Origin of the sequence: uncultured Chitinophaga sp., from assembly GCF_902168175.1 — a bacterium.
In the GTDB taxonomy this organism is placed as follows: Bacteria; Bacteroidota; Bacteroidia; order Chitinophagales; family Chitinophagaceae; genus Chitinophaga.
The window spans coordinates 230,686-288,356 of record NZ_CABHOU010000054.1; the positions used below are offsets into that span (position 1 = coordinate 230,686).

The 57,671-nt window shown below is 46.3% G+C and carries 41 protein-coding genes and 1 pseudogene (2 of these 42 only partly in view); 25 read left to right on the top strand and 17 right to left on the bottom strand.

Annotated elements, in window-relative coordinates; genetic code table 11:
* The 5 genes from QZT80_RS11630 to QZT80_RS11650 form a co-directional block, all read left to right on the top strand.
* Window positions 1–43, top strand: the 3' portion of a protein-coding gene (locus QZT80_RS11630) for a hypothetical protein (protein WP_295121909.1). The gene continues 278 nt to the left of window position 1, outside the view; only the last 43 of its 321 coding nucleotides appear in the window; its start codon lies beyond the left edge, outside the window; its stop codon occupies window positions 41–43.
* A gap of 64 nt (window positions 44–107) precedes the next feature.
* Window positions 108–2,441: an ABC transporter permease gene (locus QZT80_RS11635; RefSeq protein WP_295121911.1), complete on the top strand. Its 2,334-nt coding sequence runs from the start codon at window positions 108–110 to the stop codon at window positions 2,439–2,441.
* 220 nt (window positions 2,442–2,661) lie between these two features.
* Window positions 2,662–3,582: a pyridoxamine 5'-phosphate oxidase family protein gene (locus QZT80_RS11640; protein ID WP_295121913.1), complete on the top strand. Its 921-nt coding sequence runs from the start codon at window positions 2,662–2,664 to the stop codon at window positions 3,580–3,582.
* A 45-nt stretch (window positions 3,583–3,627) separates the two neighbouring features.
* Window positions 3,628–4,095: a nucleoside deaminase gene (locus tag QZT80_RS11645; RefSeq protein WP_295121915.1), complete on the top strand. Its 468-nt coding sequence runs from the start codon at window positions 3,628–3,630 to the stop codon at window positions 4,093–4,095.
* Window positions 4,096–4,300: 205 nt separating this feature from the next.
* A complete protein-coding gene (locus QZT80_RS11650) occupies window positions 4,301–6,943 on the top strand; it encodes a histidine kinase dimerization/phosphoacceptor domain -containing protein (protein WP_295121917.1) in 2,643 nt (880 codons plus the stop codon).
* 7 nt (window positions 6,944–6,950) lie between these two features.
* Here QZT80_RS11650 and QZT80_RS11655 read toward each other — a convergent pair whose 3' ends face one another.
* Entirely contained in the window at window positions 6,951–7,316 is a 366-nt protein-coding gene (locus QZT80_RS11655; RefSeq protein ID WP_295121919.1) for a hypothetical protein, read from the bottom strand.
* Window positions 7,317–7,662: 346 nt separating this feature from the next.
* Between QZT80_RS11655 and QZT80_RS11660 the strand changes: the two genes are divergently transcribed.
* Window positions 7,663–10,215 (top strand): TonB-dependent receptor, encoded by a 2,553-nt coding sequence (locus QZT80_RS11660; RefSeq protein WP_295121921.1) that lies wholly within the window; start codon window positions 7,663–7,665, stop codon window positions 10,213–10,215.
* 177 nt (window positions 10,216–10,392) lie between these two features.
* On the opposite strand, the gene QZT80_RS11665 is transcribed toward QZT80_RS11660, so the two are convergent.
* The gene (locus QZT80_RS11665) at window positions 10,393–10,839 is read right to left on the bottom strand and encodes a response regulator (RefSeq protein WP_295121923.1); all 447 of its coding nucleotides are present in this window, start codon (window positions 10,837–10,839) and stop codon (window positions 10,393–10,395) included.
* A 12-nt stretch (window positions 10,840–10,851) separates the two neighbouring features.
* Entirely contained in the window at window positions 10,852–12,312 is a 1,461-nt protein-coding gene (locus QZT80_RS11670) for a PAS domain S-box protein (RefSeq protein WP_295121925.1), read from the bottom strand.
* Between the two features lie 364 nt (window positions 12,313–12,676).
* On the opposite strand from QZT80_RS11670, the gene QZT80_RS11675 reads away from it, so the two are divergent.
* From QZT80_RS11675 to QZT80_RS11690, 4 genes and pseudogenes are all read left to right on the top strand, one after another.
* On the top strand, window positions 12,677–13,693 hold the full coding sequence (locus QZT80_RS11675; RefSeq protein WP_295121926.1) for a LacI family DNA-binding transcriptional regulator: 1,017 nt from the start codon (window positions 12,677–12,679) through the stop codon (window positions 13,691–13,693).
* Between the two features lie 1,360 nt (window positions 13,694–15,053).
* The gene (locus tag QZT80_RS11680) at window positions 15,054–17,999 is read left to right on the top strand and encodes a SusC/RagA family TonB-linked outer membrane protein (RefSeq protein WP_295121928.1); all 2,946 of its coding nucleotides are present in this window, start codon (window positions 15,054–15,056) and stop codon (window positions 17,997–17,999) included.
* Between the two features lie 19 nt (window positions 18,000–18,018).
* On the top strand, window positions 18,019–19,641 hold the full coding sequence (locus tag QZT80_RS11685; protein WP_295121930.1) for a RagB/SusD family nutrient uptake outer membrane protein: 1,623 nt from the start codon (window positions 18,019–18,021) through the stop codon (window positions 19,639–19,641).
* A gap of 95 nt (window positions 19,642–19,736) precedes the next feature.
* A pseudogene (locus tag QZT80_RS11690) lies at window positions 19,737–22,037 on the top strand (GH92 family glycosyl hydrolase); the annotation flags it as partial.
* A gap of 545 nt (window positions 22,038–22,582) precedes the next feature.
* Here QZT80_RS11690 and QZT80_RS11695 read toward each other — a convergent pair.
* From QZT80_RS11695 to QZT80_RS11725, 7 genes are all read right to left on the bottom strand, one after another.
* Window positions 22,583–24,892 (bottom strand): GH92 family glycosyl hydrolase, encoded by a 2,310-nt coding sequence (locus QZT80_RS11695; RefSeq protein WP_295121932.1) that lies wholly within the window; start codon window positions 24,890–24,892, stop codon window positions 22,583–22,585.
* A gap of 236 nt (window positions 24,893–25,128) precedes the next feature.
* Complete coding sequence (locus tag QZT80_RS11700; protein ID WP_295121934.1) at window positions 25,129–25,302, bottom strand: hypothetical protein; 174 nt, start codon at window positions 25,300–25,302, stop codon at window positions 25,129–25,131.
* A gap of 432 nt (window positions 25,303–25,734) precedes the next feature.
* Window positions 25,735–26,154, bottom strand: coding sequence for a response regulator (locus QZT80_RS11705; protein ID WP_295121936.1), 420 nt, complete (start codon window positions 26,152–26,154; stop codon window positions 25,735–25,737).
* Window positions 26,138–27,235 carry a hybrid sensor histidine kinase/response regulator gene (locus QZT80_RS11710; RefSeq protein ID WP_295121938.1) on the bottom strand — a complete coding sequence of 366 codons (1,098 nt, stop codon included), beginning with the start codon at window positions 27,233–27,235 and terminating at the stop codon, window positions 26,138–26,140. Before QZT80_RS11710 ends, QZT80_RS11705 begins: the two co-directional genes overlap by 17 nt.
* An 8-nt stretch (window positions 27,236–27,243) precedes the next feature.
* The gene (locus tag QZT80_RS11715) at window positions 27,244–29,409 is read right to left on the bottom strand and encodes a 7TM diverse intracellular signaling domain-containing protein (RefSeq protein WP_295121940.1); all 2,166 of its coding nucleotides are present in this window, start codon (window positions 29,407–29,409) and stop codon (window positions 27,244–27,246) included.
* 107 nt (window positions 29,410–29,516) lie between these two features.
* A complete protein-coding gene (locus QZT80_RS11720) occupies window positions 29,517–30,266 on the bottom strand; it encodes a hypothetical protein (protein ID WP_295121942.1) in 750 nt (249 codons plus the stop codon).
* A gap of 34 nt (window positions 30,267–30,300) precedes the next feature.
* A complete protein-coding gene (locus QZT80_RS11725) occupies window positions 30,301–31,398 on the bottom strand; it encodes a ThiF family adenylyltransferase (RefSeq protein ID WP_295121944.1) in 1,098 nt (365 codons plus the stop codon).
* A gap of 770 nt (window positions 31,399–32,168) precedes the next feature.
* Between QZT80_RS11725 and QZT80_RS11730 the strand changes: the two genes are divergently transcribed.
* Window positions 32,169–32,894, top strand: coding sequence for a superoxide dismutase (locus QZT80_RS11730; RefSeq protein WP_295121945.1), 726 nt, complete (start codon window positions 32,169–32,171; stop codon window positions 32,892–32,894).
* Window positions 32,895–32,995: 101 nt separating this feature from the next.
* Here QZT80_RS11730 and QZT80_RS11735 read toward each other — a convergent pair whose 3' ends face one another.
* From QZT80_RS11735 to QZT80_RS11745, 3 genes are all read right to left on the bottom strand, one after another.
* Window positions 32,996–34,621, bottom strand: coding sequence for a glycosyltransferase family 39 protein (locus QZT80_RS11735; protein WP_295121947.1), 1,626 nt, complete (start codon window positions 34,619–34,621; stop codon window positions 32,996–32,998).
* Between the two features lie 22 nt (window positions 34,622–34,643).
* Entirely contained in the window at window positions 34,644–35,336 is a 693-nt protein-coding gene (locus QZT80_RS11740; RefSeq protein WP_295121949.1) for a phosphatase PAP2 family protein, read from the bottom strand.
* A gap of 91 nt (window positions 35,337–35,427) precedes the next feature.
* Window positions 35,428–36,882: an LptF/LptG family permease gene (locus tag QZT80_RS11745; protein ID WP_295121951.1), complete on the bottom strand. Its 1,455-nt coding sequence runs from the start codon at window positions 36,880–36,882 to the stop codon at window positions 35,428–35,430.
* Window positions 36,883–37,019: 137 nt separating this feature from the next.
* Between QZT80_RS11745 and QZT80_RS11750 the strand changes: the two genes are divergently transcribed.
* On the top strand, window positions 37,020–37,670 hold the full coding sequence (locus tag QZT80_RS11750; RefSeq protein ID WP_295121953.1) for a hypothetical protein: 651 nt from the start codon (window positions 37,020–37,022) through the stop codon (window positions 37,668–37,670).
* Here the strand turns inward: QZT80_RS11750 and QZT80_RS11755 are convergent.
* On the bottom strand, window positions 37,647–38,027 hold the full coding sequence (locus QZT80_RS11755) for an START-like domain-containing protein (RefSeq protein WP_295121955.1): 381 nt from the start codon (window positions 38,025–38,027) through the stop codon (window positions 37,647–37,649). The two genes, QZT80_RS11750 and QZT80_RS11755, sit on opposite strands and share 24 nt — an antisense overlap.
* Window positions 38,028–38,455: 428 nt before the next feature.
* Between QZT80_RS11755 and QZT80_RS11760 the strand changes: the two genes are divergently transcribed.
* The 9 genes from QZT80_RS11760 to QZT80_RS11800 all read left to right on the top strand — a co-directional run bounded on the left by QZT80_RS11760 (window position 38,456) and on the right by QZT80_RS11800 (window position 46,358).
* On the top strand, window positions 38,456–39,325 hold the full coding sequence (locus QZT80_RS11760) for an RNA polymerase sigma factor RpoD/SigA (RefSeq protein ID WP_295121957.1): 870 nt from the start codon (window positions 38,456–38,458) through the stop codon (window positions 39,323–39,325).
* 118 nt (window positions 39,326–39,443) lie between these two features.
* Window positions 39,444–40,775: a signal recognition particle protein gene (ffh, locus tag QZT80_RS11765; RefSeq protein ID WP_295121959.1), complete on the top strand. Its 1,332-nt coding sequence runs from the start codon at window positions 39,444–39,446 to the stop codon at window positions 40,773–40,775.
* A gap of 139 nt (window positions 40,776–40,914) precedes the next feature.
* A complete protein-coding gene (gene rpsP / locus QZT80_RS26710) occupies window positions 40,915–41,370 on the top strand; it encodes a 30S ribosomal protein S16 (RefSeq protein ID WP_367112864.1) in 456 nt (151 codons plus the stop codon).
* Window positions 41,371–41,462: 92 nt separating this feature from the next.
* A complete protein-coding gene (gene rimM / locus QZT80_RS11775; RefSeq protein WP_295121961.1) occupies window positions 41,463–41,981 on the top strand; it encodes a ribosome maturation factor RimM in 519 nt (172 codons plus the stop codon).
* Window positions 41,982–41,999: 18 nt separating this feature from the next.
* Window positions 42,000–42,680, top strand: coding sequence for a tRNA (guanosine(37)-N1)-methyltransferase TrmD (gene trmD, locus QZT80_RS11780; protein ID WP_295121963.1), 681 nt, complete (start codon window positions 42,000–42,002; stop codon window positions 42,678–42,680).
* 106 nt (window positions 42,681–42,786) lie between these two features.
* The gene (gene rplS / locus QZT80_RS11785; RefSeq protein ID WP_295121964.1) at window positions 42,787–43,134 is read left to right on the top strand and encodes a 50S ribosomal protein L19; all 348 of its coding nucleotides are present in this window, start codon (window positions 42,787–42,789) and stop codon (window positions 43,132–43,134) included.
* 176 nt (window positions 43,135–43,310) lie between these two features.
* Window positions 43,311–43,544 carry a twin-arginine translocase TatA/TatE family subunit gene (locus QZT80_RS11790; RefSeq protein ID WP_295121966.1) on the top strand — a complete coding sequence of 78 codons (234 nt, stop codon included), beginning with the start codon at window positions 43,311–43,313 and terminating at the stop codon, window positions 43,542–43,544.
* 72 nt (window positions 43,545–43,616) lie between these two features.
* A complete protein-coding gene (gene gatA, locus QZT80_RS11795) occupies window positions 43,617–45,044 on the top strand; it encodes an Asp-tRNA(Asn)/Glu-tRNA(Gln) amidotransferase subunit GatA (protein WP_295121968.1) in 1,428 nt (475 codons plus the stop codon).
* Window positions 45,045–45,083: 39 nt separating this feature from the next.
* Window positions 45,084–46,358: a lytic transglycosylase domain-containing protein gene (locus QZT80_RS11800; RefSeq protein WP_295121970.1), complete on the top strand. Its 1,275-nt coding sequence runs from the start codon at window positions 45,084–45,086 to the stop codon at window positions 46,356–46,358.
* A 627-nt stretch (window positions 46,359–46,985) separates the two neighbouring features.
* Here QZT80_RS11800 and QZT80_RS11805 read toward each other — a convergent pair.
* Window positions 46,986–48,410, bottom strand: coding sequence for a cation:proton antiporter (locus tag QZT80_RS11805; RefSeq protein WP_295121972.1), 1,425 nt, complete (start codon window positions 48,408–48,410; stop codon window positions 46,986–46,988).
* Between the two features lie 121 nt (window positions 48,411–48,531).
* Here QZT80_RS11805 and QZT80_RS11810 point away from each other — a divergent pair, with 121 nt between their 5' ends.
* The 4 genes from QZT80_RS11810 to QZT80_RS11825 all read left to right on the top strand — a co-directional run bounded on the left by QZT80_RS11810 (window position 48,532) and on the right by QZT80_RS11825 (window position 53,355).
* Window positions 48,532–48,927: an RNA-binding S4 domain-containing protein gene (locus QZT80_RS11810; RefSeq protein WP_295121974.1), complete on the top strand. Its 396-nt coding sequence runs from the start codon at window positions 48,532–48,534 to the stop codon at window positions 48,925–48,927.
* Between the two features lie 82 nt (window positions 48,928–49,009).
* Window positions 49,010–50,239, top strand: coding sequence for a diaminopimelate decarboxylase (lysA, locus tag QZT80_RS11815; protein WP_295121976.1), 1,230 nt, complete (start codon window positions 49,010–49,012; stop codon window positions 50,237–50,239).
* Window positions 50,240–50,253: 14 nt separating this feature from the next.
* Entirely contained in the window at window positions 50,254–50,895 is a 642-nt protein-coding gene (locus QZT80_RS11820) for a DUF3267 domain-containing protein (RefSeq protein WP_295121977.1), read from the top strand.
* Between the two features lie 126 nt (window positions 50,896–51,021).
* A complete protein-coding gene (locus tag QZT80_RS11825; RefSeq protein WP_295121979.1) occupies window positions 51,022–53,355 on the top strand; it encodes a hypothetical protein in 2,334 nt (777 codons plus the stop codon).
* Window positions 53,356–53,422: 67 nt separating this feature from the next.
* On the opposite strand, the gene QZT80_RS11830 is transcribed toward QZT80_RS11825, so the two are convergent.
* Window positions 53,423–57,085, bottom strand: coding sequence for a BamA/TamA family outer membrane protein (locus QZT80_RS11830; protein WP_295121981.1), 3,663 nt, complete (start codon window positions 57,083–57,085; stop codon window positions 53,423–53,425).
* Window position 57,086: 1 nt separating this feature from the next.
* A protein-coding gene (locus QZT80_RS11835) for an SdiA-regulated domain-containing protein (RefSeq protein ID WP_295121983.1) crosses the window boundary here: on the bottom strand, window positions 57,087–57,671 show its 3' portion. Its footprint extends 267 nt past the window's final position; 585 of the gene's 852 nt are visible here — the last part of the coding sequence; its start codon lies off the right edge, out of view; its stop codon occupies window positions 57,087–57,089.

Below are 57,671 nucleotides of genomic sequence, written 5' to 3' on the forward strand. Positions count from 1 at the left end.
TTATTATGTGCTCAGGAAATTGGATAAGAATAATAAAGCATAGCGCCATGATTTACAGTTACATCAAGACTTGTTTTAGGACCCTTCTGCGCCACAAGCTATTTACAATGATCAACATCATCGGGCTTTCGGTCAGCATGGCGGTAGGGCTCCTTGTGATCGCTTTTGTATTCGACCTGGCTTCCTACGATGATTTTCACGAGAACAATGACAAGATTTACCGTGTCTTTACCACCTTTCAACAAAAAGGTCAAAAGCCAGTGAATTATGCTTCCGCTTCCATAGCAGCAGGCAGGAGAATCCGTGAAACAGTAAGCGGCATTGACCATGTAACCATCCTTCGTCCAGGGTTTGGGGGGAATATTTCAGCAGGTGAAAAGATAGTAACCTTAAACGGCCTGTTTGCTGACGAATCCTTCTTTAATATATTTACTTTCCCGCTTCTGCAGGGCGATCCGGCCACTGCCTTGAAACAGCCGTACACTTTGGTGTTGACTGAAAAAGCATCAAATAAGCTATTTGGTAGCGCGAATGCATTGGGCAGGTATGTAAAAGTGGATTCCAATAATTACGTAGTTACCGGTATCATGAAAGATATACCCAAGCTTTCGCACTTAAGATTTGAAGCCCTGGCCTCATTTGCATCGGCTGAAAAGTCACGGGACCCGGACTTTTTAAGTTGGGGAAGTATCTATCAAAACTATGTTTATATGTCCGTTGCTGAAAAAAGTGATCTTCGGACGATCCAATCCAGCCTGAATGGCATTGGCCGTGCAGGTAACCTGACCATGAATGCGGGACAGATTTCGCTGGGGGTTCAGCAGCTGAAACAAATTGTTTTTAACAGCAGCGGCATCAGTGTCACCAATGAATTGGGGCCGGTAATGAATACGCTGGCGATCTGGGTATTGATCGGGCTGGCAGTGCTGGTCATGCTGTCGGCCTGCTTTAATTACACCAACCTGTCCATCGCCCGTTCCCTCAGGCGTACCCGGGAAGTCGGTGTCCGGAAGATGAGCGGCGCACTAACCCGGCATGTTATTGCGCAGTTTTTAGTTGAGTCGGTGATCATTTCGCTGCTCTCGCTCATATTTGCATTTCTGCTGTTTCTGCTGTTGCGCAGGGAGTTTCTCGCGCTGGATTTTTCCATCGAAAACATGGTTTCCTTAAAGCTTTCTCCCCTCGTGTCGTTGGGGTTCGTTTCACTGGGCATTTTTGTAGGCGTCCTTGCGGGAATCACACCGGCTATCTTTTTTTCAAGGATTGATCTGGCAACGGTGTTGAAAACTTCTTCTTCCCTGAGGTTGTTCAGCTATATTAATCCGCGAAAAGCCTTGATTGTGAGCCAATATACGCTCTCGATTATCTTTATCGCCACAACGATCATCGGTTACGGGCAATACAGGAATTTTGTCGACTTCGATCTTGGTTTCAATACCAAAGACAAACTCAATATCAAACTTCAGGGCAACAATGCGGACTTATTGATAAAGGAACTGTCGGAATTGCCACAGGTGAGCAGTCTTTCGCAATCCATGTTGGTCATGGGCCTGGGCAACATTTATACCGGGCAGGTGAAACATAAAAGTTCAAGCGATTCTACAATGGTGTGGATGAATTTTATTGACAGTAAGTACCTTAAAATGCATGGTCACACCTTACTGGCTGGACGGGATTTTACTCCCAGATCAGACCAGGCGGAGGAAAGTGAAATCATTGTGACCCGGCAGCTTCTGCAAAAATTTGATATGGACGAAAAAGACCCTGGCAAAGCCCTTGGCGAGGTGTTGAACATCGAAGGAAAGAAACTGGCCATCATTGGTGTCATTAAGGATTTCCACTACGAAACAATAGAAGATCAGGTTGAACCCGTGATCCTTCGTAATATCACCAGGGGCGCCGGCGGTTACCTCACTGCTAAAATCGTGACCGAAGACTGGCCACAGACACTCGATGCCATAGAAAACGCGTGGCAAAAAGTCGATAAGACCCATCCTTTGGAGGCGACACTTTACGAGGATCAGATAGAGAAAGTGTACAGTCCATTTTCCATGATGATCAAAATTATTGGGTTTCTGGCATTCCTGACTGTGTGCATTGCTTCTCTGGGACTGTTCGGAATGGTTGTATTTACGACCCAAACAAGATTAAAGGAAATCAGTATCCGGAAAGTGCTTGGGGCCAGCGAAGGTAGCCTGATCCTTTTGCTAAGCAGAAACTTTCTTGTTATGCTGCTGCTGGCAGCACTGATCGCACTTCCGGTTACGTATTTTTTCTTTGATAAAATCGTCCTGGTAAATTTCGCCTATCACCAAGCGGTCAGCGTTGGCGAGCTGCTGATCAGTCTATCCCTTGTTGTCGTCCTGGCATTTGCCATGATTGGTTCACAAACCTTTAAAACGGCCCGTACGAACCCTTCCAAAGTTTTGAAAGCAGATTAGAAGGAGGTTGGGAGATTGAGAACGATGTCTACCTTACCATGCCTAGGCCAACTTGCTGTTGATTTATCCTCCACGAAAGTTGAAAGAGTCTCTGTGAAACAGAGGCGCTTTTTTTATAATACCCATCCCCCCATAATTCATCCATCACAATACATAGATTCCCCCTTCTTTCCTAACACAGGATTCGCCACCTTTGCTGTACATCATAAAGCAATCAGGCATGACCGCAGCAGTTTTTCATTCAGGCGAGCAACAGGTTCAGCGCCAGACCGGTGAAGCGCATATTGCTGATTCCCTTAAAGACCTTATTTCCCCTGAAGTGCACAGGGGGGCTATCAACTTTATCGAAAATCAGCCAATGGTAATCGTGGGCAGCAGGAATGCGGCCGGTGAGCTTTGGGCGTCCCTGCTGACAGGGCATCCTGGTTTTACGGAAGTGACGGAGTCTGACACGATATTGTTTGATACCCGGCTAATTACCAGTAATGAGACGGATGTTTTCTTTTCAAATATCAGTCAGCACAGCCAGATCGGCTGCCTGTTTATAGAATTTAGTTCGAGGAAACGATTACGTGCTAATGGTATTTGTAAATTTAACGATCCACTGATCGAAATCAGCATACAGCAGTTTTATCCCAATTGCCCCAAATACATACAGCGGAGGGTTATGTCCCTACCTGAATATTTCACGAAGGTGAAATCTGTTGTTACAGAAGGAACGGGCATTACAGCGGCCGCCCTCGACTGGATAAAAGATGCTGATACGTTGTTTGTGGCAAGCACCGCCGCCGACGGGAGTATGGACGCTTCGCACCGCGGAGGTAACAAGGGTTTTGTCCAGATCATTGACAATAACGTGCTGAAGATACCTGATTACCCGGGCAACAGTATGTTCAATACATTCGGCAATATCGCCCAGGATCCCAATGTAGGCTTACTGTTCATCGATTTTGAACAGAGACGAACGTTACAATTAACGGGTACGGCCAGTTTAATGTTTGATCAAAAGACGGAGGACGACCTGTTCAGGACAAAAGGGACCGGGCGTTATTGGCTTTTCGAAACGTCGCGGTGGCTGCACACGATCGATCATCATGATGTGCAATGGCAGTTTTTAGGATATTCTCCCTATAATCCTTAAACAAACTTCTTATTGGGTAATTTGCTGTACCAAATCAAATGAGCCATGAACGATGTGCAGCAAACATACGAACACTATATGCAGCAATGCATTGCCCTCGCCGAAACAGCATTGCAACACGGCGATCCACCTGTAGGCGCACTGATCGTATTCGACGGTCAGGTTATTGGTACTGGCATTGAATCGGGAAAGTCAACCAACGATATCACCAATCATGCAGAAATCCTTGCTATAAAAGATGCCATTAAAAACGGTCACCAGGAAAAGCTGCATCTCGCGCAAATGTTTACCACTCATGAACCTTGCCTGATGTGTTCTTACGTTATCAGGCACCATCGGATACCGGATATCATTTATGGTGTGCCGGTAGCGCATGTGGGCGGGGCGACTTCCTCATTCGGGATACTCACCACAGAGGACGTGCCCAGGTGGGGCAAAAAGCCCACTATTACAGTCGGAATATTTGCGGAAGCCTGCGAAGTGCTTAATGAGCGGTTCCGGGCTAAGCTTTAAACAGCCCATCTGCCGAACCATAAAATTGTCAATATTTACCATGAATTTCCCTGATTGCCGGCGGTGAAAAGTAAGCGGCAATTGTGGGATATGAGTATCTTTAACCCATAATGCCTGCCCACCCCGAAGATTAATGATGATGCCTTTTCAAAGTACATAAGCCGTGAGCATGAGGGCAGGAGTTACTGTTGGAAATTAAGCCGCCATGAGAGTACTGTTATTTTGCTTCCTGCTCGGCTGTTTTTACCTGTCGGCCAATGCCCAATCACCAGACCTTGCCGGGTTGATGAAAGGGATGCCCGCCAATTATCAATATCAGCCGGGCGATACACTGCTGGCCGACCAACTGCTGGTGCAGGCAAGCCGCTGCGTATATAAACCGGGAGAACTGACAGCCGATCTGGATTCTGCAGCGGTGATGGTACGCCACGCACGCAGGGTTTGCCTGGCGCTTAATTATACGCGGGCACTACAGACCTTGCGCCAGCTCGACCTCGCTGTCACGAGCGAATCGGGAAACTTCCTTGGATTAAAGAAGTTCCTGGAGGATGCCAGCCTGCATGAAAAGATTGATTTGTTGAAACGCGTGTCGTTCGGCTACAGTACTCAAATGAAACTTCATGGAGACAGTGCTTTGCGATATGCATATATGGTGCAACAGCTGGGACATGACAATAACCTTCCCGCAGTGGCGGCCGATGCAGCGTTTTATATTGGTCTTGGCTTTTATGCAAAAGGTGATGTCCCTAATTTCAAAGCGCAATACCTGAAGTTGCTCGCTTTTCACCGCGAGAACAATGACCTTCAGTCAGAACGATTTACATGGCGTTTTCTAAACTACTATCAAACATCGGCCGATACATTGTATCCAACGAAGTTAGAGTCGGTTACGCAGGCGGTCGCGATAGGTCGTAAACTTGGTTTTTCGCCTGATTTTGTAAGAGACTTGTATGAACTTGGATTTGAGCTTTATCAAAAGGGGCGTTTAAATGAAGCAGAAGAATTGCTGCTGGAAGCCAAAGCGAAGTACCAATCAATCCCTGATTTACCAAGGCAATATATTTCGGACCTTCTTGGCAAAATTTATATCTCACGCGGACATGCAGGCCAGGCTTTACATTATGCGTATGTTGCTATGGACGAGGTCCTAAAAACGGAGAAAGATCCGTTTCAAAGGGATGTCCGCCGTGTAAATCTCGCAGAAGTTCTTTTTTATTTTGGGAAAGAAAAACAGGCTTTCGATGCTTTGAACGACCTTGAGTATGACAGCCCTCCCGAAAATTCCAACAACTGGTTTTACATAGCCACGCACGCATCGATCCTTAATTACAGAAAGGGGCCCAGGGCTGCAATAGCATATATGGAGGACCGTACCGCACATGCTACGAACATGACGGTATATCATAAAGTAGTATCAAAGCGGTGTCTGGGACAATACTATATGGCCATTGGGGAAACAGAAAAGGCCCTTGGATTTTTGCTGGAGGCGGCCGGTTTGATTCCCCAGTTGATAACAGCTTCGGCAGACATGCAATCTCAGGTGTACATTTTGCTGGCGCAGATATATATGAAGAAGAAGGCGTACGACGATGCAGAATCGTGTATCAGCAGGGCCTCACAGGCAGCTATTCCTGTAGTGCCGTTGTACCGGAAGATGCATTTGGAGAGCATGTGGTTTCAACTCGATAGTGCAAAGGGCCGGTACGTTTCTGCTCTCAGGCATCAGCTGGCCAACAAGATACTTAGCGACAGTGTATTTAACCTGGTGAAAACCGGTCAGATGGAAGAACTGAGTATTCGACATGAAACAGTTCAGCAAAAAGCGGCGCTGGATCAACGAGCGCGGGAAATAGTATGGTTAACGGACAAGGTCAGGCTGGAGGATGCCCTGCTGGCAGAGGCCAGGCAAACAGCAGCGCAACGCGACAGCATACAATTACAACATATTACGGCCGCAGTTATTCAATCAAAACAACGTGGCGATTCTTTAAGATATGCCAATGCGACCTATCGCTTACTGAATAAAAAATGGGTTTTGCAGAAGAAACTGATTGCCGAAACACAACAGGCCAGAAACCTCATTATAGCGGGTGCTGTACTGGTTGCCTTGCTGCTCCTGCTAATTTATAATCGCTATCGTCTCAAACAACGCACGAACCGGCAAATGCAGCTACAGCAGAACGAAATCCAAAGTAAAAACGACTCGCTCGAAAAGCTGGTAACTGAAAAAGAATGGCTGCTGAAAGAAGTACATCACCGCGTTAAAAATAACCTGCAGGTAGTTACAAGCCTGCTTAACATCCAATCGCACTATCTCCATGATAATGCCGCTGTATTGGCTATTCAGGACAGCCAGCGGCGCGTGAACGCCATTTCCCTTATCCATAAAAAGCTGCACCAGTCCGATAATGCGGCCAGGGTGGATATGCAACATTATATACAAGACCTTGTAACCGGTTTGCGGGATTACGCAGATGATCATCGTAACATTCGCTTCGTTACGAACATAGCGCCGTTGCAACTCGATATTAAAAAAGCGTTGCCCATAGGATTAATCCTGAATGAAGCAGTTACCAATGCGTATAAATATGCATTTGAAAACAAAGGAACGATTACCATCACCCTTTCAGAGGTGAATGAAGGTAGCCTTGAACTTAGTATCGGCGATGATGGGAAGGGGTTTGCTGTAGAAGATCTTACGGGCAGACCGCCCTCGCTGGGCATGAGTCTTATCAGGGGATTAGTTAATGATATGGATGGTGTGTTTCATATCGAAAGTAATAACGGAACACGAATAACAGTTCGCTTTCCGGCGGAGGGGGCATTGGCGAAGGAGTTTGTTAGATAATGGAACGTTAATCGCGTTTTCTTGCCAGTACAAATGCAGCAACGCTTAACAACAGTGTAAGCGGCGTAAATATTAGCTGTTCCCATTTGTTTTGGGAGAAAAGATTGCCAATGGTAATCAGTAGGAAAACAGCAGACATAAACCATAATGTAGCAGTAGTAAGCTTAGCGGGACCCTTAATCGAATAAGGCCCTGTCTTATCAGCACAATGAACAGGAAAATACTGTTTATGAGGATAGATATGGCTTCGAATCTGTACATCTCCTGCGGCGATTGCAGTCGCCCGCCCCAAACCATGGTATAAGGCACAATGCCAGATATCACCAACAGGTGAAATACCAGCGTCAGGGTAAATATGATGATCATCATCCATCCCGATATATTTTTCATGTTAGCCGTTACCATATATTAGATGTTGCCGATGCATGGCTACGGAATTTATTCGATGATGCAGCGTCCCTTTGCGTGATTCTTACATGTCGCATTTCCCCCGCACGCTCGATTTTAGTGTGATAAAACGCCTTTCTGGTGCAATACAGCAGCATATTCCAATAAAGTCTATAAAAATACTAGACTATTTGATATTTGTTGTTATATTTGTCCACCAGAATGGTAGACTAATAAGGTGCGGCCAGCTTGGATATTCCCTTATGCGCTTAGGTCCACCATCCTAAACGGGCCTTGGCATTAAACCTTAAACTTAAAAATTTCAGTTATTTATGCGAACATCATTACTCACTGCATTGCTTGTATTGCTGTCTGTAGCCGGGGCAGTGGCGCAAAGCACAATTAAAGGCGCCATTAAAGACAATAAGGGCAACGTTGTACCTGGTGCTACTGTTTTACTACAAAGTTCCACCAACCACGCTATAAGCGATGAAAAAGGTGAGTTTGCCATTGTTACCTACAAGCCATTCCCTGTAACCCTTCGCGTTAGTTATGTGGGATTTAAAACCCAGGAAGTGTTGATTGCTGCGGCACCGGAGGCTCCGGTGAACGTTATCTTACAACAGGAAGTATTGTCGGAAGTAGTAATTACCTCCCGTCGTCGTACAGAAACTGCGCAGGACGTACCCATCCCGATTACGGTGATCGGTGGCGCTGCTGTTGCAGATGCCGGGGCCTTTAACGTAAACAGGTTAAAGGAGCTAGTGCCCACGGTACAGCTATATTCTTCCAATCCACGTAACACTACGTTGAACGTACGTGGTCTTGGATCTACTTTCGGCCTTACCAATGATGGTATTGACCCTGGTGTAGGTTTTTATGTAGATGGCGTTTACTTCGCCCGGCCTGCTGCTACCACACTCGACTTTATTGATATTGAGCAAATAGAGGTGCTGCGTGGTCCTCAGGGTACCCTGTTCGGTAAAAACACCACCGCCGGTGCCTTTAACATTACCACCGCCGCGCCCAGCTTTAAACCAGGCGCCAGCTTCGAGGCCAGCTATGGTAACTTCGGTTACGTGCAGGCCAAAGTAGCCGTTACTGGTCCCCTGAGCAAAAAGATCGCGGGCAGGATATCGTTTTCCGGTACGCAGCGCGACGGTTTGATAGAAAACGTTGCCACTGGCAGGCAGGTAAATGATATTAATAACCTCGGCGGTCGCGCCCAGCTGCTATATACACCGACCGATCGTGTAAAGATCACGCTTGCCGGCGATGCATCCCGCCAACGCCCTGATGGTTACGCGCAGGTAGTAGCCGGAGTGGTAACTACACAAAGAGCAGCCTATCGCCAGTTTAATGCGATCATTGCTGATCTGAACTATCAGCTTCCCAGCCTTAATGCGTTCGACAGGAAGGTGGACCACAATACCACCTGGAAGTCGGGCAACGATCTTGGCGGTGTTTCTCTTAATGTAGATGCCAAGATTGGTGCAGGTACGCTTACGTCCACCACTGCATGGCGTTACTGGAACTGGGACCCTTCCAATGACCGTGACTTCACCGGTTTATCGGTATTGCAGCTGTCGCAGGCAACTTCTAAACACAAGCAATGGACGCAGGAATTACGTTACGCAGGTAAACTGTCTGATAAATTAAGCGGCGTACTGGGCGTTTTTGTAATCGGGCAAGACCTTAAAACAGACCCCGTGCATATCGAAGAATCGGGCGATGCACAATGGCGCTTCTCACAAAGTACAACCAGCGAATTATGGAAAACGGAAGGGCTGTTTGATGGCTACGGCATTAAAACCAAATCGCGCCTGAAATCATTTGGTGCAGCGGTATTTGGTCAATTAGACTGGGAAGTGGTAAAAGGCTTACATGTATTGCCCGGCCTCCGTTACAACTACGATAAAAAAGATGTGGACTACGACCGCCAGACCTACGGCGGACTCGAAACCACGGATCCTGCTTTGCTCGCACTTAAAAACCTGGTGTACAGTAACCAGGCATTTGCCACAGAAGTGAGCGAGAGCAACGTGTCCGGACAAATTACCATTGCTTACAAAGCTTCCAGAAAAATAAATGCTTTTGCCACTTACTCCAAAAGCTACAAACCTGTAGGTGTAAACCTCGGTGGTTTACCAACCGCCAGTGGTAAAGTGCTGATAGAACTGGCAGAAGTGAAGCCGGAAGATGTTAGCCATTGGGAAGTAGGTGTAAAAACCAGCCCGGGCAAAAATGCTACTGTGAACCTGGTATATCATCATACCGAAATTAAAGACTACCAAACGCAGGTGCAAACGGCAGAAGTGGGCGTAAACCGTGGTTACCTGGCTAATGCTGAAAAAGTAAGAGTGCAGGGCCTTGAACTGGATGCAAACATCAGGTTTAACAGGCATGTATCCCTGTACGGTGCTTTAGCATACACCGACGGGAAATATGTGTCGTTCAAAAACGCACCAGTACCTTTGGAAGAAACAGGCGCCGCATCAGCCTTTAAAGATATTTCCGGCGGTAAACTACCGGGCATTTCTGAGTGGGCAGGTTCTCTTGGCGGCGAATTAGTAACTGGAACCAAACGTTTCCTGGGTCAGGGTGGTAACTTTTTCCTGGCGCTGGATGGTTATTATCGTTCCGATTTTTCATCGAGCTCTTCGCCATCTAAATACCTGAACATCGACGGTTATGCTTTGTTGAATGGCAGGGCCGGTTTCCGTGCGGCCAACGGTTTGTCTGTATTCGTTTGGGGACGTAACTTACTCAATACAGATTACTACGAACAGTTGTTGCCTGCCGCAGGTAACGCAGGCCAGTATGCAGCCGTACTGGGCGACCAGCGTACTTATGGCGTTACGCTACGCTACGTACTTAACAATTGATAAACCTATATAAGTAAAAAGCGCCTTCGTATTATAAACGTAGGCGCTTTCTTTATTCATGCACTTTCGCGCGGAAAGTACGACCGGCTTAAAAGCACCGGCATATTCGCCCATTTTTGAACAGATACACCGCATGGGTAATAGTTCCGGGATAATAGAGAAGTAAATAGGTATGAACTAGTCTTCTAAAACTTCCTCCTTTACAAAGAAGCGCCCGATCACCTGTTCTAGTTTTTCTATTGTAAGCGGCTTGCTAAGAAAACCTTTAATGTCGTTTATGCTGTTTGCTTTTCGCTCATCATCAGGATTAAGACTGGTGGTAAGCATTGCAATTACGATCTGTGCCTTTTGTTCGTCCGACAGTTTATTATATTCTTCCAGGAACTCCCAGCCATTCATGGCCGGCATATTGATGTCCAGGAAAACAATACCGGGTTGTACTCTGTTGGTTTGGCCAGCAAATTTGCCCGTGGATGTTAAATATTCCAGGGCTTCCTGCCCGTTAGTAACCACCTGGACATGTACGTCCAGCTGGGCTTTTTTGATGATGATGGAATTAATGAAATTAGTTGCATGGTCATCATCAACGAGTAAGATGCACTCGAGTCCGTCAATCTTTCGCATTTCAAGTTCGGTTTAGTCTATTATAGTGAAGTAGAATGTGCTGCCCACGCCAGGTTGCGAGGTAAGCCAAATTCTTCCTTTATGTAATGCTATAATTTTTTTACAGTGTGCCAGTCCTATGCCCGATCCTTCGTATTGCTGGCGGTTATGCAGGCGTTGGAAAATCACAAATACCTTTTCCTGGTGCGATGGTTCAATACCAATACCGTTGTCTTTCACCGCGAACTGCCATCCTCCTGCAATTACTTCCGCACTTATGTAGATCTCGGGCGGCACGTCTTTTTTCGCAAACTTGATCGCATTAAGCACCAGGTTCTGGAAAAGCACTTTTAGTTCCGATTCATAAGCCGTTAATACCGGCATGGCTGTGTAATAGATCTGTGCCCCACGCTCCTGTATCACCAGGTCAAGATCGTCGCAAACGAGTTTCAAAAGCGCACCAGTATCTACCTGTTTCATGTTCACATTGCGGCCAAGACGGCTGTAATCCAGTATATCTTTTATCAGTTGCCGCATACGGGCCGCTGCATCGTGTATAAACTTAAAACTGCTGCGCACATTTTCATCATGGTGGTCCAGGAATGTGTCGGATAGTAATTCGATCAGGCTGGTGATGGTGCGCAACGGTTCCTGCAGGTCGTGGGAAGTGATGTAGGTAAGTTCTTCCAGTTCCCTGTTTTTGGAACGCAGTATTTCATTATAATTTTTCAGGGCGTCCTCACCTTTCTTTTTGTCGGTAAGGTCGCGGGTTACTTTGGTGTAACCAATGATCTGCCCTATTTCATTATGAAGCGCAGTAATCGTAACATTTGCCCAAAAACGTTCTCCCCCGTTTTTCATGCGCCAGCCTTCGTCGTGGGCCTTTCCTTTGTCGCGGGCGGTATTAAGTAAAGTGCCCGCTTTATCGATCTCCTGGTCTTCCGGCGTATAGAAGGTGTTAAAATGCCGTCCTATTACTTCGCTGGACGGATACCCTTTAATTCGTTCAGCACCGATGTTCCAGTTCGAAATAAAACCCTGTGGATCGAGGCGTATAATGGCGTAGTCCTCCACTTCCGCGGTCATGCTGAACTGTAGTTCCTCCGCCCTCCGAAGTCGCTCCTGTGCTTCCTTTTTTTCATTAAGGTTGCGCGAAATAAGTACGAAACCGGCGAGATCACCTTCCTTCAACACCGGGGTAAGCAGCAGGTGCGACCAGGCAGGTATCCCGTTTTTAATCAGTACCCATCCTTCGTAACTGGCTTTGCCCAGTTGCCAGGCTTGCGCCATCAGGCGTTCATGCAATCGCTCCTTACGGTTTTCAGGTGTATGTAAAATACTATAGTTCCAGCCCGTTATTTCGGCAGCTTTATATCCTGTAAATGTTTCACCGCCCTTGTTCCAGGTTTGAATTACACCCTCCGCACTCAGCATACAAATGAGGTAATCATCCACCTCGGACAGGAGCTCACTAAAATTGTAGTCACTCGGCATAGCAAAAAAGAGATATTGGAACGCATTACTAGTATAGGCTCTCCAACGATTTGGCAATAGTCAGGCTGTGTCTGTCCCGTTTGATTTTAAATAGGCAGGAAAACAAAAGATGGATAATTGTTGATACATACGTTCTTGTATTGTATCCAGATTCTCATTACGGCAAATTTATATAAAATAATCGGTTTGAATGTGAGGATGCCGAACAAAGAGCGGACAGAGGCGTTTGCTGCCGCATGGCCATAGTTTATCGCCAATGTTAACAAATTATGATAACCTCGTGGAAAACGTTAAATTGGGCCGTTCAACCTAACCGGGAGATCTATATGCACATTATTCAACATCCAAACCTGCGCCACGTAATATGAAGAGAGTTTCCCTTAAAGATGTGGCCAAAATGGCCGGCGTTTCTAAGTCTACCGCATCTTTCGTACTCAACGGAAAGGCTAAAACTATGCGTATCAGTGAGGCGCTGGCTGAAAAAGTGATGGCAGTAGCCGAAAAGGCTGGTTATCAGCCACATCAGTTGGCTGTAAGCTTGCGTACAGGCCAATCCAAGATACTGGGCCTCATCGTTGAAAGTATTTCCGGCAGCTTTTTCGCCGCACTGGCTAAAATTATTGAGGATGAAGCCGAGGTATATGGTTACAAGGTAGTGTATTGCAGTACCGAGAATAACGCATTGAAAGGCAGGGAGTTAATAAGGATGCTGTCGCAACGTCATGTAGATGGGTTCCTTATTACCCCCACTATTGGCATGGAAAAAGACATTAAGAAGCTGGTTTCCCTGGAAAAGCCGGTAGTGCTGATGGATAGCTATTTCCCCGAGGTCGAATCTTCTTATGTGCTTACCGACAATGGTAATGGCGTAAAGCAGGGGATGGACCATTTCTTTAAGAAAGGATATAAAAAGATAGGATTTGTAACGGTAGATATAGACCTGGCGCAGATGAACGACCGCCTGGAGGCCTATCATGAGTCGCTGGCCGACCATGGCGTGCGGTCCAACAAGAAGCTGGTACTCCGCCTGCCATACAATGGCGACAAAGCAGATTCCATCAACCAAATCAACGCGTTCCTGAAAAATACCCCCGGATTGGACGCGGTGTTTTTTGCAACAAACTACCTGGGCATCCTGGGGGTTGAGAGCATAACCTCCCTGGGAATGAGGATTCCACAGGATATTGCCATGATCTGTTTCGATGATCATGACCTGTTCCGTCTCTATCCTCCCGGCATTTCCGCCATCCAGCAGCCCATAGAGGGGATCGCTAAAACTGCGATTAAGCTGCTGATGCAGCAGATGGACAAAGATCGGAGCGGGGCGCTTTTTAACCAGGTAGAGCTGGAACCCACCCTTATAGAACGCGGATCAGTCTAGACCACCAAGAAATTTATTTTGCCCAGGGATTTTGATTAGTTAAAATAAATTCTAATTTTACCTGGCGGAAATCCGGTATTTTGTATAGTGAGTAAGATAAAGTGAACTCAGAAGATGTGAAGAAAAACATCTTTTTTTAGATAGATAAGCTAAACCGGTTTTGCGAAACCGGTTAACATGACCTAAGCCAGCGAAATACAGTCGCAAAAACTAACAGTGAAACAAGAGAGTATTTGTCCGGGTGCAATTTAGAAAATGAAACTTGGTGTAAACAAACGCACGGACGCAATGAACAACAATAAGCGGAAGGACTAATTCTTCCGCTTATTTTCCGGAAAATCGCTAAATCGTTTTATATGTTCTGGAGCAGTGATGTATGACAGGAAGAAACGACATCGGGTACAAGCATGGAATAAGATAGTTATCTACTTTTTCAGTAGCAACAAATTAACGTGACAGCACACCTTTTTCAATTAACACAACTACTACGCAGCGTCATTGAAAGTATTAACAGTGGCCTGTTTACATAAAGATCGTTTTTTTATTGTTCACTATTCATTTAAAACAATAAAGGGCCTTTCAAGGCCCTTTTTCATTTCCTGTAACGGCAGCAATACGTTGCAGATATTACACAGTTTTTCCTGCTAAAAATAAAACCTGCTACTAGATCAATTGGATGGCCTGAAATTTGTTGAGTAACAACAATTCTAAAACCGAAGCGTGCGTACAGTCAATGATAAATGTAGAGATCAAAAAAAACTGTAGTTAGTTGTATTCCTTTGTGCTGGCTGGTTTAGAAGCAATGAAAGTAATTATTTGAAAAAAAGTAAACACCGTAACGCAAATAAATTCTATTTTTATCAAGACAATTTATTTTAACGATACTATTGTTGGAACGGAAACCGAATACACGCTGATAACAAACCATGTTCGTGAGAGAAAGACTTTTGTTAAATGAGAAACTAAACATCAGGGGACCATACTATTTACTTCCCAAAATTTAAAACAAACACTTCAGAAGATTCTACAGGATCTTTTTTTTAGCCAGTATAGCAAAACCGATTTAGCTATATAGTCCTGTAATCCGCTGTCACAGAGTGTTTAATCCGATTTTAACTCATTTTACGCCGCGCCACAACGCAGGTGCGGACTTATATTTTCTTAACCTGTAAAACAACTAGAAAAACCAGTGATAATGTAGTAAGTAAGAAAGACCAGAAACGCACGCACATTTTAAGGAACATATCTTTTTGGACCGGTTATGCAAAACACTTGCACGACCCGGACGATCCATGCCTGTTAAGATTTGGAGCGGTCGCCGGTGCAAAAGAATTTTCAACATTCTAAATCATTTAAAAACATGGAGAAGAAATCCACGCTTCTTATGCGGGTGGCATTACAGAGCTTTCTGTTGATGCTGTTATCCTTTCACGTTTTCGCGCAAAACAGGCAGGTTACCGGTAAGGTAACAGACGCCAAAGATGGTTCGCCACTTCCGGGTGTAACCGTACAAATAAAAGGAACTACCGCTGGAGGTCAAACTGGCCCGGATGGGTCGTTTAAGCTGGAAGCGCCGCCCACGGCCACTACGCTTATCTTTTCAATAATCGGCTATGAAAATAAGGAAGTAGCCATTACCGGAGAGCCGCTGAATGTGAAACTCGGTGCCTCGGTAAAAGCATTGAAAGATGTGGTGGTAATCGGTTATGGAACCCAGAAGCAGGCAGAAGTTACTTCCTCTGTAGCCACGGTAAAACCGGAAGACTTTAACCAGGGCGGCTCACGTAATCCGCTTGATCTTGTACAGGGTAAAGTGGCAGGTTTGAGCATTACGCGTGCTGGTGGTAATAACCCAAACGGTAGTGTGTCGGTGCAGCTTCGTGGTGCAAGTACACTCGTAGCAGGTTTACAGCCACTTATTGTAATCGATGGTGTGCCCGGGGGCAACCTCGATCTCATTCAGCAGGACGATATCGCATCGTTTGATGTGCTGAAAGATGGTTCCGCTGCTGCTATTTACGGTACGCGGGCCAGTAATGGTGTGATCCTCATCACTACTAAAAGAGGTAAAGCGGGCGAGCCTACCTATTCTTATTCAACCTACCTGCAACGTGATGCCGTAGCGCAAAAGCCGAACATGCTGAGCGCAGAACAGTACCTGAAACTGCCCGGCACTACGGATCTTGGTGGCAGAATAAAAATGTATGACCTGTTGCTCGATGAAGATAACCTGAGCCAGTACCATAACTTCTCCGCCTCTGGCGGTACAGCCAACAGCAACTACCGCGCCTCGCTATATTACAACGACCAAAACGGCATCTCTATCCAAAATAGCCGCAGACAATATGGTGGCCGCGTAAATGTGAACCAAACGGGTTTACAGGGAAAACTGACGATGCAGATGAACGTTGCCGCGAACCTCAATAAAGCTAACCTGCTGGGTGGCAGCGCAGGCGACTTTGAACAGGCCGTACAGCGTAACCCTACAGCGCCTATTTTCAATGAGGATGGCAGCTACCTGGAAACAAACGCATTTAATAACTACAACCCGCTTGCCAGGCTCACGCAGGAAATTTCACAAAGAGATCAGCAAACATTTTCGGGCGATGTGAAGTTTACACTCGATCTGTATAAAGGTTTGAAATTATCCGCATCGGGCGCTATCATCCGCAACAGTTGGAACGATCGTGCTTACCGGTATAAGGACTCCCGCTCGTCGCAGGTGGATTATAACGGCGGTGGTTATGCATCTAAATCAAATCAACTGGACTTTAATAAAACTTTTGAGAGTGTGCTCGATTATAGCACGACCATCGCGGAAGATCACAGCTTTACGGCGCTCGCGGGTTACAGCTATCAGTACTTCACTACCGAAGGTTTTAACGTAAATAATAATGGTTTCCTTACCGATGCGTTCCTTGACTGGAACCTCGGTGCAGGTAATGCAATTACTAACAACGCGCTTAAACGTCCGGGCATTGGGTCTATTAAGGAGGATAACACACTGGTGGCCTTTTTCGGCAGGTTAAGTTATTCTTATAAACAAAAGTACCTGGCGCAGGTGGTGGTGCGCCGCGAAGGTTCGTCCCGCTTTGGTGCTAACCACAAATGGGGTACATTTCCCGCTGCTTCGGTAGGTTGGGTGCTTACAAAAGAAGACTTCCTGGCTAACAACAATACGATCAACAACCTGAAACTGCGTTTAGGTTACGGTGTTACCGGTCGCCAGGATGGTGTGGCCAACTATGGCTCCCTCATCACGCTTAGTACAGGTGGTCAATACCTGCAGGATGGCACCTGGACACAAACATATGGTCCTTCCGTTAACCCCAACCCCGATCTGAAATGGGAGCAGAAGAAAGAATGGAACTTAGGTATTGATTACGGCTTCCTTAATAACAGGATTACAGGGTCACTCGATTTGTACAATCGCAAAACCGTTGACCTGCTTGCACAATACAGAGCCCAACAGCCGCCTTACATCCACGACCAGTTGTTTACCAACGTAGGTGCTATTTCTAATAGAGGTATTGAACTGGTAGTAAGCGCTACACCGGTGGCTACCAAAGACTTTACCTGGAGCACTGATGTTACTTTTACTTACCAGACCGGTAAACTGGAATCACTGTCCAACTCACAGTTTAAAGCTACTTATTTCGAATACGGATCACTGCCTTCCCCGGGTGCCCTGGGTAATGCTATTCGTGTAGAAGAAGGTCAGCCACTCGGTAACTTCTACGGCAAACGTTTTGCAGGCTTCGATTCGGACAGCTCCTGGCTGTTCTATGATAAAGATGGTAACAAAGTTGGTGCAGATCAGATTACGGCCGAAGACTATTCTGTAATTGGTAATGGTATTCCTAAATTCCTGGCGTCGTGGAGTAATACGGTGAAGTATAAAAACTTCGACCTCACGCTGTTCTTCCGTGGTAAGTTTGACTACCAGATACTGAACCTGCAGGACCTGTACTTTGGTAACCTTAAATGGCTGCCGAACAACGTACTCGAAAGCGCCATCGGTAAAAACGGCGGTCTGAAAGATGATCCTCAGTATTCTGATTATTACCTCGAGAAAGGTGGTTTCGTAAAACTGGATAACATTACACTGGGCTACAACTTCAAACTCAAAACCAAGTACATCACTAACCTCCGCCTGTACGCTTCGGGCCGTAACGTAGCCACTATGACCAAATACAGCGGCCTCGATCCCGAGCTGGAAGATAATGGTTTGACCACCAGTATAGACAACCGCGGATTTTATCCACGCACAAGATCTTACACAGTGGGATTGAATATCGGATTCTAACAATTAAAGAGAACTACGTATGAAGAAGCTATTTATATTTGGTTGTATAGCTGCAGCAACAGGCCTCGCCGCCTGTACAAACCTCGATGAAAACCTGTACAGCCGCATCAACGCAGATAATTTTTACCATAACCGCAGCGAGGTGTTAGCGGCGGTAACAAGACCTTTTACGCATGCCAACGCATGGGCCGCACCTACCGGACAAAACGGTTACTGGCGTTTGAGCGAACTATCGGCCGATCAGTTGGCCTGGCCGCAGAAAGGTCGCCACGGTTACGATGGTGGCGACTGGATCCGCCTGCACCACCATGCCTGGGTGCCGCTGGAAGGTACGATAGAAAACGCCTGGAGGCTGATGTACTCTGGCATGGGTTTCTGTAACAATACCCTCAAAGACTTGTCGGCACAAGACTTTACAAAGATAGGTATGACCGAAGCAGAGAAAGGTACATTGCTGGCAGAAACAAAAGTGTTGCGCGCCTGGCATTACCTGAAACTGATGGACCTGTTCGGCAAACTGCCTGTTTCCACAGAACCCAACGTGAACTTTAATCCTGTTTCACAGGAAAGGCCCGAAGTATTTGCCTTCATCGAAAAAGAGATACTCGATAACTATGATTCACTGGAAGTACTGCGCCCCGAAATGGTAGGTCGTGTTACCAAAGCCACGGCCCTTTCCATGCTCGCTGAAATGTATATCAATGCTGAAGTATGGACAGGTACTAAACGTTACGACGACTGTATCGCTGTGTGCAACCGTATCATAGCCGGCGAAGGTGGCGCTCTAAGCGGAAGCGCACCTAAACTGGAGGCGGATATCTATAAACCATTCAACAATACAAACCATCTTTCTACTGAAAACCTTTTTCAGATTGCATATGATTTAAGGGCAGGCGACTTTAACTTCGGCTGGAATGGCGACTTCTGGCACTACCGCCAACGACAGATTTACAACGTAGATCGCGACGGTAACAATGGTATAGTTGTCATTCCAACGGCCTACGATGCCTTTGAGGACAAAGACCTGCGCAAAACCGGCTGGATGCTGATTGGCCCGCAGTTAAACAAAGCTACCGGCGCGCCGGTACAGGGCACTGAGGAATATAACGGCAAACCACTGGTGTTCGTAAAAGAGATCAGGCGCAATTCCGAAGGAGAAACAGGAGAAGGTGGTATGACGAGAGGAGAGGAGAACAGCGGTGCGCGTTTCGCGAAATATGTGCCGGGTGATGTAACAGATGAAGTGAACTACTGGGGTAACGACTTTGTACTGTACCGCCTCGCCGACATCTACCTCTGGAAAGCCGAAGCGATTATGCGCAACAATGGCAACACCGCTAATGCCGAAGCTGTAACACTGGTAAACGATGTACGAAAACGCGCGTTTGCTGTAGAAGACTGGGCTACGGAAGCTTACGATGCAGGTACACTTACTTTGGATGAGCTATTGGCAGAACGGGGAAGAGAGTTTATCTTTGAAGGGAAGCGCCGCCAGGACCTTATCCGTTTTGGCAAGTTTACCACCAACACCTGGTGGGATCACCCGGCCTCTACGGATGCCAAATGGAACCTCTTCCCGATCCCACAGAATCAAAGAGCGCTCAATCCAAACCTGGGGCAGAACACCGGGTACGGACAATAAGTAAATGAATGAACGAAAATAAAAAAACACCGCGCGCCGGGGCCTCGTGCCATGGCCGCGGTGTTATCTGTTTTTAACCAAACAAAGAGAAAACAACTAGTATGAAAAAATTCGGATGGCTGCTCTTATCAATGGGTGTTATGAGTGCGCAAGCCCAGGAAGTGACTAAAGTAACAGACCCGGTTGAATGGATCAATCCCTTAATGGGCACAGATTCTAAACCATCGCTCTCTAACGGGAATACCTACCCGGTAATTGCTTTGCCATGGGGTATGAACTTCTGGACACCCCAAACCAATACCATGGGTAACGGGTGGACGTACCAATACTCGGCCGATAAGATCCGTGGGTTTAAACAAACGCACCAACCGTCGCCCTGGATGAACGACTATGGCCAGTTTGCCATTATGCCGGTTACAGGTAAAATGAATTTTGATGAAGATGCCAGGGCCAGTTGGTTCTCTCACAAAGCAGAAGTAGCCAAACCCTACTACTATAGCGTGTACCTCGCCGATGCCGATGTAACAACGGAAATTACACCCACGGAAAGGGCGGCCCGTTTCCGCTTTACCTATCCCGCTACCGACAGTGCTTTCATTGTGGTAGATGCGTATAACAGAGGCTCGTACATTAAAGTAATTCCCTCCGAAAATAAGATCATTGGCTACACCACCCGTAATAGCGGCGGTGTTCCCGCGAACTTCAAGAACTTTTTCGTTATCTATTCCGATAAACCTTTTGCCCTGTCCAAAACCTGGAACGGTAAAAGAATTGCGGGTGATACACTGGAACTGAAGGCCGATCACGCGGGTGCTATCGTTGGTTTTAAAACGAAGAAAGGCGAACAGGTAAACCTGAAAGTGGCGTCTTCTTTCATCAGTTTTGAACAGGCGGAATTAAACCTGAAACAGGAACTTGCGGCGGCTAACTTCGAAGCTACCAAACAGGCTGCCAAAGCTGCCTGGAACAAAGAGCTGAGCCGCCTCGCGGTAGAAGGGGGCACTATCGACCAGGTGCGTACTTTCTACTCCTGCCTTTACCGCACACTCCAGTTCCCGCGTAAATTCTACGAAATAGACGCCGCTGGCAAAGTGATGCACTACAGTCCGTACAACGGCCAGGTATTGCCTGGTTATATGTTCACCGATACGGGCTTTTGGGATACCTTCCGTGCCCTGTTCCCGTTCCTGACACTCATGTACCCGGAGCTGAACAGTCACATGATGGAAGGGCTCGCAAACGGGTATAAAGAGGGTGGCTGGTTGCCCGAATGGGCCAGCCCCGGTTTACGCAACGTAATGATCGGCTCTAACAGTGCCGCCGTTATTGCCGATTCTTACCTCAAGGGCATCCGAGGTTACGATATCAACACGCTGTACGAAGCCATCTTAAAAAACACCGAAAATGAAGGCCCGCTTACTGCAGTTGGCCGTAAAGGTGTTAAATACTACAACGAACTGGGTTATGTGCCTTACGATGTTAAGATCAACGAAAACGCTGCCCGTACGCTTGAATATTCGTTCGACGATTTCACGATTTACCAGCTTGCAATTGCGCTGAAACGCCCTGCAGAAGAAATAGAGCGCTTTAAAAAACGTAGTCAGAACTGGAAAAACCTGTTCGACCCGGAAACTAAACTGATGCGAGGTAAAAATGCGGACGGTAAGTTCCAGACGCCTTTCAATCCCTTCAAATGGGGCGATGCATTTACCGAAGGTAACAGCTGGCACTATACGTGGAGCGTGTTCCAGGACATTGCCGGTTTGTCGGAAAAAATGGGCGGTAAAGCAGGTTTCGCGCAAATGCTGGACTCTGTGTTCAATATGCCGCCAGTGTTCGATGAAAGCTACTATGGTGGTGTAATTCACGAGATCCGCGAAATGCAGATCATGAACATGGGCCAGTACGCTCACGGTAACCAGCCTATCCAGCACATGCTGTACCTGTATAATTACGCCGGCCAGCCCTGGAAATCGCAATACTGGATCCGCGAGTCAATGAACAAATTGTACCGCGCTACCCCCGACGGTTACTGCGGCGACGAAGATAATGGTCAAACTTCGGCCTGGTACGTGTTTTCGGCTATGGGTTTTTATCCCGTAACGCCCGGCACCCAGCAATATGTACTCGGCACGCCATTGTTCAAAAAACTAACGGTAACTTTACAGGACGGTAAGAAATTTATCATCAACGCCCCCAATAATAGTGAAACCAACTTTTATGTGCAGGCTGCCACTTTAAACGGAAAGGCGTATGATAAAAACTGGATAAACCACACCGACATCCAAAAAGGCGGTAATCTCGACCTGAAAATGGCTAATACGCCGAATAAACAAAAAGGGACTTCAGAGGCGGCTTATCCATATTCTTTTTCTACCTTTACCATCCGAAAGTAAAAACTCATTATAGTCCCGGCAGATAAGGCCGGAACGCAAAGTTGTTCTTCTTGGAACATAGATCACAATAAACATTCTGAAGCCTCCTGTCTAGGAGGCTTCGTTTATTTTCAGCCAACTTTGCATCATTGTACTTTTCAGGGATATTAAGTGTAAGTACTTTTAATTTGGGGACCAGCGGAAGGAACTACATTCAGCCGCCGTTGTGTCACTCCCTTCAGTTTTCGTAATACTACCCGGCGATTTTTAGGCAATATTGTACCGTACCCGCTTTATTACCTTACCACCGTTCCTCTCTACAGATCTTATGCAACCCGCTACCATAGCGCATTCTTCTATCGAAGGTATATCGATCCTATATCCATCCTATAATAGCCGCCTGCACCAGCAAGGGTTTCAGCCGAAACGGATATAGGATCGATAAAGGATCGATATAGGATGGGTATACAACGGGAGGAGGTGTTATGATGTTATTTTAACGGCGGGAAATGAGAAAGCCCGCCCCTTAGCGGGACGGGCTGTGTGGGCTTTAAAAAGTATGGTTTTTACAGAAATAGTTGCTTGTTGGGCTTACCACTCATATAGAAGGTAAGTTTGCCGCCGTTCATAATATCGCTGTGGGTGATGCTGGCTTTGGTAAGCACTTTACCGTTCAGTTCCACCTTTTGTACGTATACGTTTTTGTCGCTCTGGTTCTTAGCTTCCACCGTAAAGGTTTTACCATTTTCCAGTTGTACGGTGGCGCCATCTATCGCCGGGCTGCCCAGCGAGTATTCGTCGGAGCCGGGCGCTATTGGATAAAAGCCGAGTGTGGTAAAAATGTACCAGGCACTCATCTGTCCGCAGTCGTCGTTGCCGCCCAGGCCATCCGGGGTGGGACGGTACATCTTTTTCAATATCATTCGTACGCGCTCCTGGGTTTTCCAGGGTTCGGTCGTATAGTTGTAGAGGTAAGCCGTGTGGTGCGAAGGTTCGTTACCGTGTACATAGTTGCCAATAATGCCATCGCGGGTAATATCTTCTGTTTCGGCAAAAAACTCGTCGGGCAGGTGCATGGTAAACAGCGAATCGAGGTGGATGGCGAATTGTTTTTTACCACCCATGAGCGCTATCATCTCGGCCGGGTATTGCGGAACGTACAGGCTGTAATTCCAGGCATTGCCTTCAATAAAACCCTGGCCGTGGGTTTTAAGTGCATCGAAGTCTTTCCGGAAAGTGCCGTCGCTCAGGCGGGGGCGCATAAAGCCGGTGGAAGCATCGTACACGTTACGCCAGTAACCACTGCGTTTAATGAATTCTTCGTAAATAGCCGTTTTGCCCAGCTTTTTGGCCATTTGTGCAATGGCCCAGTCGTCGTAGGCATACTCCAGGGTTTTAGACACCGAGGAGCCGTTTTTATCTTCAGGAACATAGCCCATTTGCATGTAGTATTCCAGTCCGTCGTATTTTTTGTAACGGGCGGTGGCCACGCAGGCGTCCAGCGCTTTATTGGCGTCGAAAGGCGCATTACCTTTTACCACGGCGTCGGCAATTACCGATACGCTGTGATAACCGATCATACACCAGTTTTCGTTGGCATAGTGCGACCATACCGGCAGCATTTTCTGCACGCTCTGGTCAAAATGCGCCATCATTGACTGTACCATATCGGCATTACGTTTGGGCTGCACTACGTTGAAGAACGGGTGCAGGGCACGATAAGTGTCCCAAAGGGAGAAGGTGGTGTAATTGGTAAACCCGTTCGCTTTATGCACGTTCATATCCAACCCGCGGTAGCTGCCATCGGCATCCATGTAAGTAGTGGGGCCGAGGAAGGTGTGATATACTGCGGTATAAAAGTTTTGTTTCTCAGCCTGGTTATTGGTGCGGATGGTGATTTTGCTGAGTTCTTTTTCCCAAAGCTCCTGCGCATCAGCCTTCGCCTTTTCAAAATCCCAGTGAGGTATTTCCGCCTGCATGTTAGCCATGGCACCTTCCTGGCTTACAGGTGAAATAGCAAATTTGATCTTCACCTTTTCCCCTTCCTGCGTATCGAAATTAAACCAGGCACGTAATTGCCTGCCCGCCATTTCAGGGAAGTTTTTGGTAACGTCGAACTTGCGCCAGAAGCCGCGGTACACATCGCTGGTATAACTGCGGTGGCCGTATTCCTTAATAGGTTTGGAAAAGGTCATGGCGAAATACACGGTGCGCGTACGGGCCCAGCCGTTCGTTTGGCGAAAGCCGGTAATCAGCGTATCGTTTACAACGCGAACGTACGTCCATACATTTTTGTTCTCATAGTTATAAATGCCCGCCATAAAGTCGAGGATGATGTGGGCATCATTCGATTTGTGAAAGGTGTATTGATGGAAACCTACGCGGTTGCTGGCAGTGAGTTCGGCCTGTATATCATGGTCGTCGAGCTTTACTTTGTAGTAACCGGGCTGCGCTACCTCATTGGCGTGCGAAAAGGCAGAACGGTAGCCGCTTTTAGGATCGCTGGCAGTGCCCGGGTTTAACTGCAGGGCACCGGTGGTGGGCATGATCAGGAAATCGCCGAGGTCGGAGTGGCCCGTACCGCTAAAGTGCGTATGACTAAAACCGGTAATAGTTTTATCGTCGTACTGGTAACCGGCGCAATAGCGGTATACATCCGGATTATACTTCCCGTCCATTTCGTAAGGGATCGTATCTGTGTCCGGGCTCAATTGTATGGCACCAAAAGGTACGGTGGCACCCGGGTAAACGTGGCCCATCTTCTGGGTACCAATAATCGGGTTTACGTAAGAAACCAGCTTTTCGCCCGTTTGCGCATTCGCCGAATAAGTAGCTGCCTGTGTCAGGAGCAGTAAGCAGAAAAGTTGTTTTCTCATGCTGGCAGTAGATTTTAACAAAAAAGGGTATTTTTTTAATAAGGTTGATTTAGCTGTTGCTGCCCTCTAAGTTAAACCGGTTTAGCATCAATAGCAATAAGGGTTTCATTTTTTTTATTTTGGAGCCCCCGGAAGCAAAATAGTACAGCGGGGAGGTTAACATATCATCAAAAAAAGAAATCCTGCCCCAGGCCTAAGCCCCGGGCAGGATCGTATATAATGACTGGTTAAATTGGCTAACTCTGTTTGGCCGGCTGCGGCAACAGTTCGGTTTGTTGTGTATCTCCCTTACTAAAGCCTTTTGCCTGCTTCCTGAAAGAAAGCGACAGCAGTAAAAGCCCTAACACCAGCAGTATAATGATTGCCGGACCGTTCTGTGTAAAGTTCTGCCTGATGTTGTGAATATTCATACTGCACCTTTTTAATTCGTTCTTACTGCAAATATAAGGAATTTCATTTAATCTATAACATTGGTAGGGTTTATGGGCTTTATAAGATGTTAGTGCCATTTTGATATAACATGGAAGGAGGATGGAAGGCAGGTGACAGGTACGTGGAAGGTGAAACGATATAGAAACGATATAGCGGCGATATAGAAACGATACGGCGGCGATATACAAAGTGTGTATGTAGGTCGTCTATATCGCTCATTATTAACCAGTTGCAAAACGAAAAAACGAAATGGGATATAGCGGCGATATACAACTATCGCTATTGTATTGGTTATCAATACTCTGCAGGTAGTGCGGGATAAAGCATTAACATCCTCATCAGCCTGAAAAAGGCTGTTTAAGGCAATTAAGGGGAAAAATGAGTGGTAGTGGTAACTGTAGTTGTTGAGATCAGTCTCTGTCTTTAAAAATACTTTCGATCACATCTTTAAGTTCTTTCGATTGCAGGGGTTTTTTCAGCAATCTTACCACCAGGGGATTTGCATTTGTACGGCTTATATCGCCAAAATCGAGCGAAGATGATACCATGATGATAGAGCATTGGGATTTAATTTTTTGGGGATACGTATCAAACGAGCGTAAGAACTCGAACCCGTCCATCTCCGGCATCTGGATATCCAGCAGGATAACCGTAGGCGGAATATGGGGCAGGGAGATGTTGGACGACAGGAATTCCAGCGCCTTGTTCGCATTGCTGAACGAGAGCACCGTGCGGCTAAGCTGCTGGAGAGATATTAACTTTTCGTGCAGCAACAAATCGATGTCGTTATCATCAATAAGGATAACGCGGAGGTCAGGAATCGAATTCATTTCTGTTAGGAATGGTTATTTCAAATTGGGTACCTTCTCCAAAACGTGAATCTACCGTAATGGTACCACCAATTTTGGTTAGCGCTTCTTTTACAATATAAAGCCCAATGCCACTGCCGGGTTTATTGTTGTTTTTAGACCTGAAGAACATTTTGAAGATATTGTTCAGGTGTTCGCTCAGAATGCCAATGCCATTGTCTTCGATCCGGATGGTAGCCTTGTGGGGCTCCACTTTTACGATGAGGTTCACGGTAGGGTGTTCTTCCTCGGGCTTCTGATACTTAACAGCGTTAGATATGAGGTTGTTCAGGATTACGCTGATCCTGAAGGTATCGCCCTTAAACTCCACCGGCTGGTCGACCTCTACATTAAAGTTGATAGAGGTGTTTTGGTGGTGGAAAGTATCGGTACAATCCCTTATCAGGTTATTAAAGTCTATCCTTTCAAACTCAAGTTCAAGGCGTGAGTTGCGGTAATATTCAATGATTTTCTGGATAAACCCGTCCAGCCGCGTTACGCACATCTCAATCATGTTCATGTACCCATTGGGGTCGGTAACACTGTTATCGAGGCGGGAAAGGTTGATGATGCCCAGAACAGACATCAGGGGGGAGCGGAGGTCGTGCGACGTGGAATAAATGAACCTGTTCAGTTCGTCGTTTGTTTTTTCCAGCTCTATAATCTTCTCTTTCAGTTGTTTACGTGCAGCGTGTATCTCGTAGGCGTTATTAATGGTACGATGCAGCTCCTGTTCATCCCAGGGCTTTTTAATGTACGAGTAAATATGACCTTTGTTGATGGCATCTATAATGTCTTCAACATCGGTATAGCCTGTGAGCAGTATGCGGATGGGGTCGGGCAGTACGTTCTTGATCTCATTAAAAAATTCCACACCCGTTGTATTGGGCATCTTCTGGTCTGCAATGATGATGTGAACGTCTATCCCTTTCAACACCTGTTTTCCTTCCTGGGCAGAATTAGCGATGTAAATCTCATAGTTCCTGCGGAAGCTTGCCATAAAGGCATTCAGGTTATGAACCTCATCGTCAATATAGAGTATTCTGATCCGGTTGTTTTTCATCTAAGGGTTTATTGAGACGAATGGTTCGAGATATTTAAAGGTAAATATATAATAAATTCTGCTCCTTTACCCGGTGCAGACTCAACCAAAATCTTTCCATGATGCTTCTCGATAATGCTAAAAACAATGGAAAGTCCAAGCCCAGTGCCTTCTCCCACATCTTTGGTGGTAAAAAACGGGTCGAAGATCTTTTCTTTCACCTTATCGGTCATACCTATACCGGAGTCTTTTATGCTCACACTCACCTGGTTAGCGTCTTTATGAAGCCTGGTGGAGATGGTGAGTGACTCATCGCCCTGCTCGGGTTTCATTTTTATAGCGTTGAGGGCGTTATTGATGATGTTGAGGAATACCTGGTTCAGTTTACCGGCATAACATTCCACCTTGGGCAGCTCCCCGTAGTCGCGTATAATATTAATGTGCTGGGGAATAGTATTACGAAGCAGTACCAGGGTCGAATTGAGTCCCTCGTGCAGGTCTACCGACTTGAGGTCACTTTCATCGAGACGGCTAAACGTACGCAGGCCTCTCACGATCTCGGCTGTACGGGATGCGCCGTCTTCAATACCGGTAATCAGTGATTCGATCTCGTTATGCACGTACTCGATGTCAATTTCCTGCTTGAACCGCTGTATTTCCTGCAATTGCTGGGGGAATTTGTCTGGCGATATGGTTTCTATCTCTTCGTACTTACGCAGTAGCATTTTTATATCCGCAAAGTCCAGTTTCAATGGCTTGATATTGGACGTAACGAAGTTGATAGGATTGTTGATCTCATGGGCGATACCTGCGGTTAACTGACCCAGGGAAGCCATTTTCTCGGCCTCTACCAGCTGTGTTTGGGCCGATTTGAGGTTGCTGAGTACTTTGTTCAGTTCTTTATTGCTGGACTGTAATTCCTCGGTGCGTTCCTGCACTTTGGCTTCCAGCACTACGTTTTGCTCTCTTACCAGCTGCTCGTTCTCCTGCGAAACCTGCAGGGCCAGCGCAGCGGAGGCATCTTTCTCCTTCCTGTAAATATTGATCTTGTTGGCCAGCGCAAAGGAAAGTAATGTTACCTCGGCAGCAGAACCTACCTGCAACGCATAATAGGTAAAGTCGTTATAGGGCAGGAAGTTGAAGTTGCGCATCACGAAAATCATTACACTGGTAAGGAAAATGCCCCAGGCAATGAGGAAGTACCTGGCAGGTGTAAAACCGGTGCGGTTCACCACGATACCTACGAAAATTGCTATCAGCGCGCCACTCATGGCTACCACCTGCACCCATACCTGTGCCACCATGTAGGCGTCCAGGAACATTGGGATGAAGCAAAGCAGGTAGAAGATCGTAACAACATGCAGCATTTTATGTCCCAGCGGATAACGTTCCTTCGAGTGGAGGAACGATTGTATGAACAAGGCTGCGGTAATACCATTGAGGATAGGAATGAACACCGTATCGTGCTTCACCAGCCACACATTATCCGGGTACAGGAACCGGAAGGTATAACCCTGTTGTGAAGCCTGGGTAAGACCTACGCAGATTATGTACGCTACGTATACCAGGTAACTGCTGTCGCGGGTGGTAAGGTAAATAAACAGGTTATAAAAGGCCATTACCAGGATAATGCCTATGTATATGCCGAATATAAAGTTACGCTGACTGTTTTTTTCGTTGATATAGGTTTCGGTAGAGAGGTAGATAGGCAATTGTGCCTGTTCATCGGCTCTAACGGAAAGGTAAAAGTGTTTTGTTTCACCAGGTTTTATCTGCAGGGGGAAGATATAGTTCTGATGATCGATGGGACGCAGGTCGTAACGCTTCATCGAACCTAACTGCAGGGAGGTAAACTGGTCGCCGGGTTGCTGTTCGTAAAGTGTAATTTCATCTATGGTAGGATATTCTATTTCCAGTTGCAGCTTTTCCGTTTTGGAATGATTGGTGATGGAGAACCTCGCCCAGTGAGTGTAGGGAGTAATCATGAGGTTAGGCACATCCTGTTCTGAAGGTTTGAACACCTGGTCCTGCACCTGTTCAACGGTAAGCTTGTTCGTTTTATCTACATACAGCTCCAGCGATTTACCGATGTGCATCAGTTTTGCTTCATCGCTATATACGATAGGGCCGCCTGCCCGGGATGCTCCGCCGGTAAATACCAGTATGATCAGTAAGAAGAAAAAGCGCATTTGCATCTTTAAAAGGATAGGAACGAAATTTTAGACAGCTGTAAATTATGGATTTCTGCCAGTATTGTAAACAATATTGGCAGTCGTTGGCATTAATAAGAGGGCCTTGGGGCTTAAGAATCCTTTTTTTCTTCCAGTTCGTCCTCTACGTTCAGTGCTGCATCATCTTCCGGAATGTAGTCTACATGCAGCAAATAGCTTACTTCGAATATACCTTTGGGGCCTGTTTCTGTTCTTGTTTGGTTAGGTTGCCTGCGCAATTCGCGTATCAGGTTTTTCTCAGATTCGTCGGCGCTTTCCAGAATTGTAATATCGTCTATCACCATGGCAGTGGCAATAAAGTCATCTTTAGGATAGTAAAAAGTGCCCTCATTACCCAGCGATGTGTCGATTTTAGCGCCCACCCTTCGCGCCATGCGGGTAGTAATGGGAGCGCAAAGTACGTGTACCCTGTCTACCGGCAGTTGCGTCATCAATGCTACGCATACCCTTGATAAAATCAGGCTGCCTATGCCCATACCGGCTACCTCTTTCGAGTTCCACATGCCGCAAATCTCTGCGCTGCCTTTATGCACATCTGTATAAATCTTGGGATCGTATTTGCCGATGGCGGTTTCGATGGGGAGGGGCATTACACCGTCTGCCAGTTGCACACGGGCGCCACCGTAGGTTTTTTCCCCGGTTTCATCCTCTACTATCACCACGATGGTGTTCCTGTGCTGGAGCCAGTCTACATTACCAGAAGTAATTTTGGCGATGCCAAAATGTATTTCCAGCAGCTTGCTATGCCCTTCATAGAAACGCATACACGCTTCCGGATCTTCTGGCGCAATAAAAGCTCTTACATTGATCGTGACACTCATTGGTTTGCTCGTTTAATTATTTATGCGCAAGACGTTATTTGATCAACTGTTCAAAATCCACATAATACCTGCCCGAAGTAGTTAGCTGGCCGAGTAGTATTCTTCTCACAGTGTCTGTTACCATTGCCCCACCTAAAACGACAGAAGAGGCCAGTTGGGGCCATGTGGTGATGGTTTTTCCTATTTCTCCGAGCGACATTTTCATCCTGGGCGACATGTTGTGCATGTCTACCATGGGTCCAAGTATGGGTACTTTTTCTTCATTTGTCAGGTTTTTCAATGTTTTTATATCGATATCGGGTATTAACCCGTGCATCATCGGGTAATCGGGAACCAGGTCGTACCGTTCAATATCCAGCATACCCCTGTCGTTCATCTCCATAACCACCGGCATTTTTAATGCCTTTGCGCGTATGCGGCTGATGATTTTTATGTCTATACCGTCACACTCTTCTATCAGCGTATCCAACTGTCCGCCACCTGTAAGGAAGTCGTCGAGATTTTCTTCCGTAGCACCGTCTGTATAACAACGTACTTTAATAAAAGGATCTAATTCTACGATTTCCCGGGCGGCAATAATCACTTTGGGAACATTCAGGTTGTAAATCCCTGTACGGATGCGGTTCATATTTGACAGTTCCAGGGCATCGAAGTCCGCCAGCCGCAGTTCCCCACAGATGCGTTCCATTACCAGTGTTAATGCTATGGATTGCCCAACAGAAAGGCCAATTACGCCAATCTTCTTTTTAGCCAGCAAATCGCGCTCCTCTTTGGTGATCTTTTGCATATTCCTGGCAGTACGCAGTTCAATGAATTCTGCTTCATCCACAATATGCACCACCCTTGCCGACCAGGGGAAGTATACCCAAACGCCATATTCTTCTGCCGGCGCGCTGCCAAGGTGGGCGGCGGCCAGGTCATTGATTTCTTCGGAACTTAATTTCTTGGTTGGGTGCTGGATCTTTACCAGTTCTTTTAACTGGATGTCCAGTTCATCATATACTTTGATATGCTCATGCTGCTCCAGCAAAGCAACAAGCGCCTGTTTTTCGGAAGCGTTCGCCAACCGGTAAAACTCCGGGTTGTAATTAAGTAATTGCTGTTTGTCTCTGTCGACTCGGTTCTGGATCATCTTGCTGCCTCTCGGCTCATTTATCTTATTAATAATTTATGCTCAGGTGTCTTCTTCTTAGTATGGGTATAGGTACTGCTCTCCAGATCCCAAAACTATTACTCTTTTCGCTTACCCGCTTCATTCCGGCCGCCATTTACGATAAAAAAATAAATCGACGCAAATATTAATATGTAATATCTGAACCGTTTCTATCGTGTTTCGGCGGAACACTGGTTTATAAAACCTGCCTGGAAGCTGATTTTACTAAGAAATTGACTGCTACCAGCCGCCTTGGCCGCTAATAGCTGTTGTTGTTGTTGTTTTAATTAATAAGAGCAAAATCAGTCTTAACAATCACTGGAGGAGTATACAAACGAAAGGTTACTTAATGCCCGGGGGAAAGCGATTACCAGGTTTCAACACATGTGAACGACAAAATCTCGCAGCCTGCTGCTCAGGCAAGAAATGGCTAAAACAGCTGAAACAACTAACAAGTGCACTACTACTAAGGGTTAAGTAGTATGCTTCACCAGGGACAAATAGCTTCATTGCTAAAATCGATTAAATACTAACTGCTACACAAGAATGAAAAGTAAAATAGCAATTAATTTCAAATTAAACTATATAATTCTATCATAGGTGCCATATTTATTAGAATAACATCAGAATGGTGCAAATCTTAGCGTATTTTATTATTAATAATTTATGATGAGATTAGGAGGATTGGTGTAAAATTTGCACATAGATTAGGCCGATCGATTAGATTTGTAATAATAATATGCTTTAACATGGATAAAAGAGAATTCCTGAAACTGGCGGGTATAGCCGGTGCGGCTGCTGTGGTAAACCCGAAGGGTTTATTTGCCAGTTCATCTGAAAGTGCAGTATTGGCCGACCCCAAGGCGCCATTTACATTGCCCGAGTTACCTTACAGTGTATCTGCACTGGAGCCCAGCATAGATAAAATGACGATGGAGATCCACCACGGAAAACACCACGCCGCCTATGTAAAGAACCTCAATGATGCCCTGCCTGGTACCGCTTTCGCCTCTCTCAGCCTCAGCGAAATACTGGCCAGGGTTACAGAAAAAGATAAGGCGATCCGTAATAATGCCGGCGGTCACTATAACCACAGCCTGTTCTGGACGGTGCTGGGTGGCGAAAAATCATCGCCTTCGGCCAAACTGGCAAAAGCCATAGAAGCCACTGTTGCTCCCTGGGAAGAGTTTCAGAAGAAATTCAACGACGCGGCCAAAAACCAGTTCGGCTCCGGTTGGGCCTGGCTTATCGTAAAAAAGGATAAAACACTGGCGGTAACTTCTACCCCTAACCAGGATAACCCTTTGATGACGCAGATCGTGAAGGAAACAGGTACGCCTATACTGGGTCTCGACGTGTGGGAACATGCGTACTACCTTAAATACCAGAACAAACGCCCTGACTATATTAGTGCTTTCTGGAACGTGGTAAACTGGAAAGAAGTGGAAAAACGTTATGAGGCGGCAATTAAATAAGCCCATCCTCTAAAAAAAGAATTGCCCCCTGCTGCGAAGCGCCCTTGCGTGAAATCTATTTTCAAAGGCGCCCGTAGCAGGGGGCAGTTTATTATATGTCGTTATTTTCTGCGGAAGAATACAAACCCGTTCTTTTCGCCTATCAGCTCCAGGTTTGGATTATCCTTATACTTGTCTTTATGATTGATGCGGCAGATGAAATAGGCCGGTTTGTCCAGTTGTCCGTTCAGCAGCCATTCTTTATCCCATTGTTTAGGATTTGTTGAAGATAGCTTTTTTGAATAGAAAAGGTGAGCGTAACTATGATAATTTAACGGATACACGTATACATCCTTCCCTTCAAACCCTTTAAAGTATTCAATAGCAGCGTTTTGTGAGTATTTTTCCACCTTCGGTACAAAATGCGTCATGGTAACCTGGATAAGTACCAGTGCGCTTAAGAACAAACACAGCAGGCCTACCCGGTTTTTACCGCGAAGCAACAGTACGCCGCTAACAATTACCAGTACGATGTAAAATAAGCCAAAGCCCGATTCTGCAATGTTCCATGGAACGTCCGCCTCCAGGTTGGCCCTGGCAAATTTGTCGCCTATATGCGGAATGAGTTCATTTTTGTACAAACCTACCAACGGCAATGCTGCGATGGCTATGCCGAGTATAATGCCTATTACCAGCAAAACGGACACCGTCCACTTTTTAAGTACCATTTTATTCTCCGCCAGCCGGTAAATAGCCAGTGCTGCGAGAAAGGTAAGCGGAAAGTAACAGAGAGAAGAGTAGTGTACAATTTTGGTTTCTACTATAGAGAAGAGGATGAGCACCACCCAGAAAAGGGTCCACATCCATTTTTTGAAGTCTTTTAGTTCGGTAGTTTCGGTAATGTAGATCGACTTGCCGTTCCGGCGACCGCGGATATAGGAGAGGAGGAAGATGCTGGCGGGGAAACATCCTGCCAGTAATACGATCCAATGGTAAAAGAAAGAGCCGCCATGCCCGGCATCGGGTGTAGTAAACAGGCGTACCTGGTAAACAAGGAATTCGTTCACAAACCACCAGCCGTGCGAGATAATTTCATACCCGAACCACAACGCCGGCACCAGCGCTGCAAATGCCACTATCAACAGCAAATGCGTCCATTTAATACCGATCCGGAACTTGTTCCATATCCAATACACCAGCAGGCAAAGCACGCATATAATAATAGCCGCCGGACCTTTCGTTAACACCGCCAGTCCCAGCAGAATACCACTGAAAATAGCCATGCGCAAAGGTTTTTCGCTCCAGTTGATGCGGTAGGCGAAATAAACCGATAGGAAAATGAAGAGATTAAATGTTGGGTCAATGATGCCCGACTTAAAATAGAAATGCGGTAGCCAGGAGCCCGCATACGCAAGCGTCCACCAGAGCGCGAACTTTTCGTCTACCATTCTTTTACCAATGGCGAAGCAGCTCAGCAGGGTGGCAATACCTACCACTGCATTAGGGAACCTGGCGGCAAATTCATTTACGCCGAACAGCTTCATGCTAATCACCTGCAGCCATATAAACAACGGTGGCTTTTCCCAGAAGGGCCGGAAATCTATCTGTACCTGTGTATAATTCCCGGTAACAATCATTTCGCGTGCGGCCTCCGCAAAATTTACTTCATCCCAGTCGAACAGGTGAACGGCGCCCAAAAAGGGGATGAACAGTAATGCGGCCACAACGGCAATCAACAGGTACTTCATGTATGGTTTTCGTTTTTACAGTTTAAACCGGGGCATTAAACCCGGGTAAAGGTTGCATAGCTGGTTCAGATTCCTCGACCCTGCCGGAACTGGGTGTTCTGCCTTTTACCAGGCTAAAGGTAAAGAATACTAACACACAGCTAAATGTGCCGATAATGCTGCCGATATACACATCTTCAAAAAAGTGCTGCGCCAGGTAAATTCTCGACCATGCAGCGGTAAGCGCTAATAGAAAAAACACCAGGGATGCCGTTTTATTGCGTATGGCCATAGCCAGGAAGCAAAACATTCCAAAAGCAGTAGCCGTGTGGCCCGAAGGAAAACTCAGCGACTTGTGTACCCTTACACCCGTTACCGTGTGTATCAGAGAGGTGTCGGGAAAGTAAGCCATAGGCCTGGGCGCTCCCATTTGATGTTTAATTACCTGCACAATAATGGCTACCACCAGCAGCGTTAACCCCGCCATCAGGAACAGGCGGTATTTACGAAGCAGTAACAATACCAATATCATCAATCCAAACGCACAGCCATCGCCCAGGTAGGTAAAGTAGCTAAAGAACGGGTCGAACAGCGGGGCATGAACGCTGTTTATCCCTAAAAACAATTCTTCCTTAGAAAAAAATACGATTTGCATGGTGGCCCCAATAGCGAGCCACGCAACGAATGGCAGGAAGAAATAATGATTTCCCCTCACCAGTGATACCAGTGTTTTCAAAGTCGAGCGTTTTGTAAGTTGTAGGTTTGTAGGTTTTCTTAATAGTCAGACGCCGCTAAATCAATCTCGTAACAGTATGTACAGTAAATCTCTAAATTGTTGTAGGTTCTTGTTTTTTGTTTTTTGAGTTAATGAATTTTTTGAATTTCTGGAAGGAACGATAGTAGAATTCTTTATTGAATAACTGGGAATCGTTCATGGCTTTATACACAAGGAAAGCGGCTATTGGCATAAGAATAATGTTAGATAACCACATACCGCTCCAGGTTTGCATTACTCCCCCGCGCGCCATTTTCTCCCCAATCATAAAGAAAATATTGAATATTACAAAGAATATTACAGCAAAAACAAGCGGGGTACCTAAACCGCCCTTGCGGATGATGGAGCCAAGCGGTGCGCCAATGAGGAATAGCACAACGCAGGCAAAGGCCAGCGTAAACTTGCGCTGCCACTCCACTTTATGTAAAAGCACACGACTGTGCAACTCTTTAAATTCGGAAGCCGAAGAGGCGATATTAGTTTGTGATTCGCGGATATTCTGTTCTGCCCTTTCTAATACATAACGGCGGTCTTTGGCCGGTATTATCTGCATAAAGCTGTCGGCTTTAAGCGCGGGAGCTTTAGCCAGCCAGCCGGTATCTTTCCATTTATAAAAAGGGTAACGCGTGGTTACGTAAGCGTTTACACTGCGTGAAAAACCCTGTTCAATTTTCACGAGTGAGTCAATTGCAACATCCAGCTGCTTTACGTTCAGCATTTGCTGGTTGTCTTTGAAACTCTCTTCACTGGTTTGGTTCAAAGCGAAACCACTGAGGTCAAAAGCCTTTTTGTATTTTTTAAAGCCCTGCCGTACCAGCTGGTTTTTCTCCATATTGCTGGTGGTGCCACGCTCTTCGTATCGCCAGCCATTTTCAAGAATAAAGTAGAGGAAACGTTTATCGTCCGACACCTGCATGGTGCCTTTATCTGCCAGCGTAAGATTATCGAAACCCGATGATCCGCCACCATTACGGTCGTAGATCATTACCTGGTGGATGGTTTTGTTATCCGCATCCTTTTTACCCACTTTTATCACATACCCGGTTATTTCGGTGTAAAACACGCCCTGCTTAATGTTGAACGCCGGTTTAGAGTTCGTGATCTTCCAGAGTAGGGACTTGGATTTCAGGTTGGCAACTGGTATAACGTAGTTGGAGAACAGGAAGGCGAAGAGGGCAACCAGCATACAAACGAACAGCAGTGGGCGGATAAAGCGCAGCAATGAGATGCCTGCCGATTTAATCGCCACCAGTTCAAAGCTTTCGCCGAGGTTGCCGAATGTCATGATGGAAGAAAGCAGTACGGCCAGTGGCAGCGCCAATGGAACCAGGCTGGTGGTGGTATAGGCCAGCAGTTGAAGGATGGTGCCAGTGTCCAGGCCCTTACCCACAAGGTCGTCTATATATTTCCAGAGAAATTGCATTACCAGCACAAACAGCGTTACAAAGAATGTAGCGATGAATGGGCCGAGGAAGGCTTTTATAATAAGTTTATCGAGTTTCTTCACCGGTTGTTTTCGTTTATGTTGCCTGCTTCCTGCAATGCCGGCAACAAATAGGCTATTTTTGTAATCAACAAAGTTAACTCCTTTCCTTAAAGGAGTACGTACTTAACGCTAAAATACCGTTAAATTATTTGAAACAAATGATGAAGGGCCTGCATGATTTTGCGCTAACACCGGAGGAATACAGTATTGCATCCGATGCTGGCTGGATTTACCATAAACTCCGGATCACAGAAAAAGTATACGGATTGTTTGGCCGCCTGCACGAAATACTGGCAGCGCACCCGCTTACAGCTATGTTTCCTTTCCCCGGCAATTGCCTGGCCCAGGGCGCCAAAATATCCAAGGGTGAGCGCTACCGCGATTTGCCTTATGTGATACTGGATTATCCCCGTTATTTCAGTAACGACAATATCTTCGCCATCCGCACCCTTTTCTGGTGGGGGCAGTTTTTCAGCATTACACTGCATATATCCGGGGATGAAAAGATAAAGTACGAAAAAAGACTGCTGCAGGCTCGTGAAGCACTGGCTGCGGAAGGTTTTCACGTTTGTGTAAACAACAATCCCTGGGAACACAACTTTGAGGAGGATAATTACCTGCCTGTAGCGGGTTTGGACGTACAGGTATGGGAAAATAACATTCTCGGGCGGCCTTTTGTGAAGTTCGCAAAACGTTATGAACTGGATGTCTGGGAAAACTTATTACCAGGCGCGGAGAAAGATTACGCTACGCTGCTAGGTTTACTGGATGAGGCGGACAGGTTATCAGTTGCCGATACGGTGGAATAAATCTTTGATCTGGTAATCCCATAACTGGCTTTGGTCCGCTACTTCCTTTTTTTCTGCGAAATCTCTTACGATCAGGATCGTTTCATTGGTTACTTCTGATATCCGTATTCTGAATTCGAAGAATTCCTCCTTCGGAGCGTGTAACCAGTGTAAACGTATATACTCTTCTTCCTCCTGGTCCAGTATTTCCGCCTCTTCGGCAGATCCGTTCCACGAAAAGGAAAAAACATTATCCCTGAAATCTACTTTATCAGCAAACCATTCTTGCAGGCCTGCGGGGGTGGATAGAAATTCATATAAGATACTTGGAGAGCACCGTACCGGATATTCTAACTCATATTGCACTTTCTTTGACATTGCTCGGTATTATTAAAGAATCAAAATCATCTGTGCTGCAATTATAGAAAAATATTTAGTCTATCAAAATTATTTCTCCAGTTTTTTTTAACAGGACAAGTCATTCATTTTCACGGGTGAATATAATTTTTTATATTATTCCTTTTGTGTATGGATAAATATAATTCTGTAGACGATAAACGGTGTTTTGACACTTTATCCGTAAATTGCAGGTAGTAATGCACGTTGACCTATTTTTCTCAATCGCCGCCTGTAACGAGTTCTACTACAGCGATTATAGAAATTAACACGTTTCAATCGATTTTGGTTGAAAATGGTCTAACAGACAATAATTTTTTTTGGTGGACTTCTAAAAAAAGTTATTTTTGTTCAGCATTCTTCTAAAGTTAACATTTTATTAACCTGTAACTGTTCCGATTGCTATGTCAATGCGCCAACTAAAAATCACCAAATCCATCACCAACAGGGAGTCCCAGTCGCTGGAGAAGTATTTGCAGGAGATTGGTAAAGTAGATTTGATCACTCCTGAAGAGGAAGTGAACCTGGCCATCCGCATCAAACAGGGCGACCAGCGCGCTTTGGAGAAATTGACCAAAGCAAACTTGCGTTTTGTGGTGTCTGTTGCCAAACAATACCAGAACCAAGGCCTTTCCCTGAGCGATCTGATTAATGAGGGCAACCTTGGCCTGATTAAAGCAGCCCAGCGTTTTGACGAAACCCGCGGTTTTAAATTCATCTCATACGCAGTATGGTGGATCCGCCAGTCAATTCTCCAGGCTTTGGCCGAACAATCGCGCATTGTACGTTTACCGCTGAATAAAGTGGGTCTTTCCAACAAAATCAGCAAAGCATATTCTCAACTCGAACAGGAATTTGAAAGAGAGCCGTCTCCCGACGAACTGGCTACCATCCTGGAAATTAATACGGAGGAAGTGGAAGCCACCCTTGGTGTTGCCGCCCGCCACGTATCCATGGACGCCCCTTTCATTGATGGTGAAGACAACTCCCTGCTGGATGTACTGGCTAACCCGAACGCTTCCAGCGCCGACGAAGAACTGGACCACCATGATTCATTGCGCCGCGAAATAGAACGTTCACTTTCTACGCTTACAGACAGGCAGAAAGACGTAATTATCCTTTATTTCGGTATTGCTGTAGAGCATCCGATGTCGCTGGAAGATATCGGCGAAAAATTTGGTCTCACCCGCGAGCGTGTACGCCAGATTAAGGATAAAGCGATCACAAAACTTCGTACTACTTCAAGAAGCAAGCTGCTGAGGAATTACCTCGGGAGCTGATAAGCAGGCCTTACTGTTTGCTTTTTCTCTGAAATAAAACATATTTTTGCAGACCTTAGAATGGTGAATATCGTGATATTCACCATTTTTATTTAATACAGTCACAAATCAACAAAACATGTTCGAATCACTATCGGAGCGGCTCGACTCGGCGTTTAAGCAGCTAAAAGGCGAAGGACGCATTTCCGAGATTAATATAGCCACTACTGTGAAAGAGATCCGCCGCGCACTCGTGGATGCGGACGTGAACTTCAAGATAGCAAAGGATTTTACCGATAGAGTAAAAGATAAAGCCCTCGGAGAAAAAGTACTTACTTCCATTTCACCTGGTCAGTTAATGGTGAAAATCGTGAAAGACGAGCTGGTGGAACTGATGGGGAACACGGAAGTGGAACTGGACCTGAAAACAAATCCTACAGTTATCCTGATCGCGGGTTTGCAGGGTTCTGGTAAAACCACGTTCTCGGGCAAACTGGCCAATTTCCTCAAAACAAAGAAAAATAAGAAACCGTTGCTGGTAGCGGCGGATATTTACCGCCCTGCGGCTATCGACCAGTTGAAAGTACTGGGTGGACAGATAGGAGTAGAGGTATACGCAGAGCCTGAGAACAAAAACGCGGTTCAGATAGCTGAAAACGCTATCAAAGAGGCGAAAGCGAAAGGTAACAACGTAATTATTATCGATACCGCCGGCCGTTTGGCGGTAGATGAGGTAATGATGACCGAAGTGGCTAATATCAAAAAAGCGGTTAATCCCCAGGAAATCCTGTTCGTAGTGGATTCGATGACTGGTCAGGATGCCGTTAATACTGCAAAGTCGTTCAACGAACGCCTGGACTTTTCGGGTGTGGTGCTTACCAAGCTGGATGGTGATACCCGTGGTGGCGCGGCCCTCACGATCAAGTACACCGTACAGAAGCCCATCAAGTTCGTGAGTATGGGCGAAAAGCTCGATACGCTTGACGTGTTTTACCCCGAGCGTATGGCACAGCGTATCCTCGGAATGGGTGATATTACCACCCTGGTAGAGAGGGCGCAGGCGCAGTTCGACGAAGAGCAGGCTAAAAAGCTGGAGAAAAAGATCCGTCAGAATAAATTCGATTTCGACGATTTTAAGGAGCAGCTGGGGCAGATCAAGAAAATGGGTAGCCTGAAGGACCTGTTGGGAATGATTCCCGGAGTTGGTAAGGCAGTAAAAGACCTGGACATCAGCGACGACGCTTTTAAGGGCATTGAAGCGATGATCAACTCTATGACCCCGGCAGAACGTGCCGATCCGGATGTGATCGACGGAAGCCGCCGCAAACGCATTGCAAAGGGCGCCGGTAAAGATATCCAGGACGTTAACCAGTTCATGAAACAGTTCGAGCAGATGCGTCAGATGATGAAGATGATGAACAAAATGCCCGGTGGTGGAAAAGGACTGAAAGGAATGGGAATGGGCAGATAAAATGCCCCTGACCAGCACCCGGCAAGATAATTTTTTATAAAAAAAGCATTGTGTTTTGGGAAATAACAATTTTCAATGTACATTTGCTGCCCGATAGAAACAATATTTTATAACTCGCAAAAAATAATTCGACTTATTTATGCCAGTAAAGATCAGATTACAGAGACATGGCGCAAAAAAGAGACCTTTTTACTTCATCGTTGTAGCCGATGCGCGCGCGCCCCGCGATGGTAAGTTTATCCAGAAAATTGGAACTTACAACCCGCTTACAGTACCAGCCTCTATCAACATCGACACCGAAAAGGCGCTCCGTTGGTTGCAGAAAGGTGCTCAGCCTACAGATACCGTTAGAAGGATACTGTCTTTCAAAGGTGTACTTTACCTGAAACACCTCCTGCGTGGTGTTAAACTGGGCCTGTTCGACGAGCCTACTGCTTACAAGAAATTTGAGCAGTGGCAGGCAGATCACGAGCAGAAAGTATCAGCTCGCCGCGAAAGCCAGAAGAAAGCAAGAGTTGCTGTTCCTATTATCAGGAAAGTAGAAGAAACTCCAGCTCCTTCTGAACCAGCTGCAGAAGGCGAAGCAGAAGCTTAATTCTTACCGATTACAATATTCAAAAAGGGAAGTTTGCTCGCAAGCTTTCCCTTTTTGCTTTTTGGCCCTGGCCAATGCAGCATAGCCCGTTTATGACCAATTACTTCAGTATAGGAAAAATATCCGCCGTTTTTGGATTGGAAGGAGAAGTGATACTCAAGCACAGTCTTGGGAAGAAAACTTCTTTCAAAGGAGTGGAAGTACTATTCCTGGAAGAAAAGAAGGATAGTTTTATTCCTTACTTCCTCGAAAAGGCCAAACCTCGCGACCATGAACAAGTGTACGTAAAGCTGGAAGGGGTAAACAGCCCCGAAGCTGCCCGTAAACTACTCCAGCGTGGCGTTTACCTGACTGAAACCGATTTTAAGCAACAAGCCGCTTCTGCCGCGCCATTATCATTACTTGGTTTTAATGTGCAGGACGAACATGAGGGCGACCTGGGCGTTATTGAAGAGATTATTGAGATGCCGATGCAAGTGCTGGCCCGGATTACCCTGAATGGTAAAGAGGCCTTACTGCCCATCAACGAGCAAACACTGCAAAAAGTCGACAAAAAGAAACAAACGGTTCACCTGTCCCTGCCGGGCGGTTTGCTGGACATTTACAAATAGCCTGATAATTTCCGGATTATGCGAATAGATATTATCACCGTATTGCCCGAACTGCTGGAGAGCCCATTTTCCCATTCGATCCTTAAAAGAGCGAAGGCAAAGGGGTTGCTGGAGATAAATGTTCACCATTTACGCCAGTATTCCACTTTCAGGCACCAGCAGGTAGACGACTACCAGTTTGGCGGAGGTGCCGGTATGGTGATGATGATGGAACCACTGGTGAATGCCATAGAGGATTTGCAGAAGCAGGTGCAGTACGACGAGGTAATATACCTCACCCCGGATGGAAAGACCCTGGACCAGCGTATGGCCAACGGTTTGTCGCTGAAGGGCAACCTGCTGATGATCTGCGGTCACTATAAAGGCATTGACGAGCGGTTTCGGGAGCATTTTGTAACCATGGAGGTATCCATAGGCGATTTTGTGCTGTCTGGGGGAGAGTTAGCAGCTGCAGTGCTGGTAGATTCCATCGGCCGGCTGTTGCCGGGGGTACTGAATGACGAAACTTCGGCCTTATTCGACTCATTCCAGGATAATTTGCTGGCACCGCCGGTGTACACCCGTCCTGAAGAGTTCAGGGGCTGGAAGGTGCCCGATGTGCTGCTTAGCGGCGATCACAGGAAAATAGATGAATGGCGACATGATATGGCGTTGAAACGCACTAAGGACAGGCGTCCTGACCTTTTAAACAACGATTAATTCAACATTGGCGCGGGTGAGAAGCGATAATTTTCAAAAAATAGCCAGGTTCTTCTTGGTATTTGTATTTTCTTTCTTACCTTTGCCGTCCTTAAATAATTGAAAGATGAACGCAATTTCTTTTGTTCACGAGCAGCTGACTGCCAAAAAAGAGTTTCCAAAATTCAAAGCCGGTGACAACGTTACCGTTAACTATAAGATTGTAGAAGGTAACAAGGAGCGTATCCAGTCCTTCAAAGGAGACGTAGTGAAGATCCAGGGAACAGGCTTTACAGCTTCTTTCACCGTAAGAAAAATTTCTGATGGTGTGGGTGTTGAAAGGACTTTGCCTTTGTATTCTCCCAACATTGACTCTATCGTACTGAACAAGGTAGGTAAAGTTAGAAGATCAAGATTGTTCTACCTCCGCGAGCGCGCAGGTAAAGCAGCCCGTATTAAAGAGAAAAGGGTTTAGTATAAATACAGGGAAAATTAGTGATAACGGGAGCCCGTTGGGTTCCCGTTCTTTTTGTGCCTGGTCGTTTCCCTGTAGCCGTTTTCAATTCTTAAAATAGACTTAAAGTGGGTGTTTTAAGTGGAAACCCCGATTTAATGTCTATCTTTACTGTCTGAACGTTTAAAACTGAGAAAATGACTTCATTAATCGCGAAAACGCCTCTCTTATTGTTCCAGGATTTGGGTATGACCGAGATCCTGTTGATTGCTCTGGTAGTGCTGCTGATGTTTGGCGGTAAAAAAATTCCTGAGTTAATGCGTGGCCTGGGTAAAGGTATCCGTGAATTTAACGATGCTAAAAACAACGTACGCCAGGAAATTCAGGACGGTATGAAAGAAACTCCTTCTTCAACCGAGCAGAAGCAATAATCTTCCGAAACATATTCCCTTTAGGGTATTCTATTAGTAAATCTCCCATTGTAGATTTTAACTGGTTTAGGTTTGTCTGAATTCAGCAGCATATCGTCTTTCCAAAAAGCGCTATATGCCGGAAATACTACCTGTGAAAATGCCGTGCGCCAATATTTGGAGCGGATCGAACAGTTCCGTCATTTGAATGCTTTTGTTGAAGTATTTGCCGAAGAGGCGTTGGAGCGGGCACGCTCTTTAGATATCCGTGTGCGTAATGGCGAGAAACTCGGGCCTTTGGCCGGGGTGGTTACGGGTATAAAGGATGTGATCTGTTACCGCGACCATGAGGTGAGCGCATCCTCCAACATTCTGAAAGGTTTTACATCATTATATTCCGCTACGGCAGTTGAGAGACTGTTGGAAGCGGACGCTGTTATTATAGGCAACCTCAACTGTGATGAATTCGCAATGGGTTCTACGAACGAGAACTCTGCTCATGGTAAAGTGCTGAATGCGCTGGATACCACCCGGGTGCCGGGCGGTTCGTCTGGTGGTTCGGCAGTAGCTGTTCAGGCCGATCTTTGCCTGGTGAGTTTGGGTAGTGATACCGGCGGCTCCGTTCGCCAGCCGGCAGATTTTTGTGGGATAATCGGGCTGAAACCCACGTATGGGCGCATTTCGCGCCACGGGTTGATAGCTTACGCCTCTTCTTTTGATCAGATCGGCATTTTTGGCAAGAATATTGCAGATGTAGCAGCGGTTCTACAAGTGATCGCAGGTCCCGATACTTATGATAGCACTGCTTCTCAACGAGAAGTGCCTGATTATCAGACGTATCTTAATGAGGGCAATAAATCCTATAAAATCGCGTATTTAAAGGATGCATTGCACCATGAAGGACTGGATCCCGAAATGAGAGCGGGTTACGAGCAATTCTTTGACAATTTGAAAGCAGAAGGTCATACCGTGGAAGCGGTTAACTTTGACTACCTCGACTACGTAGTAGCTGCCTATTATGTGCTGACAACAGCCGAGGCAAGCTCTAATCTTTCGAGGTTCGACGGTGTAAAGTACGGTTATCGTACCCCTGCCGCCGGACTGGAACTGGCTGATTTTTATAAAAAAAGCCGTTCTGAGGGTTTTGGTAAGGAAGTAAAAAGGCGTATATTGTTAGGGACATTTGTTCTTAGCGCCGGTTATTATGACGCTTATTTCACGAAGGCGCAGCAGGTAAGACGCCTCGTGGTGGAAAAGATGAACGGTATTTTGTCGTGTTACGACGCTATCCTATTGCCAACCGTTCCTTCCACAGCTTTTAAAATCGGAGAGAAAATGGAAGACCCGATTGCCATGTACCTTGCCGACATTTATACGGTACTGGCTAATCTTACAGGGGTCCCCGCAGTTTCGATACCTTTGCAACGGCATTCAAATGGAATGCCCTATGGGATTCAGATCATAGCGAAGCAATTTGACGAAGGTCACTTGTTACAGATAGCCAATAATCTGTTGCAATAAGCAACAAGTAACTTATAGTTTAAATAAAATATAACTAGTATGACGAAAGTCTTTTTACTCATGTTATTGCCGTTGATGGGCGCCACTGCGTCTACTTCAGCAAAGGGTGGGGTAAACGAGATCGCGCCGCAGGCAAATGTGGCAGCCGCCGATACTTCTGTATTGCTAAAGAAAGGTCATTTACCCAAGGACACGATTCAGCCCCGCCTGGCGACAACCCAGTTGAAGCAGGCTGCTGCATCATTGCCATCCACCATCCGTAGCCCAAAGGTGTACGAACAAATGAATAACCATTATGTAAATGGTTATATCAATGACTTCGCTACCCGCTACAGCCAGCATTTACAAGTGATGATCACCAAAAGTGAGCCATACTTTGTATTGGTAGAAAAAGTATTCAGAGAGCATGGTATCCCTGAAGAAATGAAGTACCTGGCACTTATTGAATCTGGCTTTAACACCAATGCCCGCTCACGTGTTGGCGCTGTTGGTGCATGGCAGTTCATGAGCAGCACCGCCCGCATCTTTGGTCTCAGTGTAGGCAAAAAGGTAGACGAACGGAAAGATTTCTACAAATCGACGGTGGCTGCCGCCAAGTTTCTTAACGAACTGAACAATCAATTTGATGACTGGTTACTGGTTGTTGCCGCTTACAATTGCGGTGCAGGCGGTGTGCTGCGCGCTCAGAAAATGAGTGGCAGGCAAGACTTCTGGGGGATTCAATACTTCCTCCCACAGGAATCCAGGAACCATGTTTATAAATTTATAGCCACCGGCTACATTCTCGACAGGTTCAATACTTTCTTCGGTGTAGGCGAGGACTATTCTCCCAAGCCAAAACTGGTAACAATCGCGGCACCTGCGCTTCCATCCCGACCATTGACGGACGAAGAACTCTACAATACTGTAGTATTCACGATCTCCGGTAAATATCGCCTGGAAGCGATCGCTAAAAAACTGCAGATCGAAAACGAAGACCTGCAGCACCTGAACCCTAACTTCTATGAAGGTTTGGCAGGAGCGGAAAATAGCTACGAGCTGCGTATTCCGAAAGATAAGATGAAAGAGTTCCAGGCGGAGAAAGAAGAGATACTGAAAGAATCACTTCAGATCACACTGGACGACAAGGCTTCTACTGTGGACCGCAGCAAATTTCCGCCGGCTGTTCCGAAACCAGAGGTGAAACCAGCTACTAATTCTACTAAAGCAGTGGCTAAAAAAACCACTTCTTACAAGAAGAAAGCACCAGCTAAGAAAAAAACAACTGCAAAGAAACCTGCAACAGCGACTGTTAGCAAAACCAAGCTGAAGTAAGTTTTAAGATTATAAACAAAAAGGGCTGCCTAACGGCAGCCCTTTTTGTTTTGTGTGATTTTATGACTTGTTGCTGTTATTGCAACGCACGATGCGTTAATAAATATCAACACTGAACCGGGAACGTTCGCTCAGCCCTAACAGCGGAAAGCTGATTATCAGGTTTCCTGTGGTGGAAGGGACTGGCCTTTAAATTTACAGGGCTGTGTATACACCGCAGGTTACGCAATTTTGTTATGCTAGCTGAAGGATATGACCCTTAGATTTGACGTGGAAGTATATCTAACGGCGATGGAAAGTGCTGTTGCAGTGTACCTCTTTTTGCGATACACGCTTTTAATGGAGCGAGGACTGACGGCGAGGATAGCTTCGTGCCTCGCTATGACGGGTTTAGTGATGCCCGCCTCACCTTTTGACTAGTATTGAGATGCCGCGGAAGTGAGTAGCCTTTAGATTTAGGGTAGGGTTTATACACCGCTGCGACGGAGGGGCTGAACGTTGCCCAGTGTTGTTACTGTAGTTGAAGGGAGTGACACAACGGCGGCTGAAAAGTAATACAGTAGCTGGTTTCATAAAAAAAACCATGTAGTAAGTAACCACATGGCTTTAAGGTATTTTTGAACCGCGTCAGGCTGTTGCAGGAACTTTGCGGCCGGTGGTATAGTTGATAATATCGAGTACCGGGCCCGTCATGAAGGTGGTGGCCAGGGCCATGAGTACCATCATGGCGAATATTTCGGGCGTGAGAATGCCAAGGTCGTAGCCGATGTTGAGTACAATGAGTTCCATGAGGCCGCGGGTGTTCATGAGCGCACCGATGGACATTGCTTCGCTCCAGGACTGGCCTACCAGCTTTGCCGAAAGCGTGCTGCCACCGAACTTGCCTCCAACAGCTACCAACATGATGAGGCTGAAAACTGTCCACAAATGCACTTCGTTGAGTAGTCCAATTTGCGTACGCAGGCCTGTGAAGGCGAAAAATATAGGAAGCAGGATGAGCAGGCTTACATCTTCCAGCTTTTCTGTGAGCATTTTTTTAGCTTCGTTGGGCATGATAACACCTGCCAGGAAAGCACCAAACAGCATGTGGATACCGATAATTTCCGCCACGTAACCGGCTATGAGCATCACAAAAAACGCGAATGCCACATTCCGTTGGCTCAGTTTTTCGCCATCTCTTACTTTAGCCACCATACGTTTATGCAGCCAGGGTTTAACCAGGTAAAGCATACCCGCCACGAATATAACCGCGAGCCCTATCGTTACCAGCGCACCCAGGATGGAGCCAGCTTTTACAATGGCTACTACGCAGGCGAGAATACACCAGGCAGTAACATCGTCGGCCGCAGCACAAGTAATGGCCAGGGTGCCAAGGGGTGTGCCGGTTAGCTTACGCTCCTGCACAATACGCGCCAGCACCGGGAAAGCCGTGATGCTCATTGCAATGCCCATAAATAGTGCGAAAGAAATGAAATTCACATTTGCAGGAGCAAATTCCTGGTAGATAAAGTATGCCAGCGTTACGCCGAGAAAGAAGGGAATGATAATACTTGCATGGCTGATCATCACCGCGTCGTGTGCCTTATTCCTGATTTTTTCGATATCGAGTTCCATACCGATAATGAACATAAAGAATGCGAGGCCAATCTGGCTAAGGAACTGCAGGTTATTAAGACTGGCAGCAGGGAACACAGCCGCCATACCGTCGGGCCATAACATTCCGAAAAGGGAAGGGCCAAGTACGATGCCTGCAATGATTTCGCCCACTACTGCGGGTTGCTTCACCTTGCGGGCGGCGGCGCCAAAAATTCTTGACACGGCCAGTATGAGGATGATCTGCACAAGCAAAAGGCTGAGCGGGTGCTTCATGTGTTGCACAAACTCATGTAAAATACCATGACCACCGCCAGGAGGAGAAATTTTAGCCACTTCAGTGGAAATTGCTGCAGGGATATTTTCGGGTACCAGTTTTTCACCTTTAGAGATAATAAACCAGATCAGCAGCCCGAACACACCAATGATCAGCGGGTAGAACAAAAAACTTCTCTTCATATCAACATATGATTTTAGCAAAGCGAAAGATAAAAAAAATAATGGCCGGTTTCCCCGTGCGGCGCAAATTTCACGCCACCATAACCTTCTTTGGATAAACTAATTGTGATAATTTCGTGGTATGAGTAATGAAAAACTGCGACTGGATAAATATTTGTGGTCCATCCGTATTTTTAAGACCCGCACAATGGCGGCTGCGGCCTGCGACACTGGTAAAGTTAAAATGAACGGCACCTCAGTGAAGGCGGCTAAGAGCGTGTCTGTTGGTGATAAGTACGATGTGAAGACCGAGGCAAGAAAATGGACGATAGAGGTAACCGGGCTGCTGCACACCCGCCAGCCGTATTCGGAGGCTACTAAGTATTACCTGGATATAACGACGGAGGAAGATAAAATTCAGAACCAGCGTATGGCATCGAGTTTTAACACGGGGAAACGCCCTAGTAAGATCGGCCGTCCGACGAAGAAGGAACGCCGCGACCTGGACGGCTTTATGGGCACGGAGGCCGAAGAATAGCAGCCCACAGGTCCCGATCGTAGAAAAACGTGCGTTTTTCTACGCCTTTTCTATTAATTTCGCACATTCAATCATTAAATCGATGCCAAAAACGCAAAGCGATGTTTTGTCGGCCGCAACACTTGTGAAAGTGGCGGAAGAATTCGGTACCCCGGTGTACATATACCATGCTGAGAAAATTAAAACACAGTATGGAAAGCTGAAGCAGGCCTTTAGTAAGGCGGACACCCGCTTTTTCTACGCCTGTAAGGCACTGACAAACATAAACGTATTGCGTTATGTGAACTCTCTTGGCTGCGGACTGGATACCGTATCCATCCAGGAAGTGCAGCTGGGCCTGCGTGCTGGTTTCGATCCGAAGAATATCATTTTTACGCCTAACTGTGTGGACCTGCAGGAAATCATTGCAGCCAAGGAACTGGGCGTAAACATCAATATCGATAACATTTCCATTCTCGAGCAGTTTGGTAACACCTTCGGCGGCAGCTACCCGATCTGCATCCGTTTGAACCCGCACATCATGGCTGGCGGTAACTTTAAGATCTCTACTGGCCACGTTGACAGCAAGTTCGGTATCTCCATTCACCAGATCAGGCACATCGAGCGCATTGTGAAGTCGACCAAACTGAAGGTGACCGGATTACATATGCACACCGGTTCTGAGATCAAAGACGTAGATGTGTTCCTGCGGGGCGTGGAGATCATGTTTGAAATGACAGAGCATTTCCCCGACCTGGAGAGCATTGATCTGGGTAGCGGCTTTAAAGTAGCTTACCAGCCAGGCGATCCTGAAACGGACATCGATTTGCTGGGTGAAAAACTGACCGAAGCGTTTAACAACTTCTCAAAAAAATACAAACGTCCGCTGCAGCTTTGGTTTGAGCCAGGAAAATACCTGGTAAGCCAGGCAGGTTATTTTGTTGTAAAAGCAAACGTGATTAAACAAACAACGGCTACTGTATTTGTTGGCGTAAACTCCGGTTTTAACCATCTGATTCGTCCGATGTTCTACGATTCCTTCCACCTGATACGCAATATTTCTAATCCGAAAGGCACTGAGCGTATTTACACCGTGGTAGGTAATATTTGCGAAACGGATACATTTGGCTGGGACCGTAAGATTTCGGAAGTGCGTGAGGGTGATTACCTGGTGTTCTATAACGCCGGCGCCTATGGTTTTGAAATGTCGTCGAACTTCAACTCCCGCCTTAAACCAGCGGAAGTAATGATCAAAGATGGCAAACCACACCTGATCCGCAAACGCGATACGCTGGACGACCTGTTGAAAAACCAGGTTGAAATAGCACTTTAAACTGATCTTGATTAATGGATACCCCGGAAAGCTTACATCAGCAGTTAACCGATAACGGCTACGAGCTGGTGGCCAAGTTTACATTCCGGGAGATGCTGGAACCAGTAAGGGAGGGATTTAAAACGAAAAATAAGTTTACCACCGGGTTCCGGATATCCATCTTTATATTATTGATGATCACAACTGCTTTGGGCGCATGGTATATGGTCTCAAAGCAGTTGTCGTTTACGGCCTGGCTGGGCTACACGGCCCTGGGCGTACCTTTAACGCTATTGCTGATCCCATTTCATGAATGGATACATGGTATTGCTTTTAAGGCATATGGAGCAAAAGATGTTCGCTACGGTGTGATTTGGCGTTACCTTATGTTTTATGCCGTATCGCATATGCAGTTGCTGGGAGCGCGGCAATATTACCGTATAGGGTTGGCGCCTTTTGTGGTGATCACGTTTGTTGCTTTTGCTGTTTTACCTTTTTGTGATCCCGTTCGGCAGGCAATTGTCATGGGAATATTATGTTTTCATTCCCTCTGCTGCATAGGCGACTTTGGATTGTGCGCCTATTTTGCCAAATATATTGATCGTCATCCACTTACGTTCGATGACGCCGTTACGGGCACCTCTTATATCTACCTGAAACGAAGCGTTGAATACTAATTTTATGTACCTTTGCGCAACACACTTCACTGTTAAACAGATCTGATTTAGTTTTCCTACCGGCTGCTACTTGTTATGCTTAGAGGGGTATTTGAGAAAATACCTGGTTTTTTTATTTCTTTTTATATGAAAACGTTAACTGCACATCCCGGGCTTTTTAAAGACGATCTGTTAGTAGATACGCAGGTTTCCTTTACTCCTTTCCTTCGTTTTTTGAAGGATAAGGTAGCTAGTTCCACTGCTGCCACAGCTTCTTTTTATCAACTCATTATTGACAAGTTCGAGAGCAACCCCAGGGTGCTTGGACCACTGAACGTAAAAGAGAATATTGAATTATACAGGCCTTATTTCGACCTGGTGATATCAACCGTTTTTCCCATTACCAGTAATGAAAAGCAGGATATTTATGCGATAGGCATGCCCTACCGCTTTATGCTGTTCCACTACAGCGAGATGTTCCATAATACCTTTGCCCTCCAGGACGATGAGTTGAAGGCCGTGCCCGCAGGCATGTCGCTGGAGAAGGTAAAACGGGACAAACTGATATGGCTGTATAAATTAATACTCGAAAGATTATACGATTTTCCTGTAAAACAGGAGAACGATATGGTGCATGCCATTGTAAACCCGGAAACGGGTGTAAAACGTTATGTGCGTGTAAATATCGATGCGCGTTTTGTAGATATTAAGGTGAAGGGCGAGTTGCCCGTATTCGATTGCGGCGAGTCATGCAAAATGGCATTGAAACAGCGTAGCATTGAACGCCTAAAGGATTTGTTACCGCTTGAACTATTCCAGCTGGAAGGGTTTGTGGTATGGTCGGTACAGGACGTTACGGAGCAGGAGGTAATGGCAGGTATCAAGAATATGGTACTGGACCTGCGTGTGGGTAATGAGGAAGACAACTACATGCAGCTGCAGGATTACCTGCAGTCGATGTTAGGACTGAAAGACGTGCGTGTGAACCTGATCCCGTTCCTGAAAGTGAACAACAAATGGGTGATAGAAGAATGTTCCGCTCAATCGAGCATCCTGATGGGGAATGCGCGCAATGAAGGTGAGCGGCAGAGCCTTTACCTACAGTTGCTGGAACATCTTACACAAAATAAAGAGCCGCTTGTATTATCGAGAGTTACACGCGATGTAGCGCAGGTATACGGGTTCATGAAATATCTTCCGTTGAATGGGATAAATAGCTATGTGTTATTACCCATTCATCATGAAAATGATATGTTGGGCGTGCTGGAAATATCTTCGGCAGTAGCAGAGGAATTGGATTATGATGTTATGTTGCAGCTGATGCCGGTGTATCCGAGTGTTGCATTGTTACTGCGCCGGGCCAGGCAACTAGCCACCGAGCGTATTAATGAAGTCATAAAAGAGAAGTTCACGGCCCTGCAACCCGCGGTGGAATGGAAATTCACCGAAGCCGCATGGGATTACCTGGCGGCAGATGCGCAGGAGATCGGGAATATCCGTTTCGAAGGCGTGCAGCCCTTATACGGAGCCATCGACATTCGTAACTCCAGTATCGAGCGTGGTGCGGCAATACGGGAAGACCTTCGCGAGCAGCTGCAACTCATCTCCCAAACATTTACCGATATTAACGGACAGCTGAAGTTGCCCTTGCTCGAAGAGTTGCAATACAAAAACAATGTATTGCTCAACAGCATTGGTGATACCTTGTTTGCTGAAGATGAAGTGCGTATTAACGACTTTCTCGACCAGGAGATAGGACCTACTCTCCAACATCTTTATGAGGGTTACGCCCAATTGAAACCTACGCTGGAAAACTATTTCAGTAAGGTAGACAGGGAAACTGGCCATGTGTTTCATCACCGTCGCGAGTATGAGGAAAGCCTGGGTCAGATTAATACTGTTGTTAATGCTTACCTGGAAAACGAGCGCGAGGCAGTGCAGGAATCGTTCCCTTGTTACTTTGAGAAATACCGTACGGATGGTGTTGAGTACAATATATACATCGGCCAGTCCATTGCACCGGAAAAGAAATTTGATCTTATTTACCTGCGAAACCTTCGACTGTGGCAGGTTACGTCCATGGCAGCCATTGCAAAGGAAACACATAAGCTATCGCCTTCGTTAAAAGTACCGTTGCAAACAACGCAACTGATACTGGTACACAGCAACCCGATAGAGATCAGTTTCCGTAAAGACGAACGCCGCTTTGATGTGGAGGGTGCATATAATATTCGTTACGAGATCATGAAGAAACGTATCGATAAGGTGCGCATCCGCGAAACGAAGCAGCGCCTGACGCAGCCCGGTACTATCGCCCTTGTATATTCTTACGCAAGGGAAGCGGAAGAATACCGCAAGTACATCGAGTTCCTGCAGAATAAAAACATCCTGAAGCCTGGTATAGAAATGCTGGAACTGGAGGAGCTGCAGGGCATCAGTGGCCTGAAAGCGATGCGTGTAGAGATCAATTTTGAATCGTAGATTCCACTATCAATATAAAAAGCCCCCGGCATTATATACGCCGGGGGCTTTGCTTTTATACCTGTTGTTAAAACTTAAATCCGAGAGAAAAGTAAGGAAGGAAACCTTCTTTAGAATGGGCTACTTCGGCGGTGATAATAAACAGATCGATGGGCGAGAGGTAAAACCCTCCGCCATAGCCATCGTGCCAGGAGCTGGAATTATCATCCTTCACCCAAACCCTTCCGATATCATTAAACCCAATGATGCCTACAGTTGCCGGTACTACGATGGAAGTGAACTGGAACAGTTTTGCACGGAATTCGGTATTGTTGTACACCATAGTGCGGCCGGCGAAACGATTGTTGCGGAAGCCGCGAAGACTACTGTTGCTTCCAAGCGAAAGGGCCTGGAAGTATTCATAGTTACCCCAGATATGCCCGCCGCCGAAACGTGATACCAGCACGAAGTTGGCCGGAATGCGGAACGACATGTATACACTCAGATCACTGCGTACCTGCGAGTAGTTTTTGCTGTAATCACCAATGCCCACATTGCCTGCCAGTGAAGTTGTCCATATAATACCGCGGGATGGATTTACGGTGTTGTTACGTGTGTCTATCTGCAATTGCAGTTTACCTCCCGTATGATATTTATGTTGGTTAATGCTTACCGAATCGAGATTGTTTTCGTCGAAATTGTTGATGAAACGATTGTCGTTATCATTTTTATCGAACGAATAAAGAGCGAAAGTGGGGCCGTAAGCCAGGCTCACTTTATTGCCGAGATTTGTTTTGAGCAGTGCTTCCGCATTGTAATAGTTAAAGCGGGTACGGTAATACTGAATTGGCTTTTCTGTAACTTCTTTATCAAACTCCGTATCGTTGCCAAGACCGAAGAAGTTGATGGTGTTGTGCGGCGCACGAATGCGGCCATCCAGTAATAGATCGCTGCGACCAATAACATCGGTAAACTCGCCGCTATAGTGAAAGCTGTAAGCCTGAGTGGCCACCGCATGGCTAAACAATAAGGTCTGTTTAGATTTGAAAGGCAGCTTCCGGAAGCCGTGATTCAAATATTGTAATCCTGCCCCGATCGAGAAGCCATCGTCGAGGTTGTAACCTGCAAATACCAGCGGTGTTAACTTGTCGTACAGGAAAGCTTTACGATCGTAACTAATATTATCAGGATTGGAAGATAGATTTAATTTGGCGTTGTTATATCTGATGTGGAACGAATCGGCGCCGTTGTTCATATCGTAGATGTAAACACGTTTGCCCACATGCCCGTTGGTACTATCGGCATAAGTGTCATTATTTTTACCACCAACCAGTCTTATCCTGATGGGCGAACGGTTTTCGCCAGCCAGTTCGAACCGGTCGGCGCCACCGAGACTGTACAATCTTATTTCCTTCGTTACTTTCGGATCGAAGGTACGTTTATACAGTGTTTGTTCCACATTACCCCCTTTACTGATTTTCGATACCTTCACTTTTACCTCGCCCCCTTTCAGTCTTTCGATGTGAAACAGTTCATTTTTTTCTGACCCGGGAATGTCTACTTTTTTGGAGATAAAGCGGTAATGCTTCAGCGCCTGTTCTTCGAGGATGGATCTCCTGGCTTTTAACACTTCGTATGTTTTAGCAATGCCAGGCAGGTTGCGAATACTGTCGGGGAAGTAGCTGATGGCGTTTTTAAACACGTCGTCGCTCATAGTAGTTACGAAAGCCTGCGTTTGTTTATGCCAGTCATCCTCATTCAGTTCATTTAAAAAGGAGCGGTCGAAGTAACGTGCGTTAAAGTTGAAGCCCTGAATGTAGGGGATTTTCGCTCTGAAGCCTTGTACGAAAGGCAGCAGGAAGCGCCAGCTGAGTACGCGGGTAATAACGCCTTCATTCACATAAAAGGACTGGTCGCGGTCGCGGGGAACGGGATAAAAACTCTTGCGGCCTTTCTTTTCCTTTTCCATACCCCAGCGCCATTGGTCGTCGTGGCGGTCCCAATCGGCCATGAGCATATCAAGCAGGCGGGCCTGCAGTACGCGGTGCTGATCTACCTGGTTATCGTTGTCACCGTGTATTTCGTCCAGCATTTTCTCGGTATTATAAGTTTTTTTCTCACTACCAGGCGTACGTTCTTCAAACAGGTACACCTGGTCTCCGAAGTCGTGGCGATAAATACCGAGCGTTGTATCCTTAGGGAGGTACACTAGTTTAGGGTTGGCGTGCGGCACCCCCGCCGATTCTGCCAGTTGCGCCACAGCCAGCGGTGCATATGGATTTGCGGCCGATATCTGGTCCTGCACGAGCGCTACGGCAAATGTTTCGCGTAACGGGATGGGAACCGCTACTATCGGGTTTTTACGCAGAGAGCGTAATACCCATTCGTCCCCCGATTTATCTTCCAGGCGTAACGAGCTGGTTTGTTTGCCACCGCCGCGTTGCAGGATGGTAAGGCCGCCTTTTTCGCGTTGCAGGTCTATTACCGGGAAAGGCATTGCTTGCGCCCATTCTGCACGGTAGTTATTGCCCAGCATTTTGCGGTGGAAGCTGCCTGCCTTGTTGTATTGCGGATCGATAGGTGTTACTACCACGTCGCCTAACTTCTTTTCAGGGACCGGTATGATCTTTTGAATAGCCTGCGTTGTCAGTTTCATTACATTACTGCTGTACAACGGTGTGGCAGCACCTTCGCCATAAAAGCTGATGCGGATTGAGCTGTCGCGCATCATTTCCAGTGTTGTATAACCATTATCGCAGGTCGCGAATTCAGATAGTTTTCCTTTCTTTACCCTGTTATCTTTTGCTCCTGCACCGCTAACAACATAGGTGAAATGATCTTTAATCAGTTGCAAAGTATGGTCGTGCCCTGATACAAAGATCGTGGGTTGCTCCGGCGGAATAGCTGCTTCCACGCTCTTGATCATACGCTGATAAACCGGGTGGGGAATATCTTCGGGGGTGCCGAAAATGCCGCGGGTAATAGGGTATACGGAACCAATTACCGGTAGTGGTATATATAAACCGCGATTAAGGTCGGTAAACGGAAAGATGTGTTGTTTAAGCGTGTAGTAACCACCGTGAGGGCCGTAACTGCGGAAGGGGTGGTGGGTGGCAAATACCACTAGTTTCCCGGGATTACGAAGAATGAGATCAGTAATGGCGGATGTTACTTCGTCCTCTGTTTTGCAATCGCAGGCGGAAGTACGGCCGGGCCGCTCGTATTGGTGCAGCCACCATTCACTGTCCATTATTATCAGTAGTATGCTGTTACCCACCGGAACACCTACGGGACCGGGACACCCATCTTTAGGAAAAAATTGTACGTTGGGCAATAGTTGCGAATCGACGTAACGTTGCTGGTTTCGTACCTTTTCCCAGCCACCGGGGCCTTGTTTGTTCCAATCATGGTTGCCGGGAACAAAATAACCGTTAGCGTTGGTCCCTTTCACCAGATTAATCTGGTAGTCGATTACAGCTTTGGCACCTGGATAATTTTTATCCAGTTCATTAGGAAGACCTTTTGGGTATATGTTATCGCCGAGAAACAGGATGGTATTATTTCCTTTATTAAGGTCGATGCGCTGTTTCACGGCATCGATCACCGCATTTTTGCCATGCTGCAGCTCGCCTGCATCGCCAATGAGGATAATGCGTTGTAATACACTGTCGGTTTGCTCCTGCGCGGTGGCCGCAAGCTGGTTAAAAACACCAAGCGCCGCCAATAAAACGATCTTTCTGAATGCTTGCATATTACCTGCTAGGTTGATAAGTAAATTTAAGGATATTGGCGGAGCCTTCTCCTGCTTCATTTGATATGTACATGTCGCCATTAGGCGCGAAAGTGATGCCTTCCGGCTGCCTGAAGCGGGTTTGCGGTAGATTAAAAACTTCTATTACCTGGCCCTTCAAGTCGGTGATAACCAATAAATGATTAATGGCCGAAATGATGTAAAGCCTTTTCTGTAGCGGATGAATGGCGGCAGCGGAGGGAGAAAAGTTTTTGATCTTGCTTTCCATATTTTTTGCGATATCCTTCACTGCTATTCTGAAAAACGGCAGGCTATCGTACTTCAGAGTACTCATGTCGAACCGGTAAGCGCTGGTCAGTCCTGTTTTTTTATCTACTTCGCAGTGTTTACAAATAATCACCACCCCATTAGAAGCTGGGTCGTAGTAGGCACTTTCGAATTCGCGTTTACCTTTTACCGGTGCGTCGTATTCCAGTGAGCTAATACTATCTGTAAATACATCCTGTATCAGGAACAGCGAACCGTTGCTTTTGAGCACCAGCCAGTCTTTACCAGTATGTACAATGTCTTCGTAGTCGGTGTTTTT

Coding starts and splice junctions, on each gene's coding strand:
- QZT80_RS11805 (WP_295121972.1), bottom strand. CDS start 48,410: ATGAAGAGAAGTTTTTTGTTCTACCCGCTGATCATTGGTGTGTTCGGG.
- QZT80_RS11750 (WP_295121953.1), top strand. CDS start 37,020: ATGATGAAGGGCCTGCATGATTTTGCGCTAACACCGGAGGAATACAGT.
- QZT80_RS11725 (WP_295121944.1), bottom strand. CDS start 31,398: ATGATCCAGAACCGAGTCGACAGAGACAAACAGCAATTACTTAATTAC.
- QZT80_RS11675 (WP_295121926.1), top strand. CDS start 12,677: ATGAAGAGAGTTTCCCTTAAAGATGTGGCCAAAATGGCCGGCGTTTCT.
- QZT80_RS11645 (WP_295121915.1), top strand. CDS start 3,628: ATGAACGATGTGCAGCAAACATACGAACACTATATGCAGCAATGCATT.
- QZT80_RS11825 (WP_295121979.1), top strand. CDS start 51,022: ATGAAAACGTTAACTGCACATCCCGGGCTTTTTAAAGACGATCTGTTA.
- rpsP (WP_367112864.1), top strand. CDS start 40,915: ATGCCAGTAAAGATCAGATTACAGAGACATGGCGCAAAAAAGAGACCT.
- QZT80_RS11680 (WP_295121928.1), top strand. CDS start 15,054: ATGGAGAAGAAATCCACGCTTCTTATGCGGGTGGCATTACAGAGCTTT.
- QZT80_RS11830 (WP_295121981.1), bottom strand. CDS start 57,085: ATGCAAGCATTCAGAAAGATCGTTTTATTGGCGGCGCTTGGTGTTTTT.
- rimM (WP_295121961.1), top strand. CDS start 41,463: ATGACCAATTACTTCAGTATAGGAAAAATATCCGCCGTTTTTGGATTG.
- QZT80_RS11755 (WP_295121955.1), bottom strand. CDS start 38,027: ATGTCAAAGAAAGTGCAATATGAGTTAGAATATCCGGTACGGTGCTCT.
- QZT80_RS11685 (WP_295121930.1), top strand. CDS start 18,019: ATGAAGAAGCTATTTATATTTGGTTGTATAGCTGCAGCAACAGGCCTC.
- rplS (WP_295121964.1), top strand. CDS start 42,787: ATGAACGCAATTTCTTTTGTTCACGAGCAGCTGACTGCCAAAAAAGAG.
- QZT80_RS11710 (WP_295121938.1), bottom strand. CDS start 27,235: ATGAAAAACAACCGGATCAGAATACTCTATATTGACGATGAGGTTCAT.
- QZT80_RS11760 (WP_295121957.1), top strand. CDS start 38,456: ATGCGCCAACTAAAAATCACCAAATCCATCACCAACAGGGAGTCCCAG.
- QZT80_RS11735 (WP_295121947.1), bottom strand. CDS start 34,621: ATGAAGTACCTGTTGATTGCCGTTGTGGCCGCATTACTGTTCATCCCC.
- QZT80_RS11800 (WP_295121970.1), top strand. CDS start 45,084: ATGACGAAAGTCTTTTTACTCATGTTATTGCCGTTGATGGGCGCCACT.
- QZT80_RS11650 (WP_295121917.1), top strand. CDS start 4,301: ATGAGAGTACTGTTATTTTGCTTCCTGCTCGGCTGTTTTTACCTGTCG.
- QZT80_RS11730 (WP_295121945.1), top strand. CDS start 32,169: ATGGATAAAAGAGAATTCCTGAAACTGGCGGGTATAGCCGGTGCGGCT.
- trmD (WP_295121963.1), top strand. CDS start 42,000: ATGCGAATAGATATTATCACCGTATTGCCCGAACTGCTGGAGAGCCCA.
- QZT80_RS11700 (WP_295121934.1), bottom strand. CDS start 25,302: ATGAATATTCACAACATCAGGCAGAACTTTACACAGAACGGTCCGGCA.
- QZT80_RS11810 (WP_295121974.1), top strand. CDS start 48,532: ATGAGTAATGAAAAACTGCGACTGGATAAATATTTGTGGTCCATCCGT.
- QZT80_RS11790 (WP_295121966.1), top strand. CDS start 43,311: ATGACTTCATTAATCGCGAAAACGCCTCTCTTATTGTTCCAGGATTTG.
- QZT80_RS11820 (WP_295121977.1), top strand. CDS start 50,254: ATGGATACCCCGGAAAGCTTACATCAGCAGTTAACCGATAACGGCTAC.
- QZT80_RS11670 (WP_295121925.1), bottom strand. CDS start 12,312: ATGCCGAGTGACTACAATTTTAGTGAGCTCCTGTCCGAGGTGGATGAT.
- lysA (WP_295121976.1), top strand. CDS start 49,010: ATGCCAAAAACGCAAAGCGATGTTTTGTCGGCCGCAACACTTGTGAAA.
- QZT80_RS11720 (WP_295121942.1), bottom strand. CDS start 30,266: ATGAGTGTCACGATCAATGTAAGAGCTTTTATTGCGCCAGAAGATCCG.
- QZT80_RS11705 (WP_295121936.1), bottom strand. CDS start 26,154: ATGAATTCGATTCCTGACCTCCGCGTTATCCTTATTGATGATAACGAC.
- QZT80_RS11715 (WP_295121940.1), bottom strand. CDS start 29,409: ATGCAAATGCGCTTTTTCTTCTTACTGATCATACTGGTATTTACCGGC.
- ffh (WP_295121959.1), top strand. CDS start 39,444: ATGTTCGAATCACTATCGGAGCGGCTCGACTCGGCGTTTAAGCAGCTA.
- QZT80_RS11660 (WP_295121921.1), top strand. CDS start 7,663: ATGCGAACATCATTACTCACTGCATTGCTTGTATTGCTGTCTGTAGCC.
- QZT80_RS11635 (WP_295121911.1), top strand. CDS start 108: ATGATCAACATCATCGGGCTTTCGGTCAGCATGGCGGTAGGGCTCCTT.
- QZT80_RS11695 (WP_295121932.1), bottom strand. CDS start 24,892: ATGAGAAAACAACTTTTCTGCTTACTGCTCCTGACACAGGCAGCTACT.
- QZT80_RS11655 (WP_295121919.1), bottom strand. CDS start 7,316: ATGGATGATGATCATCATATTTACCCTGACGCTGGTATTTCACCTGTT.
- QZT80_RS11640 (WP_295121913.1), top strand. CDS start 2,662: ATGACCGCAGCAGTTTTTCATTCAGGCGAGCAACAGGTTCAGCGCCAG.
- QZT80_RS11665 (WP_295121923.1), bottom strand. CDS start 10,839: ATGCGAAAGATTGACGGACTCGAGTGCATCTTACTCGTTGATGATGAC.